Origin of the sequence: Streptomyces sp. NPDC002795, from assembly GCF_042888725.1 — a bacterium.
Taxonomy (GTDB): Bacteria; Actinomycetota; Actinomycetes; order Streptomycetales; family Streptomycetaceae; genus Streptomyces.
The window spans coordinates 267,409-316,083 of the sequence record NZ_JBIAQB010000011.1; the positions used below are offsets into that span (position 1 = coordinate 267,409).

Annotated in this window: 42 protein-coding genes and 1 rRNA gene (1 of these 43 only partly in view); 13 read left to right on the top strand and 30 right to left on the bottom strand. The window is 70.3% G+C overall.

Annotated features, from left to right (window positions below; all coding sequences use genetic code 11):
- Positions 1 to 351 carry the final stretch of a helix-turn-helix domain-containing protein gene (locus ACFYWS_RS31105; RefSeq protein ID WP_389281959.1) on the top strand. 507 nt of this gene lie to the left of the window's left edge, so 351 of the gene's 858 nt are visible here — the last part of the coding sequence; its start codon lies off the left edge, out of view; it ends in the stop codon at positions 349 to 351.
- A gap of 268 nt (positions 352 to 619) precedes the next feature.
- On the top strand, positions 620 to 820 hold the full coding sequence (locus ACFYWS_RS31110) for a DUF397 domain-containing protein (protein WP_389281961.1): 201 nt from the start codon (positions 620 to 622) through the stop codon (positions 818 to 820).
- Positions 821 to 927: 107 nt separating this feature from the next.
- Here ACFYWS_RS31110 and ACFYWS_RS31115 read toward each other — a convergent pair whose 3' ends face one another.
- Entirely contained in the window at positions 928 to 1,791 is an 864-nt protein-coding gene (locus tag ACFYWS_RS31115; RefSeq protein ID WP_389282043.1) for a hypothetical protein, read from the bottom strand.
- Positions 1,792 to 1,902: 111 nt separating this feature from the next.
- Between ACFYWS_RS31115 and ACFYWS_RS31120 the strand changes: the two genes are divergently transcribed.
- Together ACFYWS_RS31120 and ACFYWS_RS31125 are read left to right on the top strand one after the other, a co-directional pair.
- A complete protein-coding gene (locus ACFYWS_RS31120; protein ID WP_389281962.1) occupies positions 1,903 to 2,697 on the top strand; it encodes an SDR family oxidoreductase in 795 nt (264 codons plus the stop codon).
- A gap of 211 nt (positions 2,698 to 2,908) precedes the next feature.
- Positions 2,909 to 4,483 (top strand): sodium:solute symporter family protein, encoded by a 1,575-nt coding sequence (locus ACFYWS_RS31125; RefSeq protein ID WP_389281963.1) that lies wholly within the window; start codon positions 2,909 to 2,911, stop codon positions 4,481 to 4,483.
- Between the two features lie 42 nt (positions 4,484 to 4,525).
- Here the strand turns inward: ACFYWS_RS31125 and ACFYWS_RS31130 are convergent, their stop codons facing one another.
- The 5 genes from ACFYWS_RS31130 to ACFYWS_RS31150 form a co-directional block, all read right to left on the bottom strand.
- Positions 4,526 to 5,647: an ADP-ribosylglycohydrolase family protein gene (locus tag ACFYWS_RS31130; RefSeq protein ID WP_389281964.1), complete on the bottom strand. Its 1,122-nt coding sequence runs from the start codon at positions 5,645 to 5,647 to the stop codon at positions 4,526 to 4,528.
- Between the two features lie 107 nt (positions 5,648 to 5,754).
- The gene (locus ACFYWS_RS31135; protein ID WP_389281965.1) at positions 5,755 to 5,976 is read right to left on the bottom strand and encodes a hypothetical protein; all 222 of its coding nucleotides are present in this window, start codon (positions 5,974 to 5,976) and stop codon (positions 5,755 to 5,757) included.
- A 243-nt stretch (positions 5,977 to 6,219) separates the two neighbouring features.
- Positions 6,220 to 6,567: a DUF6247 family protein gene (locus ACFYWS_RS31140; protein WP_389281967.1), complete on the bottom strand. Its 348-nt coding sequence runs from the start codon at positions 6,565 to 6,567 to the stop codon at positions 6,220 to 6,222.
- Between the two features lie 91 nt (positions 6,568 to 6,658).
- Positions 6,659 to 7,435 (bottom strand): helix-turn-helix domain-containing protein, encoded by a 777-nt coding sequence (locus ACFYWS_RS31145; protein WP_389281968.1) that lies wholly within the window; start codon positions 7,433 to 7,435, stop codon positions 6,659 to 6,661.
- 329 nt (positions 7,436 to 7,764) lie between these two features.
- Positions 7,765 to 8,181 carry an ATP-binding protein gene (locus tag ACFYWS_RS31150; protein ID WP_389281969.1) on the bottom strand — a complete coding sequence of 139 codons (417 nt, stop codon included), beginning with the start codon at positions 8,179 to 8,181 and terminating at the stop codon, positions 7,765 to 7,767.
- 83 nt (positions 8,182 to 8,264) lie between these two features.
- On the opposite strand from ACFYWS_RS31150, the gene ACFYWS_RS31155 reads away from it, so the two are divergent.
- The 3 genes from ACFYWS_RS31155 to ACFYWS_RS31165 all read left to right on the top strand — a co-directional run bounded on the left by ACFYWS_RS31155 (position 8,265) and on the right by ACFYWS_RS31165 (position 10,359).
- Complete coding sequence (locus ACFYWS_RS31155; RefSeq protein WP_389281971.1) at positions 8,265 to 8,954, top strand: helix-turn-helix domain-containing protein; 690 nt, start codon at positions 8,265 to 8,267, stop codon at positions 8,952 to 8,954.
- Positions 8,955 to 9,070: 116 nt separating this feature from the next.
- Entirely contained in the window at positions 9,071 to 9,253 is a 183-nt protein-coding gene (locus tag ACFYWS_RS31160) for a DUF397 domain-containing protein (RefSeq protein WP_389281972.1), read from the top strand.
- 95 nt (positions 9,254 to 9,348) lie between these two features.
- On the top strand, positions 9,349 to 10,359 hold the full coding sequence (locus ACFYWS_RS31165) for an AraC family transcriptional regulator (protein WP_389281974.1): 1,011 nt from the start codon (positions 9,349 to 9,351) through the stop codon (positions 10,357 to 10,359).
- 231 nt (positions 10,360 to 10,590) lie between these two features.
- On the opposite strand, the gene ACFYWS_RS31170 is transcribed toward ACFYWS_RS31165, so the two are convergent.
- A complete protein-coding gene (locus tag ACFYWS_RS31170; protein WP_389281976.1) occupies positions 10,591 to 13,191 on the bottom strand; it encodes a bifunctional FO biosynthesis protein CofGH in 2,601 nt (866 codons plus the stop codon).
- A gap of 127 nt (positions 13,192 to 13,318) precedes the next feature.
- Here ACFYWS_RS31170 and ACFYWS_RS31175 point away from each other — a divergent pair, with 127 nt between their 5' ends.
- A complete protein-coding gene (locus ACFYWS_RS31175) occupies positions 13,319 to 14,857 on the top strand; it encodes a CehA/McbA family metallohydrolase (protein WP_389281978.1) in 1,539 nt (512 codons plus the stop codon).
- A 263-nt stretch (positions 14,858 to 15,120) separates the two neighbouring features.
- Here ACFYWS_RS31175 and ACFYWS_RS31180 read toward each other — a convergent pair whose 3' ends face one another.
- The 8 genes from ACFYWS_RS31180 to ACFYWS_RS31215 all read right to left on the bottom strand — a co-directional run bounded on the left by ACFYWS_RS31180 (position 15,121) and on the right by ACFYWS_RS31215 (position 27,048).
- Complete coding sequence (locus ACFYWS_RS31180) at positions 15,121 to 16,677, bottom strand: APC family permease (protein ID WP_389281980.1); 1,557 nt, start codon at positions 16,675 to 16,677, stop codon at positions 15,121 to 15,123.
- Positions 16,678 to 16,898: 221 nt separating this feature from the next.
- Positions 16,899 to 18,473 carry a serine/threonine-protein kinase gene (locus ACFYWS_RS31185; RefSeq protein ID WP_389281982.1) on the bottom strand — a complete coding sequence of 525 codons (1,575 nt, stop codon included), beginning with the start codon at positions 18,471 to 18,473 and terminating at the stop codon, positions 16,899 to 16,901.
- A gap of 158 nt (positions 18,474 to 18,631) precedes the next feature.
- Positions 18,632 to 20,092, bottom strand: coding sequence for an aldehyde dehydrogenase family protein (locus ACFYWS_RS31190; protein ID WP_389281984.1), 1,461 nt, complete (start codon positions 20,090 to 20,092; stop codon positions 18,632 to 18,634).
- The gene (locus ACFYWS_RS31195; protein WP_389281986.1) at positions 20,089 to 21,828 is read right to left on the bottom strand and encodes an amidohydrolase family protein; all 1,740 of its coding nucleotides are present in this window, start codon (positions 21,826 to 21,828) and stop codon (positions 20,089 to 20,091) included. The genes ACFYWS_RS31190 and ACFYWS_RS31195 overlap by 4 nt, the downstream gene beginning before the upstream one ends.
- 207 nt (positions 21,829 to 22,035) lie before the next feature.
- Positions 22,036 to 23,154: an LLM class flavin-dependent oxidoreductase gene (locus ACFYWS_RS31200; RefSeq protein WP_389281988.1), complete on the bottom strand. Its 1,119-nt coding sequence runs from the start codon at positions 23,152 to 23,154 to the stop codon at positions 22,036 to 22,038.
- Positions 23,155 to 23,281: 127 nt separating this feature from the next.
- Complete coding sequence (locus tag ACFYWS_RS31205; RefSeq protein ID WP_389281990.1) at positions 23,282 to 24,070, bottom strand: SDR family NAD(P)-dependent oxidoreductase; 789 nt, start codon at positions 24,068 to 24,070, stop codon at positions 23,282 to 23,284.
- A 24-nt stretch (positions 24,071 to 24,094) separates the two neighbouring features.
- On the bottom strand, positions 24,095 to 25,039 hold the full coding sequence (locus tag ACFYWS_RS31210; RefSeq protein WP_389281992.1) for an LLM class F420-dependent oxidoreductase: 945 nt from the start codon (positions 25,037 to 25,039) through the stop codon (positions 24,095 to 24,097).
- Between the two features lie 740 nt (positions 25,040 to 25,779).
- Complete coding sequence (locus tag ACFYWS_RS31215) at positions 25,780 to 27,048, bottom strand: amidohydrolase family protein (RefSeq protein WP_389281993.1); 1,269 nt, start codon at positions 27,046 to 27,048, stop codon at positions 25,780 to 25,782.
- 241 nt (positions 27,049 to 27,289) lie between these two features.
- Between ACFYWS_RS31215 and ACFYWS_RS31220 the strand changes: the two genes are divergently transcribed.
- Together ACFYWS_RS31220 and ACFYWS_RS31225 are read left to right on the top strand one after the other, a co-directional pair.
- Positions 27,290 to 30,277 (top strand): BTAD domain-containing putative transcriptional regulator, encoded by a 2,988-nt coding sequence (locus tag ACFYWS_RS31220; protein WP_389281995.1) that lies wholly within the window; start codon positions 27,290 to 27,292, stop codon positions 30,275 to 30,277.
- 210 nt (positions 30,278 to 30,487) lie between these two features.
- Complete coding sequence (locus ACFYWS_RS31225; protein ID WP_389281996.1) at positions 30,488 to 30,664, top strand: hypothetical protein; 177 nt, start codon at positions 30,488 to 30,490, stop codon at positions 30,662 to 30,664.
- 70 nt (positions 30,665 to 30,734) lie between these two features.
- Here the strand turns inward: ACFYWS_RS31225 and hemB are convergent, their stop codons facing one another.
- From hemB to ACFYWS_RS31255, 6 genes are all read right to left on the bottom strand, one after another.
- Entirely contained in the window at positions 30,735 to 31,727 is a 993-nt protein-coding gene (gene hemB, locus ACFYWS_RS31230) for a porphobilinogen synthase (RefSeq protein ID WP_389281997.1), read from the bottom strand.
- A 408-nt stretch (positions 31,728 to 32,135) separates the two neighbouring features.
- Complete coding sequence (locus ACFYWS_RS31235; RefSeq protein WP_389281999.1) at positions 32,136 to 33,815, bottom strand: uroporphyrinogen-III synthase; 1,680 nt, start codon at positions 33,813 to 33,815, stop codon at positions 32,136 to 32,138.
- A complete protein-coding gene (gene hemC, locus ACFYWS_RS31240) occupies positions 33,812 to 34,774 on the bottom strand; it encodes a hydroxymethylbilane synthase (RefSeq protein ID WP_389282002.1) in 963 nt (320 codons plus the stop codon). The genes ACFYWS_RS31235 and hemC overlap by 4 nt, the downstream gene beginning before the upstream one ends.
- The gene (locus tag ACFYWS_RS31245; RefSeq protein ID WP_389282004.1) at positions 34,771 to 36,408 is read right to left on the bottom strand and encodes a glutamyl-tRNA reductase; all 1,638 of its coding nucleotides are present in this window, start codon (positions 36,406 to 36,408) and stop codon (positions 34,771 to 34,773) included. Before ACFYWS_RS31245 ends, hemC begins: the two co-directional genes overlap by 4 nt.
- Positions 36,405 to 37,202, bottom strand: coding sequence for a redox-sensing transcriptional repressor Rex (locus ACFYWS_RS31250; protein ID WP_389282006.1), 798 nt, complete (start codon positions 37,200 to 37,202; stop codon positions 36,405 to 36,407). The genes ACFYWS_RS31245 and ACFYWS_RS31250 overlap by 4 nt, the downstream gene beginning before the upstream one ends.
- Before the next feature lie 313 nt (positions 37,203 to 37,515).
- Positions 37,516 to 37,803, bottom strand: a complete 288-nt coding sequence (locus tag ACFYWS_RS31255; RefSeq protein ID WP_389282007.1) for a glutaredoxin family protein — start codon at positions 37,801 to 37,803, stop codon at positions 37,516 to 37,518.
- 106 nt (positions 37,804 to 37,909) lie between these two features.
- Between ACFYWS_RS31255 and ACFYWS_RS31260 the strand changes: the two genes are divergently transcribed.
- The 3 genes from ACFYWS_RS31260 (at position 37,910) to ACFYWS_RS31270 (ending at position 41,470) form a co-directional block, all read left to right on the top strand.
- Positions 37,910 to 38,848 carry an HAD family hydrolase gene (locus ACFYWS_RS31260; protein ID WP_389282009.1) on the top strand — a complete coding sequence of 313 codons (939 nt, stop codon included), beginning with the start codon at positions 37,910 to 37,912 and terminating at the stop codon, positions 38,846 to 38,848.
- 302 nt (positions 38,849 to 39,150) lie between these two features.
- A complete protein-coding gene (locus ACFYWS_RS31265; RefSeq protein ID WP_389282011.1) occupies positions 39,151 to 39,975 on the top strand; it encodes an ECF subfamily RNA polymerase sigma factor, BldN family in 825 nt (274 codons plus the stop codon).
- Positions 39,976 to 40,237: 262 nt separating this feature from the next.
- Positions 40,238 to 41,470, top strand: a complete 1,233-nt coding sequence (locus ACFYWS_RS31270) for a DUF5667 domain-containing protein (RefSeq protein WP_389282012.1) — start codon at positions 40,238 to 40,240, stop codon at positions 41,468 to 41,470.
- 56 nt (positions 41,471 to 41,526) lie between these two features.
- Here ACFYWS_RS31270 and ACFYWS_RS31275 read toward each other — a convergent pair whose 3' ends face one another.
- From ACFYWS_RS31275 to rrf, 9 genes are all read right to left on the bottom strand, one after another.
- Positions 41,527 to 42,576 (bottom strand): 1-acyl-sn-glycerol-3-phosphate acyltransferase, encoded by a 1,050-nt coding sequence (locus ACFYWS_RS31275; RefSeq protein WP_389282013.1) that lies wholly within the window; start codon positions 42,574 to 42,576, stop codon positions 41,527 to 41,529.
- 14 nt (positions 42,577 to 42,590) lie between these two features.
- The gene (locus tag ACFYWS_RS31280; RefSeq protein ID WP_389282015.1) at positions 42,591 to 43,667 is read right to left on the bottom strand and encodes an NAD-dependent epimerase/dehydratase family protein; all 1,077 of its coding nucleotides are present in this window, start codon (positions 43,665 to 43,667) and stop codon (positions 42,591 to 42,593) included.
- Positions 43,668 to 43,895: 228 nt separating this feature from the next.
- Positions 43,896 to 43,994 carry a 30S ribosomal protein bS22 gene (locus ACFYWS_RS31285; protein WP_003948845.1) on the bottom strand — a complete coding sequence of 33 codons (99 nt, stop codon included), beginning with the start codon at positions 43,992 to 43,994 and terminating at the stop codon, positions 43,896 to 43,898.
- 149 nt (positions 43,995 to 44,143) lie between these two features.
- On the bottom strand, positions 44,144 to 44,353 hold the full coding sequence (locus tag ACFYWS_RS31290) for a helix-turn-helix domain-containing protein (protein ID WP_266711274.1): 210 nt from the start codon (positions 44,351 to 44,353) through the stop codon (positions 44,144 to 44,146).
- Between the two features lie 129 nt (positions 44,354 to 44,482).
- On the bottom strand, positions 44,483 to 45,298 hold the full coding sequence (locus tag ACFYWS_RS31295; protein ID WP_389282017.1) for a phosphatase: 816 nt from the start codon (positions 45,296 to 45,298) through the stop codon (positions 44,483 to 44,485).
- A 112-nt stretch (positions 45,299 to 45,410) separates the two neighbouring features.
- On the bottom strand, positions 45,411 to 46,586 hold the full coding sequence (locus ACFYWS_RS31300) for an acetoin utilization protein AcuC (RefSeq protein ID WP_389282019.1): 1,176 nt from the start codon (positions 46,584 to 46,586) through the stop codon (positions 45,411 to 45,413).
- Positions 46,537 to 47,793 (bottom strand): MFS transporter, encoded by a 1,257-nt coding sequence (locus ACFYWS_RS31305; protein WP_389282020.1) that lies wholly within the window; start codon positions 47,791 to 47,793, stop codon positions 46,537 to 46,539. The genes ACFYWS_RS31300 and ACFYWS_RS31305 overlap by 50 nt, the downstream gene beginning before the upstream one ends.
- 70 nt (positions 47,794 to 47,863) lie before the next feature.
- Positions 47,864 to 48,517, bottom strand: coding sequence for an HAD family hydrolase (locus tag ACFYWS_RS31310; protein ID WP_389282044.1), 654 nt, complete (start codon positions 48,515 to 48,517; stop codon positions 47,864 to 47,866).
- Positions 48,518 to 48,601: 84 nt separating this feature from the next.
- Positions 48,602 to 48,675 (bottom strand): 5S ribosomal RNA (gene rrf / locus ACFYWS_RS31315); the annotation flags it as partial.

The window sequence follows — 48,675 nt, forward strand, 5'->3', positions numbered from 1 at the left end:
GTCCTGGACGAGGCGGCGCTGCGCCGTACCGTCGGCGGGTCCGCGGTCATGCGCGAGCAGCTGGAGCACCTCGCGGAGGTGTCCGGGCTCCCCCATGTCACCGTGCAGGTACTGCCCTTCGAGATGGGCGCGCATCCGGGGATCACGGGGCAGTACGCGATTCTGGAGTTCCCCGACGCGGCGGACTCCAGCGTCGTCTACATCGAGGGCGTCACCAGCGACCTCTATCTGGAGAAGACGCAGGACGTGCAGAAGTACAGCGTCATGTACGAGCACCTGCGCGCCCAGGCGCTGAACGTGGAACAGTCCCGACAGTTCATCCTGGAAGCCGCGAAGCGGCACACGCGCTGAGGGCCAACTCGCTCAACTCGCGTAACGGACCGCTGAGTTCAGGCCCTTGATCCAGGCCCCGCCCGTGGGAAGGTGCCGCACGGTACACCTTTCCCACGGGCTCATGGAAGACCCCTCTGGAATATGCCATCCGGTCGAGTGAATGGCCCCACCGCCGCCCCCGGTCGGCGAGTAGCGTCGATCACGCCAGCAAGAGACAAGGTGTTGGCGCAAAGCCGCGGCAAGTCCGCGGCCCAGCAAGGGATCACTGGCCAGACCGGAGCAGATCATGGCAATCACCAAGGGCGCACAGCCCACCTGGATCAAGTCCTCGTACTCCGCAGGGAACGGCGCGTGCGTAGAGATCAAGTCACCCGCGGCCCACGCCGTGGATGTGCGCGACTCCAAGGACCCGCAGGGTCCGAACCTGGCGTTCGCGCCGGCTTCATGGAGTGCCTTCGTCATGGAGATGAGCCGGGTCGACAACTGACCCCCCAGCCAACTCCGTGAGACAACCGAACACGCAAGACCGCACCACTGACAGAGCCCTCTCGACTGGTCCGCCGTCCTGGCCGAGGGGGCTCGGCGCTGCCCGGGTCAGCGCAGCTGGTCCACATACTGGTTCGTGCCCGGCACCGTCGGGACGAACGGGGCCACCAGTTCCACCCGGCCGAGGCCCGACGCCGCCACCGCGTCGCCCAGGCCCGCGAAGTGGTCCTGCCAGCACTCGCGCGGGTCGGACTGCAGGAACCAGAGCAGGGTGAGCCGGGTGTCGACGCCCTCGACCTGCTTCACGTACGTCATCTTGTCCCCCGGCAGCGGTGTCGGGCGGAAGACCGTGACCATCGCGGCGGGTGAGCCGGCGAGCCGCTGCGGCAGGTGCTCGGTGCGCAGCCAGTCCAGCAACGCGGCGCGCTGCCGCGGGCCTTCGGAGTCGATCACCTCGACGACCAGGCCCTGGTACGGGTGGTCGAGCGCGTGGAAGTCGCGCGGCCCCTCGTCCCCGTCCCGGTACACCGTCGCCTCGTGGTCCTGGAACGACGTGAAGACGTGGGTGCGGTCCTGGTGGACGCGGTCGTCCCGGTTGAGTCGCTTGTTGATGCCGACGGTCCACTTCATGTGGTCGGCGTAGCGGCCCTCGGTGATCCAGTACGTGGAGATGTAGCAGCCCGCCGTGACCGGCTCGGCGACCGCCGACTTCTCGGGGTAGCGCAGGAGCTGGAGGTCGCGGGTGGCGACCCAGCGGCGCCCCGCGTACATCCACGGCATGGCCATGGCGCCCGCGTAGTAGTGGTCGTCCTCGTACCAGCGGTTGTACGCGTGTTCACGGCCCTGATGCGGTTCGACCATGGTGATCAGGGCGTGCCCCGGGCGCACCCCGTACGGCCCCACGGCCGCCAGTTCCGCGTATGTCTCGCTGTGCGTGTCCTCGTGCGTGTCCTCGTGCGTGTCCTCGTGCATGTCCGCCATGCCGCTCCCCTTCCGACCTGCCCCGCGGGCCTTCCATCTCCCGTTCGACGCCCATACTCTGACGCCCCGTCAGACAGAACGCCAGAGCCGGGAGGCGAACCGATGGTGAATGCGGAACTGCTTGCGGGGAAGACCGTGATCGTCTCCGGCGTGGGGGCGGGGCTCGGCCGCCAGGTGGCGGAGGCCGTGCTGCGCGACGGCGGGAACGCCGTGCTCGGAGCGCGCACCGAGGCCCATCTCGCTGCCTGCGCACGGGAGTTGGACCCGGAGGGCAAGCGGACCGCGTTCCGCTCCACCGACATCGGCGACGAGGCGCAGTGCGAGGCGCTCGCGGACCTCGCGCGCGAGCGCTTCGGCAGCCTGGACGCGGTCGTCCACGTCGCGGCCTGGGACAGCTACTTCGGCGGTCTGGAGGACGCCGACTTCGAGACCTGGAGCAAGGTCATCGACGTGAACCTGCTCGGCACGCTGCGGATGACCCGCGCCTGTCTGCCCGCCCTCAAGGAGCGCGGCGGCTCGGTCGTCCTCATCGGGACGCAGTCGGCGATCGCGGCGCCCTCACAGGTCCGGCAGGCGGCGTACGCGGCGTCGAAGGGCGCCCTGACGAGCGCCATGTACTCGCTGGCACGGGAGGTCGGTCCGCACCGTGTCCGGGTGAACACCGTACTGCCCGGCTGGATGTGGGGCCCGCCCGTGCAGGCCTACGTCCAGATCACCGCGCAGACCGAGCGCGTGCCCGAGAGCGAGGTGCTCGGGCGGCTCACCGAGCGGATGGCACTGCCGGACCTCGCGACGGACGGCGACGTGGCGGACGCGGCGGTGTTCCTCGCCTCCGACCGGGCGCGCGCGATCACCGGCCAGCAGCTCCTGGTGAACGCGGGGGAACTCATGCGGTAGCCGCCCGGAGCGGGGAACCTGCCGATATCGCAGGTCAACGAGGTGGAATCCACCCCTCCCCGAGTTTCGCCACGTTCTGAATTCTGTCCGGGGTTCATATCCATGACTGTAGAACCCTTGACCGGCCCCATGCGCGGAGGTTCAATCCCCCACGTCCCCAACACCCTTACCGGGGGCAACCGTTGGGCAACGGAACCCCTGGAGGGGGCACATGAACAGTCTCGACTGGGTCGTGCTCATCGCCTACTTCGGCGTGATGGTCGCGATCGGCGTCTGGTCCCACAAGCGCGTCGACAACGTTTCCGACTTCTTCACCGCGGGCGGCAAGATGCCGTGGTGGCTGTCCGGCATCTCGCACCACATGTCCGGCTACAGCGCGGTGATGTTCACCGGGTACGCCGGAATCGCGTACACCTACGGCGTGACGTCCTTCGTCACCTGGTCCTTCCCGATCGCGCTCGGCATCGCCATCGGCGCCCGGCTGTTCGCGCCGCGCATCAACCGGCTGCGCTCCAAGCTCCATGTGGCCTCCCCGCTGGAGTACCTGAAGAACCGCTACAACCTGGGCACCCAGCAGGCGCTCGCCTGGTCCGGGATGCTGCTGAAGATCGTCGACGTGGGCGCGAAGTGGGCGGCCATCGCCACCCTGCTCTCCGTGTTCACAGGTGTGTCCCTGAACCAGGGCATCCTCATCACCGGCGTCATCACCGCGATCTACTGCACCATCGGCGGCCTGTGGGCGGACGCGCTCACCGAACTCGGCCAGTTCGTCATCCAGTTGCTGGCCGGTGTCGCGATGTTCATCGCGGTCCTGATGGAGCTGAGCAACAAGCACATCGGCTTCCTGGAGGCCTGGAGCAGGCCCGAACTGGAGGGCCACGGAAAGCCGCTGGTCGGCCCGTACGGCACGGTCTTCCTGCTGGCGTTCCTCTTCATCAAGCTCTTCGAGTACAACGGCGGCATGCTCAACCAGGCCCAGCGCTACATGGCCACGAGCAGCGGCCACGAGGCCAAGCGGTCCGCCTACCTCTCCGCCGCCCTCTGGCTGATCTGGCCGGTCGTCCTCTTCTTCCCGATGTGGATGTCGCCGCTGCTGGTGGACGCGCAGAAGCCGGACGGCTCGGACTCCTACGGCCTGATGACCGAACAGCTGCTGCCGCACGGCCTGTTGGGCCTGGTCATCGTCGGCTTCTTCTCGCACACGATGGCCATGTGCTCCTCCGACGCCAACGCGATCGCGGCCGTCTTCACCCGGGACGTGGCGCCCGCGCTCTCCTCGAAGGCACGGCAGTGGGGGCCGCGCTCGGGCCTGCTCGCGGCCCGACTGACGACGGTCATCTTCCTGGGCCTGTCCATGGCGGTCGCCACGCAGGTCAACTCGCCCACGTTCAAGGACATCATCACGGTCGTCATCAAGTGGGTGGCCGGTCTGATGGGCCCGATCGCGATCCCGATGATGCTGGGGCTGCTGCGCCAGTTCCGCAGGTCCGGGCCGACCGCGGCGCTCACCAGCTGGGGCATGGGCCTGCTCGCGTTCTGGCTGGTGAACTACCCGATCAGCTGGAACGTCGAGGGCGGCGTGCCGCTCCAGTACCAGGTGTCGATCCCGCTCGCCGTCTCCCTCGTCCTCTACATCGTCATCGGCTTCATCAAGCCCGAGGACACCCCGGAGCGCGACGCGATCATCGCGCGCATCAACTCCGACGACGACGATTCCACCGCGGCAGCGGTCCCGACACCGGCCGGCGCGGGGGACGACGTACTCGGATCGAGGGTGAAGGACTGACACCACCGGGCCGGACCCCGGGCGGAGCCCCGTGGGTGCGGCCTACGCCCGCGGATACCGCGCCAACCACCCCGCCGAAGCGGACGCAGGCCCATGCAGCGCCGCGCCCTGCGTCATCTCCATCGCGAAGTCGTCCGCGAGTTCCAGGATCGTGGGCCTGCCCTCGATCTCGGCCACCCACGCGGGCGGCAGCGCCGTCTCCCCGTGCAGCGCCCCGAGAAGGCCCCCGCACAACGCGCCGACCTGGGCGGAGGGCCCGTCGTGGTGCACGGCGAGGCCGAGGCCGTGCCGGATGTCGTCGCTGACGAGCGCGCAGTACACGGCGGCCGCGAGCACACCGGTCGCGTCGCCGTCCCCGACGAGCTCGCCGACCCGCGCCGCGGTCGGCATGCCCTGTCGTACGGCGCCGAGCGCGTGCTTGAGCGCGTCCGCGACGGGCGGGTGCCCGGGGCGCGCGGCGAGCAGGGCAAGCGCGCGCTGCACGGCGGCGTCGAGGGAGTCGCCGCGCGCGAGGGCGTGCACGAGGACCGCGTACGCGCCCGCCGCGAGGTAGGCCTCCGCTGCGCCGTGCGTGTGCACGGCGCACTCGACGGAGAGCTGGAACACCAGCTGCGGCTCCCAGCCCACGAGGAGCCCGAACGGCGCGGAGCGGGTCGCGGCCTCCGCGCCGTCCGCGTCCAGGTTCTTGGGTCGGTCGAGCGTCCCCATGACGTCGTTGCCGAGCCCCAGCAGACACGCCTGACCGGCTCCCCGCCGCGAGTACAGCCACTCCTCGCGGGCCAGCCAGCCGTCCTCCTTGCGGCGCAGGTCAGGGCCCCAGTCCCGCTGGGTCGCCGCCCACCGCAGGTAGGCCCGGTGCACATCGGTCGGCGGGTGCCAGGCACCGGTGTCGCGGCGCACCTGGGCGCGGATGAGCCCGTCCACGGTGAACAGGGTCAGCTGGGTGGCGGCGGTGATCGCCCCGGTCCGCCCGTACACGGGCACCAGCTGCTTGAGCCCCTCGTCCCCGTGCTCGGCGTGGATCCCGTCGAGCGTGAGGCCGTCGAGCGGGGCGCCGAGGGTGTCACCGAGTGCGCCACCGAGCAGGGTCCCGCGCACTCTGCTGCGGAAATCCTGCTGTTCGGCGCGGCCCCAGACGGCCGCCGCGTTGGGCGCTCCGCCCATGGGGGACTCCTCCTGTCACGACCCTCGACCTTTCGGCTTGGAGCACTGTAATCGACCGACGTCGACCAGGAATGTTCACGAAGTGATGGGTTCGTGGACGCCTGCGCTCACGCGGAGTACGGGCGGTTGCTCGTGGGTGCCGCCTCGCCCAGATCCATGGTCTGCTCATCGGCGATGAAGGGCTCGTCCCAGACACGGCAGGCCATCGCGATGCGATGGATCCCCTCTCTGATCAGCTCGTCCTCGGACACGCCCAGGCGTCCGGACGCTTCTTTGATCAGGGCGATGTCCGCCTCGTCCGCGTGGACACGTACAAGTTTCAGCGCCATGACAGCTCAGCCGTACCAGGTCACATTGCAGACGTAGACACAGGTGTGCCGGGGAATCGCGAGGAAGCTGATGAATCCTCTCCCGCTCAAGATGTCGAACTCCCGCAGACCCCCCTCCTTGGCGATGGGGCGCCCTACGCGCACCGCAGATCCTCCGAGCGCTGCGAGCTCAGTGGCGAGTCGTTCGACTTCCGCCACCACTCCCGGCGGAAGCCCTTGGGTTGTAGTCCCAGGTCCAGTCGGTCACAACCCGGCCTCTGCCTCAGCCGTCTCCCGGATCGCCCGGATCTCGGCCATGGGGGCGCGCAGGTCTCCCTCTCCCGCATCGACCAGCCCCTCCAGCTCCCGCAGCCGGGCGGCCCGCGCGGGGTGCCGCTCGATCGCCACGAACACGGCCCAGGAGTGAACGAACGCTCGCAGAGGCGCCAGGCTCTGGGTCTGCTGCGCATTCGTCGTCGCCTCGAAGAGGTGTTGCGTGAGCGCCGACACCTGGCTCGGCGCGATCCTGGCGACGGCTGCCCGCAGAGCGTCCGGCGTGAGCTCGGGCATGGGGATCAGCGGTCCGTACGGGCCGTCAGCCTGGACACTCACGATGACCTCCGGTGCGGATGGTTCGGTCCTCGTACGGTACCGGCGGGCACACGCTGTGGCAGGGCTTGTCACTTGTTGTGCTGCCCTTCCCCTACGCGGCTACGGCCGTGGCCGCGCACCCCAGGCAGCTGCCCGGCCCCTCCGCCCGGAACGCCCGGTCGCAGCCTTCGCAGTTCTGGAGTGGCAGGCGGCGTGGGGCGGGTGGCCCCGACAGAGGCTCGGACCTCGGTGGGAGTTCGGGCGGGAGGAACGCGGTCAGGCGGTGGGCCATGAGGGCTGCCGGGTGGCGGATGGGATCGGTCGGCAGGCCGGCCGTCAGGGCCCGCTTCACGTCGCCGGGCGCCATGCCCCGCGCCAGCCATTCGGCAGCGGCCGGGGCAAGGCGGCGGATGTCCCGCTCGGAGAGGAACAGGCGGGGGTCGTAGGTGCGCAGGCCGACGAGGACGCCGACAGCGTCGGGGTCGGGGTCCTGGGGGTCGGGCTGCGGCGCCCGGAGCGACCGGCGCTGCGGGCGTGGTGCGCGGGGCTTCGGCTCAGTACGGGGCGCCTCGGGCGGCGCCTGGACGGCAGGAGGCTCCGGCGGTGCCTGGTCGCGCAGGTGCGGCGGCTTGTTGTACGAGATCGTGCGCGTGACGATCCGCCCGGACGGAAGCCGTTCCTTGATCCGCTCCAGGTAGCCGTGCGCCTCCAGCTCCCGCAGCGCGGCGGCGACCCTGACCTCCCCTTCGGGGAACTTCGCGGCGAGGTCCTTGATGCCGACCTTCGACCCGTCGGGCAGCGACTGGATGTGCGTGGCCAGGCCGATCGCGGTGAGGGAGAGGTTCTCGTGCTGCGCCAGGTGATGCCCGACGACGGTGAACTCGGACATGTGGCGCTCCCGGGAGCGGTGAAGACCGCGTGATGGAGTGGCCGAACGGCCGGAATGGGCGCGCGAAGGCGCGCTAATCTGTTGCCCAGACATCGGGAAGCTCTTTTCTTCCTTGGTGGTCAGGCCCTCGCCCGGGATGCCAGTCCCGGCGGGGGCCGCTTTGCATATGCGGCAGAGAGTGCACCACGAACTCGCGTGTTCGCCAGTCGAGTTGGCGATCGTCACTCTCGCGGGTGACGACCCTCCGGTGGCTTACGTCCGGAGGCGAGGTGGGTGGGTTTGGTTTTTACCAACCCTTTCTTTGGGGGTTAGCTTCCCGGATCACCGGATCACGCCAACTCGGGTCCCGGCGCGTCGAGTTCGGCCCACACGACCTTGTGCGGCACGCCCGCGTCGCCGCTGGTCACGCCCCACCGGTCGGCGTACGAGGCGACGATCAGCAGCCCGCGCCCACCCTCGTCGTCCGCGACGCGAATCCGCGGGATCCGGTCCGGCCGCGCGTCGGCCACCTCGATACGGAGCGTGCGCGCGGGGTCGAGCGTGAGCGTGAGCCGGAAGTCGCGGCCGGGCACGCGTCCGTGGGTGACCGCGTTGGCGGCCAGCTCCGCGACGATGTGCTCCGCTTCGGTGGATTCCGTTTTCCACTCGGCGAGTTGGCGCTCAGTGAGCAGCCTGGCGAGGCGGGCGCCACGACTGGTCGACGAGAGAAGGAGCGTGAAGCGCTTCGGTTCCGTTGAGCCGTTCATGCTGCACAGCGTTCCCGGCGGTCACATACTGTGACCAGGGTTACGCCGCGTTCGTGCGCGGCTGTGCACCAGGGGAGGCCGTTGTGCACTTCGGGGAACGTGGGTCGGAATCGTTCGGCGCGCTGTTGCGCTTCTACCGCGAGCGCGCCGGGATGACACAGGAGGGGCTGGGCCAACGCGTCGGCTACTCCAAGTCGCAAGTGGCGATGGTGGAGAGGGGTGAGCGACACCCCAAGGGCCGGTTCGTCGACCTGGCCGAGGAATCGCTGGATGCACAAGGTGCACTCCAGGTGGTTGCCGCAGAGGAGTTCAAGCGGGGCGGGTTGCGCCCCTGGACAGAGGACTACCTGACGGAGGAGCGGAAAGCGCACGCCCTGCATGTGTTCCAGAACACCCTTGTGCCCGGCTCACTCCAGACGGAGGCGTACGCGCGCGCCGTCTACAACAGCAACTGCTGCCCGACGCTGGACGACGACGAGGTCGACAAGCGGGTGGCCGACCGGCTGGCGCGGAAGGAGATCTTCATGCGCAAGCCGCCGCCCGCCATCAGTTATGTGCTCGAAGAGTCGGCGCTGACCAAGCCGCTCGGAGGCCGGGACGCCCTCCGGGAGCAACTGCACCACATCCTGGACATCGGCCGACTGCGCAATGTCGACGTCCAGGTCATGCCGCACAACCGCGAGACCCACGCCGGCCTTGCGGGCTCCATGATCCTTCTGGAGACGCCCTCCCGCACCCACCTCGCGTACGTGGAAGGCCAGTGGGGCGGCTAATTCATCTCCGAACAACCGGACCTCGGCGACCTGTTCGGGCGTTATGGCATTCTGCGAACGCAGGCCCTCAACTCCGAGGAGTCCGCGAAACTCATCGAAAGGGTGGTGCGGGAGCTATGAGCACAGACCTCGACTGGTTCAAGTCCAGCTACAGCAGTGGCGACGGCGAGTGCCTGGAAGTGGCCGCCCGCCCCGGAGTCGTCCACATCCGCGACTCCAAGCAAGCACACACTCCCGAAGCCACCCCCACCCTCACGGTCACCACCCACGCCTGGACCGCCTTCCTCAGGATCCAGTAAGCGTTGCCCGAAACCCGCCCGTCGCCCCACCTGGAGGAGGATCCTGGAGGCACACGTCTTCCGGCGCTGAGGGGCGCCTGAAAGGGCGGGACACCATGGACGCGGGCAAGGGACAGGGCCTTGCGGGCGCGGCCAACCGCTTCTCCACGCGTTCGGTGGACGAGGCGCGCGCCGTGCTGTCGCAGCAGTTCTACGACATGAAGCTGGACACCCCCACAGCGGAGGACTTCGAGCTCGACGCCGATGTCGTGCTACTGGGTGGCGTGACGCTCGGACGCATGTCGTTCGGCGCCTCCATCCGGGCCTTCATCCCCGAGCTGGAGGGCTACCACGTCGTGGCGCCGGCGACGGGCTCCTTCGACATCGGCCAGGGCCGCACGGCCGACACCCAGGTGACGGCCCGAACCGGAGGCGTGCTGAATCCCACGGCCGGATTCCGGGTGGGCGACTTCTCGCCCGACTGCGACACCCTCACCATCAAGATCGACAAAGCTGCGGTGCACCGGCAGCTGGAGATCATGCTGGGCAGGCCCGTGCACCGCCTCGCCGACTTCCAGCCCGCGTTCGACATCTCCCGGGGAGCGGGCCTCAGTTGGGCGAGCCTGGCCCGCTGGACCGCGCTCGACGCGAACTGCCCCGACGGGCTGTTGCAGAGCCCCATGATCCGCGGGCGGCTCGAACAGACGCTGCTGGAAGGCCTGTTGCTGGCGACCGACCACCGCTACCGCGAGGCGCTGGACGCGCCACCGCCCGGCATGCCCGCCGTCGCCGTCAAACGCGTCATGGACGCGGTGCGCGACAACCCGGCCGAGCCGTGGGACGCGAACCGGCTCGCCGCCGTCGCCCACGTCAGCCTGCGCACGCTGCAAGAGGCCTTTCGCTCGCAGGTGCGCATGACGCCCATGAGGTACGTGCACGAGGTGCGGTTGCAGCGCGTACGGATGCTGCTGCGCACCGCCGACCCCGGCGAGACCACCGTCACCGAGGTCGCCCACCGCTGGGGCTTCGTCCACCTGGGCCGGTTCGCCCAGCGCTATCGGGCCCGGTTCGGCGAACCCCCCTCCCGTACGCTCGCCGCCGCGCGACGCTCCGCGCGAACCGGATAGCGGCGGCGCGCGAACCGGCGAGACCGGCATCCCGCGCGGGCCGTACGTTCCTTGTACCGCCTCGTTCACGGGATGTCGCGGACGATGGACGGCGTCGGCGTCGCCCACCCGCCGCTCCCCTCCATCCCTTGTCCGGTGGCGGACTTGGCGCAGGCAATGCGGGAGCGCCTGCACGCCCTCGGGCCCGGCCGCCCACCCTGTCAGCGGCGCCGGGCCCGGGGCCTGCCGACCCTACGGCTCCAGCACCGGCAGCAGCTCCGGCAGATGACCGTCCGACGCCCGGGCGGCGCCCACCCGCTCCTCGGACACCTCTCCGTACAGCGTGGTGCGCGGCTTCGACGGGCGGCCCGCCGCGTCCGCGACGGCGATCAGGTCCTTGACCGACTTGTACGAGCCGTAGGAGGAGCCGGCCATCCGGGAGATGGTCTCCTCCATGAGCGTGCCGCCCAGGTCGTTGGCGCCCGAGCGCAGCATCTCGGCCGCGCCCTCCGTGCCGAGCTTCACCCAGCTCGTCTGGATGTTGGGGATGTGCGGGTGCAGCAGGACGCGCGCCATGGCCGTCACCGCGCGGTTGTCGCGGGTCGTCGGGCCCGGGCGTGCGATGCCGGCCAGATAGACCGGCGCGTTGGTGTGGATGAAGGGGAGCGTCACGAACTCCGTGAAGCCGCCGGTCTCCTGCTGGATGGAGGCCAGGGTCCTGAGGTGGCCGAGCCAGTGGCGGGGCTGGTCCACATGCCCGTACATCATCGTCGAGGACGAGCGGAGGCCCAGCTCGTGGGCGGTCTTGACGACCTCGATCCAGGTCGCCGCCGGCAGCTTGCCCTTGGTGAGGATCCAGCGGACCTCGTCGTCGAGGATCTCGGCCGCCGTGCCGGGGATCGAGTCGAGACCCGCCTCCTTCGCCGCCGTGAGCCACTCGCGGATGGACATGCCGGTCCGCGAGGCGCCGTTGACGACCTCCATCGGGGAGAAGGCATGGACGTGCATGCCGGGCACGCGTTCCTTGACCGCCTTCGCGATGTCGAAGTACGCCGTGCCGGGCAGGTCCGGGTGGATGCCGCCCTGCATGCAGACCTCGACCGCGCCGACGTCCCAGGCCTGCTGGGCCCGGTCGGCGACCTGGTCGAGCGAGAGCGTGTACGCGTCGGCGTCCGTGCGGCGCTGGGCGAAGGCGCAGAAGCGGCAGCCGGTGTAGCAGACGTTCGTGAAGTTGATGTTCCGCGTGACGATGTACGTGACGTCGTCGCCGACCACCGACTTGCGGATGTCGTCGGCGATGCCGCAGAGCGCGTCGAGGGCGGGTCCTTCCGCGTGCAGCAGGGCGAGGGCCTCGTCGTCGGTGAGCTTCGTCGGGTCGTCGGCGGCCTGCTTCAGGGCCGCGCGTACGTCGCCGTCGATGCGTGACGGCTCCATGCCGGGGACCGCCTGCTCGCGCAGCGCCTCCCAGTCGCCGTACACGACGTCGAAGTCGTCGCGGCGGTCCTTCGTGCGGCCCTCGGTGTCGATGGTGCGGTGCAGGTCGGTACGGCCGGACGCGGTGAACTCCTCGTCCGGCTCCTGCCAGGGGCGGCCCACGACGGGCGCGTCGGCCACGGCGAGACCGTCGGCGTCGGCCAGGGCGTTGACGTGCGGGAGCAGCCGCGGGTCGAGCCACGGTTCGCCGCGCATCACGAACTCCGGGTAGACGCACAGCCGTTCACGCAGCTCGAAGCCGATCTCCCCGGACTGCCGCGCCAGCTCCTCCAGCTTCGGCCACGGCTTCTCGGGGTTCACATGGTCGATGGTCACCGGGGAGACACCGCCCCAGTCGTCGATCCCGGCGCCGATGAGGCGCGCGTACTCGCCGTCGACGAGGTTCGGCGGGGCCTGGATGTTGCCCGCGGGGCCCATGATGTGGCGGGCGACCGCGACCGTCGCGACGAGGTCGTCGAGCTCGGCGTCCGGCATGCCGCGCATCGCCGTGTCCGGCTTGGCGCGGAAGTTCTGGATGATGAGTTCCTGGATGGCGTGGTACGAGCGGGCGGTGCGGCGCAGCGCGAACAGCGACTCGGCGCGCTCCTCGTACGTCTCACCGATCCCGATGAGGAGACCGGAGGTGAAGGGGACGGACGAGCGGCCCGCGTCCTCCAACACCCGCAGCCGGACGGCCGGTTCCTTGTCGGGCGAGCCGTAGTGCGGCATCCCCGGCTCGGACCACAGCCGCTCGGCGGTCGTCTCCAGCATCATGCCCATGGAGGGCGCGACGGGCTTGAGCCGCTGGAAGTCGGTCCAGGACAGGACACCCGGGTTGAGGTGCGGCAGCAGTCCCGTCTCCTCCAGGATCCGGATGGATATGGCGCGGACGTACGCGATGGTGTCGTCGTACCCGTGGGCGTCGAGCCATTCGCGGGCCTCGGGCCACCGCTCCTCCGGCTTGTCGCCGAGGGTGATCAGGGCTTCCTTGCAGCCCAGTTCGGCACCCTTGCGCGCGATGTCGAGGACCTCGTCGGGCGACATGAACATCCCGTGGCCCTCGCGGCGCAGCTTGCCGGGGACGGTCACGAACGTGCAGTAGTGGCACTTGTCGCGGCACAGCCGGGTGAGCGGGATGAACACGCTCTTGCTGTACGTGATGACTCCCGGCCGGCCCGCCGCCTCCAGGCCCGCGTCGCGCACGCGGGCGGCGGACGTGGTGAGGTCGGCCAGGTCGTCGCCGCGCGCCTGCAACAGCACGGCGGCCTCCGTGACATCGAGCGCGACGCCGTCTCTGGCCCGTTTCAGTGCGCGGCGCATGGCGTTGGCGGTGGGACGGTCGGCCTCGGGGGGCTGCGGTACGGCGTCCTGATCACTCATGAACCGAGCATACGAGCGCCATCCGGACACTTCGAGGGCGCCCGTCGGTGCCCTTCCCTTGCGGCGGAGTTCACGGGTGGATACAAGGGTTGCGCACGTCACACCGGACACCCTGGGGAGCCGCGAAATGTGCACGGACGACATACACGAGGACGCGCCGCGGGACGGCGAACACGGCATCGGCAGACGCGCGTTGTTCGTGACCGGCGCCGCGAGCGCGCTTACGCTCGCGACCATGAGCTTCGCCAGCGCCGCCGACGGCTCGCGTTCCACCAAGACGCTGAAGGGCACGCTGCCGCCGGGCGCGCCGGACTACGTGTACCTCCCGGTCGATGTCCCCTCGGGGGTACGCGAGATCAAGGTCTCCTACACGTACGAGAAGGCGACCGGGCTTCCGGCCGGTACCCAGAACAACGCCCTGGACATCGGCCTCTTCGACGAGCGCGGAACGGCGCTCGGCGGCGAGGGCTTCCGCGGCTGGTCGGGCGGCGCCCGCACGGAGTTCTTCGTCCGCGCCGACGACGCGACGCCCGGCTACATCCCGGGCCCGGTCCGCCCCGGACGGTGGAACATCGCGCTGGGCCCTTACACGGTGGCGCCGGAGGGACTGCCGTACGAGGTCACAGTGACGCTCACGCACGGGAAGCCGGGCGAGACGCCACGCCCGACGTACCCGCCGCAGCGGGCCCGCGGCCGGGGCCGCGCCTGGTACCGCGGGGACTGCCATCTGCACTCCTGGTACTCGGACGGCCGCCGCACGCCGCGGGAGATCGGCGAGCTGGCCCGCGCCGCCGGCCTGGACTTCATCAACACGTCCGACCACAACACGCACTCGGCGCACGCCCATTGGTCGGACGTGGCGGGCGACGACCTCCTCGTGATGATCGGCGAGGAGATCACCACCCGTAACGGCCACGTCGTCGCGCTCGGCACCGATCCCGGCACGTTCGTCGACTGGCGCTACCGGGCGCGCGACAACCGCTGGGCGAAGTACGCGCAGCAGATCCGCCGCGCGGGCGGCCTGGTCGTCCCCGCGCACCCGCACGCGACGTGCATCGGCTGCGGCTGGAAGTTCGGCTTCGGCGAGGCGGACGCGGTCGAGGTGTGGAACGGCCCGTACACGCCGGACGACGAGGTGTCCCTGGCGGACTGGGACAACACCCTGGTCGCGTACGCCCGTTCAGCCCGTTCCAAGGGCCGCACGGGCTGGATCCCGGCGATGGGCAACAGCGACGCGCACCGCGACCCGGACCGCGTCGGCGGCCCGCAGACCGTGGTCCTGGCGGACGACCTGAGCCGCGAGGCCATCCAGGCGGGCATCAAGGCGGGCCACTCGTACGTGGCGGAGTCCTCGTCGGTCGAGCTCACCTTCACGGCGACCGGCGGCAAGGGCGCGGCGGCGGGCATCGGCGAGCGCCTCACGGTGTCCCCCGACGCCCCGGTCACGATCACCCTGAAGGCCAAGGCCTCATCCGACTGCACCCTCCACCTCGTCACGGACCAGGGCACCCTGTTCACGTCGGCGGCGGGCGCGACCTCGGCGACCTGGACGACGACCGCGTCCTACGCGGCGTACGCCCGCGCGGAGATCCGCCACACCCCGACGACGCAGGGCCTCCCCGGCCCCCTCGCGGCGTTCACGAACCCGATCTTCCTGGGCTCCTGACATCCCTGGCCCCGCGCTTCAGGCCTCCCGCCGGGTTGGCAACATCAAGCCCATGCGGCCGGTTCGCCAGCGGAGTCCCGGCAATTCAAGCCCCTGCGGCGATTGAGCAGCGGGGTCCGGGGCGGAGCCCCGAGGCGTCAACCACGGCACCGGCGTTGCGCTCCTGGGGCTCCGCCCCAGACCCCGCGCCTCAATCGCCGGCGGGGCTTGAAATGCCGGACCGCAAGCGCCCGCGCGGCGCTCGATACGCGGAGCGGAGAACGCTACTCCTCGACGACCAGCACCGGCGTCTCGCGGTTGAGGACCTCGCCGCGGAAGAACGCCGGGTTGCGGAGGTTCATCGCCAGCATGATGACCACGCCGACGAGCAGCAGGCCGACGCCGATCACGAAGACCGAGCCGACGCCGAGGACCGAGGAGCCGCTGCCGTACGCCGGGTTCCACATGTCGACGAGCGTCTTGACGAAGACGGCGGACAGCAGGACGCCGCCGAGGAGCGGGAAGAGGCCCTTGAAGGCGAAGTCGCGGACCGAGCGGCGCAGTTCCGCCTTGAAGTACCAGGCGCAGGCGAAGGCCGTCAGCGCGTAGTAGAAGCAGATCATGAGGCCGAGCGCGTAGATCGTGTCGACGAGGACGTGCTCGGAGACCAGCGTCATGACCGTGTAGAAGACGGCCGTGGCGACACCCGCCGTGACCGTCGCGCGGCCCGGCGTGCGGAACTTCGGGTGCACGCGCGCGTACGACGCCGGCAGCGCCTCGTACGTCGACATGGCGAGGACCGTGCGGGCGACCGGGATGAACGTCGTCTGGAGGCTGGCCGCGGCCGAGGCGAGGACGGCGACGAACAGGAAGATGCCGAGCGTCGGGCCCATCACGGGACCGGCGAGCGCCGCGAAGACGTTGTCGGAGGTCTCCGGGTTGGCGAGGCCGAGGCCCTTGTCGCCGGAGCCGACGACCATCTGCGCGGCCACACCGGTCGCCAGGTAGGAGCCGACCAGGACGACCATCGCGATGAGCGCGGCGCGCCCCGGCGTCTTCTCGCTGCCGACGGTCTCCTCGTTGGCCGTCAGGCAGGCGTCCCAGCCCCAGTACATGAAGATCGACAGGGACAGGCCCGCCGTGAACGCGCCGAAGGACTGCACCGAGAACGGGTTCAGCCACGACCAGGAGAAGTCCACCGAGGTCCCGGCGAAGTCCGCGGAGCCCGCCTTGGTCACCGCCATCACGACGAAGACGGCGAGCACCACCAGCTGGAGTCCGACCAGCGTGTACTGCACGCCCTTCGTCGCGGTCATGCCCCGGTAGCTGATCGCCGTGGCGGCCGCGATGAGGGCGAGGCACGTGACGATGTGGACGGCCTTGTTGTCGTCGAGCGCCGCCACCGAGTCACTACCCGTGATCTCGCCCGCGAGCAGCCAGAAGTACGAGGTCGCGACCCCGGCCAGGTTCGAGAGGACGATGATCGTCGCGATCACCAGGCCCCAGCCGCACATCCACCCGACGCGCGGCCCGAACGCCTTCACGGTCCAGGTGAAGGACGTGCCGCAGTCCGGCATGACCTTGTTGAGCTCCCGGTACGCGAACGCCACGAGCAGCATCGGCAGGAATCCCGCGAGGAAGACCGCGGGCATCTGGAGACCGACCTCGCCGGCCGTGGAGCCGAGCGTGGAGGTCAGGCAGTAGACCGGGGCGACCGTGGAGATACCGATGACGGCGCTGCCGAGCAGCCCGACGGAGTTCCCGCCGAGGCCCTTGCCGCCGCCGCCCGCGGAGGTGTCTGCGGCCCGCCCCGTCGAGGGCCCTGCGTCCAACTGAGTCATGAACAGGACGTTAAGTCCTGCGGTTTCCACATCTAGTTGGATCTGGCGGGAATTGTCACGACCGCGAAGGCTGTTGATCCACGGGCATTTCGGGCACCCGCCCCACCGATCGCAGGGAGTTCACTCAGCCTACCGGCAGATCGCAAGGCAAAGCGCCCGGTGTTCGATATTCGGTAATCGAAGCCGGGTCCGATTTCACCCGATTCAAAATTTTCCCGTGCCTAGTACGTCACGCGCGGACGGCCCCCGCCGCGAAAGCGGCCGACGGCCGTGGGCACCGCATAGATCAGGGCAAGCGTCAGGAGCGCGAGGACCGCCATCAGCACGGGGAAACCGGTCGAGATGCAGAGGGCGAGCACGACCGCGGCACCCAGGCCGATCCAGAACAGCAGGTACTCCCGATCGCTGCCGCCCCGCCGGTGCAGAAGGGCCGCCCTGACGATCAGCACGACGACGGCGGCGCCGACGATCAGCGCCGACACGTTGGGGAACTTCAACAGCGCGGCGAACCCCGCGGGCACCAGCCACAGGAGGCCGAGCAGCGGATGCCCCGGCAGCCCGGGACCCCCGTCGTGCCGCGCGGCGGTACCGCGCGGGGGCGGCCCCGACACCGGCCGCGCCCCGTACGCCGCGGGCTGCTGCCCGTGCTGCCCGTACGAGGAGGACCAGGCGTCGACCGTCGGCTGCTGGGCCGCGGCGCCGTGGAGCCCGGGGTATCCCGCGTAGGGCGCACCGCCCGGTGGGGTCGAGTGCGGGGCCGGGAACGGTGCAGGTGGCGGCGTGGAAGGCGGCGGCGGGGTCGGGGGGCCGGCTCCCTGCCCCCGAGTGGCCGCGTCGTGGAAGTCCCCGCCGCTCGGCCCGAACACGCCGCCCGCGTCCGGCTGCGTGGACCCGGGACCGGCCCCGGCCCCGTGCATCACCGTGTCGGCCCGCGCCTCCAGGTTCAGGAGCTGCCCCGACGTGCGGGCGATCAGCGAGACGACCTGCGCGGGCAGCCACGTGTCGCTCGTCGCGTCGTGCGTGCGCGCCCGGGCCACGAGCTGCCCCGCGTCCGGCCGCCGCTCCGGCTCCGGGTCGAGGCAGTGCCGGATCAGGTTCCGCAGCTCCTCGGCCACGCCCGGGAGCTGCGGGTCGAGGCTGCCCCGGTGCGGCTGGACGCCGGTGGCGGCGAAGGCGAGCGTGAGCCCGTAGCTGTAGACGTCGGTCGCGGCGGTCACCTTCTCGCCGTACGCCTGCTCCGGCGACATATAGGCCGGGGTGCCGATCCGCGCCCCGGTCGAGGTCAGCCCCCCTGAGGAGAGACCCGCGTCGAGCGCGGCGTGCACGATCCCGAAGTCGATGAGGCGCGGCCCGTCGGCGGACAGCAGCACGTTGGACGGCTTGAGGTCGCGGTGCACGAGCCGGTCGCGGTGCACGTGCTCCAGGGTCTGCGCGAGATCGGCCGCGAGCCGCCACAGCGATTCGGCGGGCAGCGGCCCGAACCGGTCGACCGAGTCCTGGAGAGAAGGCCCCGACACGTACTCCGACGCGTACCAGGGATGCCGCTCCTCCAGGCCGGTGTCCACGACCGGCACCGTCCCCGGCGCCCCGACCCGCCGCACGACGTCCGCCTCGCGCCGGAAGCGCTCACGAAAGCCCTGCTGCGCCGCCATGTCCGCGTGGATGAACTTCAGCGCGACGGAGCGGCCTCCCGCGTTGCGGGCCAGATAGACCCGCCCCATGCCGCCCTCACCGATCCGGCCGAGCACCCGGTATGCACCGACCGTGCGCGGATCCTGCGCCTCCAGCGCCTCCATGGAACCCCCGGTTCCGCCGTAGTGACCATCTACAATTGCGCATTTTCACATGCCCAGTTGTAAACACGCAGCAGAGTGGTCCGTGGGTTCCGTGGGGCTGGTGGGGGTGCTGTGCCCATCAGTGGTGCCGTGCCCATCAGCGGTGCCGGCCGGTGGCGCTACCCGGGCCAGACGATCGACTGCCACTCGCTGTACGCGTGCAGGGCGTACGAGCCGACGTCCCGGCCCACCCCGCTCTTCTTGAAGCCGCCGAACGGAGCCTCCATGTTCCGGCCGATGGTGTTCACGCCGACCCCGCCGGCCCGCAGCCGCCGCGCGACCCGGAAGCCCCGCGCGACATCGCCCGACCACACGTAGTCGATGAGGCCGTAGTCGGAGTCGTTCGCGAGGGCGATCGCCTCGTCCTCGTCGCCGTCGAAGGGCACCACGGCGACGACCGGCCCGAAGATCTCCTCGCGCACCACCCGCATGTCGTTGGTGCAGTCGGCGAGCAGGGTGGGCGCGACGTAGAACCCCTCCTCAAGAGCGGGCCGCTCGCCACCGGCGACGACCGTCGCCCCCTCCTTCCGCCCCAACTCGACGTACGACTCGACCCGTTCCCGGTGCGCCGCCGAGATGACGGGCCCGACGACCGTCCCCTTCACGCGCGGGTCGCCGACCTTCATGTAGCCGATGTACGCGGTGAGCTTGGCGACGAACTCGTCGTAGACGGACCGGTGCACGATCGCCCGCGTCGGGGCGGTGCAGATCTGCCCGCTGTAGAAGGCATACGTGGTGCCGATGCCGGCCACCGCCGAGTCCAGGTCCGCGTCGTCGAGGACGATCGCGGCGCCCTTGCCACCCAGCTCCATCAGCTGCCGCTTCATGGACCGGCCGCAGACCTCGCCGATGCGCTGACCGACGGCGGTGGAGCCGGTGAAGGACACCATGTCGACATCCGGGGAATCGACGGCGGCCTCACCGACGCCGGCCCCGGCCCCGCTCACGACGTTCACGACACCGCCCGGAACACCCGCCTCCTCAAGGGCCGCCGCCATCCGGAACACGGACAGCGGATCCTGCGGCGCGGGCTTCACGACGACGGTGTTGCCCATGGCGAGCGCGGGGGCGACCTTGCCCGCCGGGTTGGCCCACGGGTTGTTGTAGGAGGTGATGCAGGTGACGACGCCGACCGGCTGCCGCACGGCGACCGCGCCCGTGACGCCCGCCTTGCCCATCGGTCCGGCCTCGTTGATCTGCGGCGTCATCGCCTCCTCGACCGGTTCCAGGGCCCCCTTCGCGTACCGCCGGAATCGCGAGACACCCACGGCGACCTGCATGCCGCGCGCGGTCCCTGTCGTCGCCCCGCTCTCCGCCTGCGCCAGCTCGGCGTTGCCCGCGAAGTCCCGCTGCATGAGGTCGGCGGCCCGGTCGAGGATCGCGGCCCGCTCCTCCGGCTTCGTACGCGACCAGGGCCCGAAGGCGTCGCGGGCCGCGCGCGCGGCGTCGTACACCTGCTGCCGCGAGGCCTCGGGGGCGTGCCCGACGACGGTCTCGCGCGCCGGGTCGACTACGTCGTAGTGCCCGGCGCCGGGCTCGACCCACTCGCCGCCGATGAACAGCCGCTGGGATGCGCTCACTTGGTACTCACCGTCCGGGTGTCGGCGCCCGACCGCAGCACCTTTCCGGGCACCGCGCCACTCACGACATCCCCACGCATGGCCTCAACTCCATTGACCCACACGGCGGTTATGCCGACTGCCTTCGAGTCGAGCCGCGGGCTGTCGCCGGGCAGATCGTGTACGAGGGTGGCCTTCCCTGCATCGATGGTCTCGGGGTCGAACAGCACCAGGTCCGCGTGCCAGCCCTCCTGGATCCGCCCGCGCTCCCGCAGCCCGAAGAGCTGGGCGGGGTCGTCGGTGAGCATCTTGACGGCCTGCTCCAGGCCCAGCAGCTTCCGCCCCCGCAGGCAGTCCCCGATGAACCGGGTCGTGTACGGCGCCCCGCACATCCGGTCCAGGTGCGCGCCCGCGTCGGACCCGCCGAGCATGACGTCCTCGTGGTCCCAGGTCTCGGCCCGCAGCGCCCACGAGTCGGGGTCGTTGTCGCTCGGCATCGGCCACAGCACGGTGCGCAGCCCGTCAGCGGCACAGATCTCCACGAGACACTCGAAGGGCTCCTGCCCCCGCTCGGCGGCGATGTCGTTCACAACCCGCCCGGTCAGGCCCTCGTTCGCCTCGGAGTACGTGTCCCCGATGACGTAGCGCCCGAAGTTCGCGAGCCGCCGGAAGACGCCGGCCTCCTTGCTGTCGGCGCGGCGCAGCATCTCGCCGCGCACATCAGGGTCACGCAACTTGGCGATGCGCTCCTCAACGGGCAACGCGAGAACCTCACCCCACCCGGGAATGAGATTGAGCGCGCAGAACGTCCCCAGGCTCATGTTCATCGGGGTCAGGATCGGCATCGTCAGCGCGACGATCCGCCCGCCCGACTTGCGGGCCCGCTCGCTCGCCTCCAGCTGCCGCGGCACCCGCTCGGGCACGGCGGCGTCGATGGTGAGGACGTTCCAGTTGAGCGGCCGCCCGGCGGCGGCGGTCATGTCGACGAACAGCTCGATCTCATCGTCACTGAACTGATCGAGACACCCGGCGACGATGGCCTCGATCTGCGTCCCCTCGTGCTCGCCGACCGCCTTGCTGAGCGCGATCAGCTCGGCGGGCTTCGCGTGCCGGGAGGCGACGGGCTCGCCGTCCCCGTCGGAGTGCGAGGACGACTGGGTGGTGGAGAGCCCCCAGGCCCCGGCGTCCATGGCGCCCTTCAACAGCTGGACCATCTGCTCCAGTTGCTCGGCACTCGGCTGCCCACCGACGGCGTCGGCCCCCATCACATACCGCCGCAGGGCACAGTGCCCCACCATGAACCCGGCGTTGACGGCGATCCGCCCGTCGAGGGCCCCCAGGTACTCCCCGAAGGAGTTCCACGTCCACGGAGCGCCCTCCTCAAGGGCGACCAGCGACATCCCCTCCACCCTGGACATCATCCGCCGCGTGTAGTCGGCGTCACCGGGCTGCGCGGGGTTCAACGGCGCGAGCGTGAACCCACAGTTGCCACCGGCCACGGTGGTCACGCCGTGATTGAGGGAGGGCGTGGCATACGGGTCCCAGAACAACTGGGCGTCGTAGTGCGTGTGCGGATCGACGAACCCGGGCACGAGCACGAGCCCCGAGGCGTCCTCGGTGCTCCGGGCCTCCTCGCCGACCTTTCCTGACTCGGCGACGACGGCGATCCGCCCGCCCCGAATCCCAACATCAGCGACAAAGGCGGGCGCACCGGTCCCGTCGACAACGGTGGCGCCCTTGATGAGGTGGTCGAGCATACGACGACGTCTCCCTTCGGAAATCGCGATACTTCAAGCCCCTGCTACGGATGGGCAAATCAAGCCCCTGCTACGGGTGGGCAAATCAAGCCCCGCCGGCGATTGAGGCGCGGGGTCCGGGGCAGAGCCCCGCGACGTCAACCACGACAAGGCCAAAGACCCCGGCTCCCGTCCGGGAGGGAGAAGCCGGGGCCCGCTCAAAACGGACTACGCAGCCGACCGGAACCTGGTCGTCCGGTGCACCGGATCCGTATCGATCTTCGGAATCACGTGCTCCCCGATCAGCTTGATCGAGTTCAGCGTGTCCTCATGCGATATCCCGACGGGCAACCCGAACGACAGCTGATCCGCCCCCGCCTGCTCCCACCGCTTGCACTGCTGCAGCACCTCGTCCGGCGTACCGCAGATCATCAGCTCCTCGGCGATGAGCAGCTCGATGATCTCCGTGGAGTACTCCGGAAGCAGCTCCGGCCACTCCGGGATGCCCTCGGGCCGCGGGAACGTGTCGTGGTACCGGAACAGCAGCGACTGAAGGTAGTTGAGCCCGCCGTCCACGGCGATCTGCACCGCCTTCTCGTGCGTCTCGGCGCAGATCGCCGTGGACGTCACCATGACGTTGTCGTTGACGAAGTCACCGATCGGGTCCGGGTCCTGGATCGCCGTCTTGTACTGCTCCAGGACCCACTCCATGTCGGAGACCTTCTGCACGCTGAAGCCGAGAACCCCCAGCCCCTTCTTGGCCGCCATGGCGTACGACGGCGGGGACCCGGCCGCGTACCACATACCGGGGTGCGACTTCCCGTACGGCTTGGGAAGGATCTTGCGGGGCGGCAGCTCCCAGTGCTTGCCCTTGAACCCGACGTACTCGTCCTGGAGCCACATCTTCGGGAACTCGCGGATGGTCTCTTCCCAGATCTCCTTGGTGTAGTTCATGTCGGTGACCCCCGGCATGAACCCAAGAATCTCGTGCGATCCCGCACCCCGCCCGCTGCCGAACTCGAAGCGCCCCTCACTGAGGTGATCGAGCATGGCCACCTTCTCGGCGACCTTCACCGGGTGGTTGACCGGCGCCAGCGGATTGAAGATTCCGGACCCCAGATGGATCCGGTCCGTCGCGTGCGCGAGGTACCCCAGGAAGACGTCGTTCGCGGAAAGGTGCGAGTACTCCTCCAGGAAGTGGTGCTCGGACGCCCAGGCGTACTTGAAGCCGGACTTGTCCGCCTGGATGACGTACTCGGTCTCGTTCATGAGCGCGCGGTGCTCGGCCGTCGGGTCGGTCAGCGCCTTCTTGCCCAAGTATCCCTGTACAAAGAGCCCGAATTCCAAGGAGGTTCACCATCCTCGTCAGTTTCTGACGCATCGTCAGATTGGTTGGATCGACTGTTCCACCGGACCCGCCGACCGTCAATACCTGACGCATCGTCAGGTACGTTCGCCCGGCCGGGGAACGCGGTCACAAGACGCTGACCCCCGCCAGCCACCCGCCGTCCACGACGAACGGCTGCCCGGTGATGTACGCCGAGTCCTCCTCGGCGCTGAGGAAGAGCGCGAGCCGCGCGACCTCCTCCGGCTTCCCGACCCGGCCGAGCGGCACGAGCTTGCGGTACAGGTCGTCGAGCGCCTGCGCCGCCTCCTCGGTGTTCGCCTCCGGGTCGAGCTGGGACGGATTGCTCATGGCGGTGTCGATGGCGCCGGGGCAGACGGCGTTGACGCGGATCTTCTGCGCGGCCAGCTCCAGCGCGGCGACCCGCGTGAGCCCCACGATGGCGTGCTTGGTGGCGGTGTACGCGCCGACGTACGCCATGCCCGTCACCCCCGTGTACGAGGAGGTGTTGACGATCGAACCGCCGCCCGCCGCGCCGATCTCGGGCGCGACGGTCTTGATCCCCAGAAACGCCCCCACCTGATTGACCTGGATGATCTGCTGAAACTCATCGAGGGGCGTCGACACGAGCTCGTTGAACCGCAGAATCCCCGCGTTGTTGACGAGCCCGTCGATCTTCCCGAAGGCGGCCTTCGCGGAGCCGACCGCGGCGATCCAGTCCTCCTCCCTGCTCACATCCAGGTGTACGTAGACGGCGTTGCCGTCGCCGAGGTCCTTGGCGACGGCCTCGCCCTGGTCGTCGAGGACGTCGGCGACGACGACCTTCGCCCCTTCCGCGGCGAAGAGCCGCGCCTCCTGCTCCCCCTGTCCGCGCGCCGCACCGGTGATGAGAACCACGCGTCCATCGAGCTTGCCCATGCGTCAAACCCCTTGCCTTGTCGGTCAGTTGAGGTCGTTCAGGTGCTTCAGGTGCGGTGCGGTGTCGGCGGCGAAGGCCGCCATCTGGTCGGTGAGTTCCGCGCGTGTCCGGCTGCGGAACCGGATCTGGATCTGCCGTACGCCCATCGCGGCGTAGGCCCGCAGCGATTCGGCGATCGCCTCGCCGGACCCGGACAGCGTGCGCCGCCCGACGTCCCACGTCGGCTCGCCCATGTACAGCGGCTCGGTGATGGCGCCCACGGTGAACGGCGCCTCGATCCCGGCCTCCGCGCGCAGCCGCCGCAGCTTCTCGATCTGCTGCGGGAGCCGGTCCCTCGGGTCGCCCTGGGGCAGCCACCCGTCACCCTTGAGCGCGGCGCGGCGCACGGCGGGGGCGGAGGAGCCGCCGACCCAGACCGGCACGCGCCGCTGGGCGGGCCTCGGCCGCTGCCCGAGCCCCTCGAACTGGAACAACTCCCCTTTGTGCACCGGGAATTCCTCGGGCCCGAGCGCGGCCTTAAGCGCATCCACACTCTCGTCGAGCACGGCGCCGCGCCGCGCGAAGTCGACGCCGAGCGCCTCGAACTCCTCCTGTACGTGCCCGGCCCCGACCCCCAGGACGAGCCGGCCCCCGCTGAGGTGGTCGAGGGTCGCGTACTGCTTGGCCGAGACGAGGGGGTGCCGCAGGCCCACGACCGCGACGTGGCTGAGCAGCCGCACGCGTTCGGTGACACCGGCCAGGAAGCCGAGCGTGGCGACGGGGTCGTACCAGGTCGTCGACATGGCCTCGGCGAGCCGGCGCGGGATGGCGACGTGGTCGCAGCTCGCGATGTAGTCGAACCCGCTCCGGTCGGCGGTGCGGGCGATCTCGACAAGATCCTCCACACCGGCACCCGCCTCCCACGGTTCGGCGTAGACGGTGCTCTGGGATTGGACCGGGAGTTGCATTCCGTAGGCGAGCGAAGCCATGAGAGCCCCTGCCGCTAGTTTTCCTGACGACCCGTCACATCCGACGGGTGCGCAACATCCTCACGCCTGACGCCCCGTCAGGCAAGACCCGTCACCACCTGGCCACGGGGCTCCGCCCCGCACCCCGCTGCTCAATCGCCGCAGGGGCTTGACAGCTCAAGCCCCGCATCGGGACGAGACCCCGCAGGGCCCGCGGCAGCACCCCGACACTCAAGCCCCGCCAATCAAGCCCCGCCGGCGTTTGAGGCGCGGGGTCCGGGGCGGAGCCCCGATCTTTTAAGCCCCGCCTGGGGACGAGCGCCCGCGGGGCCCAAGGCGGAACCCGACCAATCAAACCCCGCCGGCGATTGAGGCGCAGGGCCCGGGGCAGAGCCCCGATCGCTCAAGCCCCGCCAATCAAGCCCCGCCGGCGATTGAGGCGCAGGGCCCGGGGCAGAGCCCCGATCGCTCAAGCGCCACCTCGGGACGAGAGACCGCAGGGCCCGAGGCAGGCGCCCGACCCTTCAAGCCCCGCCGGCGATTGAGGCGCGGGGTCCGGGGCGGAGCCCCGATCTTTTAAGCCCCGCCTGGGGACGAGCGCCCGCAGGGCCCGAGGCAGGCGCCCGACCCATCAAGCCCCGCCGGCGCTTGAGGCGCGGGGTCCGGGGCAGCGCCCCGATCTTTCAAGCGCCGCCTCGGGACGAGAGACCGCGGGGCCCGGGGCAACGCCCCGCGACCCCAACCCCGCCCCCGACCCCCGCTCAGGGCCTCCAGCACCCATCCCGGTCCAGACCGAGCAGGTCAATCGCATTGCCACGCACGATCCGCTCCACCACATCCCCCGCCAGGTGCCCCATCTGCGCCTCACCGACCTCCTTCGACTTGGGCCACGTCGAGTCGGAGTGCGGGTAGTCGGTCTCGTACAGGACATTGGCCACCCCGATGGAATCGAGGTTCTTCAGCCCGAACGCGTCATCGAAGAAGCAGCCGAAGACGTGGTCGGCGAAGTACTCGGACGGCGGCTTGCGCACCTTGTCGGCGACACCGCCCCAGCCCCGGTTCTCCTCCCACACCACGTCGGCGCGCTCAAGGATGTACGGGATCCACCCGATCTGCCCCTCCGCGTACATGATCTTCAGCTCCGGGAACCGCTCGAACTTGCCGCTCATCAGCCAGTCCACCATCGAGAAACAGCAGTTGGCGAAGGTGATCGTCGACCCGACGGCCGGCGGCGCGTCCGGCGACGTGGAGGGCATCTTGCTGCTGGACCCGATGTGCATGGCGATGACGGTCCCGGTCTCCGCGCACGCGGCCAGGAACGGATCCCATTCGTCGCCGTGGATGGACGGAAGACCGAGATGCGGTGGAATCTCGGAGAACGCCACCGCCCGCACCCCGCGCGCGGCATTGCGCCGCACCTCGGCCGCCGCCAACTCCGGGTCCCACAGCGGCACGAGGGTCAGCGGTATGAGCCGCCCCCGCGCCTCGGGCCCGCACCACTCCTCCACCATCCAGTCGTTGTACGCCCGGACCCCGAGCAGCCCCAGCTCCCGGTCCTTGGCCTCGGTGAAGGTCTGCCCGCAAAAGCGCGGGAAGGTGGGGAAGCAGAGGGCGGACTGGACGTGGTTGACGTCCATGTCGGCGAGCCGCTCCGGCACACTGAACGACCCGGGCCGCATCTGCTCGTACGTGATGACTTCCAGCTTGATCTCGTCCCTGTCGTAGCCGACCGCGGTGTCGAGCCTGGTCAGCGGCCGGTGCAGGTCCTCGTACACCCACCAGTCGCCGATCGGCCCGTCGTCGCCGGGCGCGCCCATGACGGGCGCGAACTTCCCGCCCAGGAAGGTCATTTCCTTCAGAGGGGCGCGGACGATACGGGGCCCGGTGTCGCGGAACTTCTTCGGCAGCCGGTCGGACCAGACGTTCGGCGGCTCCACCGTGTGGTCGTCGACGGAGATGATCCGCGGGAAGTCGGCCGATTCCAGAGGGGTTTGTGAGCTTCGGGTGCTTTCTGTCTCCGTGGTCTCCATGGGCTCACGGTAGCGCCGATCTGACGACCCGTCAGCTAGTGGGGAGCCAGTGGTTCTCGATGGCTCGCGCGTGAGGTCTCTGTGATGGGTGTCCTCCATGGCTGACGTATCCGCCAGGAACAAGGCAAACTGGCGGGAGTTGTCTTTGATGTGCGCGCGACACGGCGCGCCGGTTGGACGGCGCGACAGAATGACGTGTGCGGAACGACCCGTGCGGACGTGGCGGCAGGGAGCAGTGAAGATGGTCGGTGGACCGCGGGTACCGGAGCAGCGGCGTGTCGCCCTGCCCGACGACCCCTCGGACGCGGTCCCGGCCGCGGGCGCCGACCTGCGCTTCAGCGTGCTCGGCCCGGTCCGGGCCTGGCGCGAAGGAGAGCCGCTCTCCACCGGCTCCCCGCAGCAGCGCGCACTCCTCGCCGCCCTCCTGCTGCGCAAGGGCCGCACGGCGACGGCGGCCGAACTCATCGACTCCGTATGGGGGGCCGACCCCCCGTCGCAGGCCCTGGCAGCGATCCGCACGTACGCCTCGCGGCTGCGCAAGATCCTCGGTCCCGGCGTCCTGGAGACCGAGGCGGGCGGCTACGCGCTGCGGATGGCCCGGCCCGACGCCCTCGACCTGGCGGCGGCCGGGGAGCTCGCGGCGCGGGCCGAGCGGGCGCGCCAGTCCGACGACCTGTGCGGGGCGCGGGCGCTGATGAACGAGGCGCTCGACCTCTGGGACGGCGAGCCGCTGGCCCACGTACCAGGACCGCACGCCGAGACGGAGCGCGCCCGCCTGGAGGAGTGGCGCCTCCAACTCCTCGAAACGCGCCTCGACATGGACCTGGAACAGGGCTGCCACGCGGAGGCCGTCTCCGTGCTCACCGCCCTGACCGCCGACCACCCGCTCCGCGAGCGCCTGCGCGAACTGCTGATGCTCGCGCTCTACCGCTCGGGCCGCCAGGCGGAGGCCCTCGCCGTCTACGCGGACACCCGCCACCTCCTCGCCGACGAGCTCGGCGTGGACCCGCGCCCCGGCCTCTCCGAACTCCAACAGCGCATCCTCCAGGCGGACCCGTCCCTCTCGGAGCCCTCGGCGCCGCCGCCCGAGCCCGCGCAGACACCGCAGCGCCCGGCCCAACTCCCGGCCACCGTCCCGGACTTCACGGGACGCGCGTCCTTCGTGACGGAACTCGGCAACACCCTCGCCTCCGCGTCCTCCGAATCGGGCGCCGGATCCGTGATGGCGGTCTCGGCGGTCGCGGGCATCGGCGGCGTCGGCAAGACCACCCTCGCCGTGCACGTGGCGCACGCGGCGCGCGCCGCCTTCCCCGACGGCCAGCTCTACGTGGACCTCCAGGGCACGAGCCCGCGCCCCGCCGAACCCGAGACGGTCCTCGGCTCCTTCCTCCGCGCGCTCGGCGTCCCGGAATCGGCCGTCCCCGAGTCCCTGGAGGAGCGCTCGGCCCTGTTCCGCTCGACCCTCGACGGCCGCCGGACGCTGGTCCTCCTCGACAACGCGCGGGACGCGGCCCACGTACGTCCGCTGCTGCCGGGCACGGCGGGCTGCGCCGCGCTGATCACGGGGCGGGTGCGGATGGTCGACCTGGTCGGCGCGCACCTGGTGGACCTGGACGTCATGTCCCCCGACGAGGCGCTGCTCCTCTTCACGCGCATAGTGGGTGAGGAGCGCGTGACGTCGGAGCGCAAGGCGGCCCTCGATGTCGTCGCGGCCTGCGGCTTCCTCCCCCTGGCGATCCGCATCGCGGCCTCCCGCCTCGCGGCCCGCCGCACCTGGACGGTCTCGGTCCTCGCCGCCAAGCTGGCGGACGAGCGCCGCCGCCTGGACGAACTCCAGGCCGGCGACCTGGCGGTCAAGGCCACCTTCGAACTCGGCTACGGCCAACTGGAGCCACCCCAGTCCCGCGCCTTCCGCCTCCTCGGCCTGGCGGACGGCCCGGACATTTCCCTGGCGGCGGCCGCGGCGGTCCTCGACCTGCCCGACGATGCCGCCGAAGACCTCCTTGAGTCCCTGGTCGACACCTCCCTCCTCGAATCCGCGGCCCCCGGCCGCTACCGCTACCACGACCTCGTCCGGCTCTACGCGCGTGCGTGCGCGGAACGCGACGAGACGTCGGAGGAACGCGAGGCGGCACTCTCCCGCGTCCTGGACTTCTATCTGGCGACGGCGGCGGGAGGCTACGCGATCGAGCGGCCCGGGGACCGGCTGATGGACCACCTGGCGCCGACGGCCCATCCGGGCCTCTCCTTCGACGACCGGCAAACGGGCCGGGACTGGCTGTACAGCGAGGCGGTTCCGCTCCTCGCCTGCGCCAGGCAGGCGACCGGGAAGGAAAGCCTGCACCGAGGCATCGACCTCCTGTGGGCGGCGGTCGATCTGGCCGAGTCGGGTGCGAACTCCAAGGAGTACGAGGCGACTGCCGCCCTGCTGCACGAGGCCTCGCAAGCGATGTCCGACGTCCACGGCGAGGGCAGGGCCTGCGTGGTGCTGAGCAACGCACGGCTCTTCTCGGGCGCCTTCGACCGCTCCGAGCAGGAGGCGCGCCAGGCGCTCGCCCTCGCCGAGACCCACGACGACCCGCTGGCGCGCTGCTGGGCGGCGAACATCCTGGGGAACATCGCCTTCTACCAAAGCCGCCACCAGGACGCCGAGGTCTACTTCAACCGGGCCATAGAGGAGTTCAGAACGTGCGAGGACCTGGCCGGCTCGGCCAGCCCCCTCTGCAATCTGTCCCGGATCCACCTGGCCACCGGCCGCGCGGACTCCGCGGTCACCCTCGCCCGGCAGGGCACCGAGATCTACGAGCGGCTCGGCCACTCCCTCCGGGTCGCGAACGGCCGCTACGCGCTGGGGCTCGCCCTGGGCAGCACCGGCCAACACGCCGATGCCACCGAGCAGTTGGAGCAGGCGCTCACCATCTTCCGGGACAGCCGCCAGCGGCTCTGGGAGGGCATGGCCCTGTGCCGCCTTGCCGAGGTGGACCTGAACGCCCACCGGCCGACGCGCGCCGCGAGCAACGCCGAATCGGCGCTGACCATGCTGCGCGGCATCGGCGGGGCGTGGCGCCGGGGCAACGTACTCACCGTTCTGGGCAAGGCACTTCGGGACCTCGGACAAGCGGGCCGCGCCGAGGTCTGCTGGCGCGAAGCCCTCGGCATCTACGAGGAACTGGGCTCGCCGGAGGCCGCTGACGTACGGTCACTCCTGTCGCCGGCCACGGCGCCATAGCGGTCCCCCGGGACGTTCATCGTTCGTTTATCGCGAGGGTGCAGTCTCCATGTTGCCGGGCCGTCGCGTCGGGGGGCAGACGGACCGCCGGACGGGCCGCCTCACCTGAAATCGGGGTGGGTGGCCGCGGTCCAACCGGCCGCCCTCGGGGGAGCGGCCGGTTGGGCTCGTCCCATTCCAGCCCAGCACGCCCACAGGGGAGGCATCACCATGAGCACAGAACAAGACCCGACCGTCCAGCCGAACAACACGCACGTCACGGGTGGCGAGGACGGCGAGGACATCCAGCCGCTGAACACCCACGTGACCAGCAAGCCGGCCGCTCTCGAAGCGGACGACGCCGAGCTCAAGCCGGACAACACGCACGTGACGTCCGAGCCCAGCTAGACCACTTTCCCGACGGGGATCGGCCGCGGCGGACCGGAGGGGGAACCGCCGCGGCCGAGGTCTGCCCGACTCAGCCCAGCTTGCGTGCCACGTCCGTGGCCCAGTACGTGAGGATCATGTTCGCGCCGGCCCGCTTGATGCCGAGCAGCGACTCCATGACGGCCTTGTCCCGCTCGATCCAGCCGCGCTGCGCCGCCGCCTCGATCATCGCGTACTCGCCGCTGATCTGGTACGCGGCGACCGGCACGTCCGCCTCGTCCGCGACCCGCGCCAGGATGTCGAGGTAGGGTCCGGCCGGCTTGACCATCACCATGTCGGCGCCTTCCTCCAGATCGAGCGCCAACTCCCGCAGGGACTCCCGGATGTTGGCCGGGTCCTGCTGGTACGTCTTGCGGTCGCCCGTCAGCGAGGAACCGGCGGCTTCCCTGAACGGGCCGTAGAACACCGACGAGTACTTGACCGAGTAGGCGAGAACGGCGACGTCCTCACGGCCGATCTGGTCCAACGCGTCGCGGACGACCCCGATCTGACCGTCCATCATGCCGCTCGGGCCGACGACGTGCGCGCCCGCGTCCGCCTGGACCTGCGCCATCTCCGCGTACCGCTCCAGGGTGGCGTCGTTGTCGACCCGGCCCTGCTCGTCGAGGACACCGCAGTGACCGTGGTCCGTGAACTCGTCCAGGCACAGGTCCGACATGACCAGCAGGTCGTCGCCGACCTCGGAGCGTACGTCCCGCAGCGCGAGCTGGAGGATGCCGTCGGAGTCCGTGCCGACCGTGCCGCGCGCGTCCTTCTTCTCCTCCAGCGGCACGCCGAACAGCATGATCCCGGAGACGCCCGCCTCGGCGGCCTCGGCGGCGGCCTTCCTCAGGGAGTCACGCGTGTGCTGGTACACACCCGGCATGGAGCTGATCTCCACCGGGGCGTCGATCCCCTCGCGCACGAACGCGGGGAGGATCAGATCAGCCGGATGCAGCCGCGTCTCGGCGACCATGCGCCGCATGGTGGGAGTCGTTCGCAGCCGCCGCGGCCGCGAACCGGGAAAAGAACCGTACCGAGTCACCGTGATCTCCTCGAACTACGTACAAACCGCTGACCGGGGACAGCCATCCACACCCGCCCCCACCTTGGACCCTCCCCGCCCCTGACATTCGCTAGGCCACCCCCGCCTTGGACGCTCCCCGCCCCTGACGTTCGGTAGCCCGCCCCGCCTTGGACGCTCCCCGCCCCTGACGTTCGCTGGGCCGCCCCCACCTTGGACGCTCCCCGCGCTGGCGTCCGGTTGGCCGCCCCCGCCTTGGGCGCTCCCCGCCGCTGGCGTTCGCTGGGCCGCCCCCGCCTTGGGCGCTCCCCGCCCCTGGCGTCCGGTTGGCCGCCCCTGCCTTGGGCAATCTGCCGCCTTGGGCGGCAGGGTGGGCAAGGCGGCCCCCGGCGCCGCGCAACGACACCGGGGGCACCCACCCCGTGTTGGCTACGGAGCCGCGCGCCGCCGCCGCGACCCGGGCCGCCGCTCGCTGGGACGGGTGACCGGATCCCCCGCCTCGATCGCGGCGGTCCGCCGCTTCGCGCCGAAGTCGGCAAGCGCCGCCGCCAGCTTCAACACCGACGGCTCGGGCGCCATCACATCGACCCGCAGCCCGTGCTCCTCGGCCGTCTTGGCCGTCGCGGGACCAATGCAGGCGATCACCGTCACGTTGTGCGGCTTGCCCGCGATACCGACCAGGTTCCGCACCGTCGACGACGAGGTGAACAGCACCGCGTCGAAGCCACCACCCTTGATCGCCTCACGCGTGTCCGCCGGCGGCGGCGACGCGCGCACGGTCCGGTACGCCGTGACATCGTCGACCTCCCAGCCCAGCTCGATGAGCCCGGCGACGAGGGTCTCGGTCGCGATGTCGGCGCGCGGCAGGAAGACACGGTCGATCGGATCGAAGACCGGGTCGTACGGCGGCCAGTCCTCCAGGAGACCGGCGGCCGACTGCTCGCCGCTGGGCACCAGGTCCGGCTTCACACCGAAGTCGACGAGGGCCTGCGCCGTCTGGTCGCCGACCGCCGCGACCTTGATCCCGGCGAAGGCGCGGGCGTCGAGCCCGTACTCCTCGAACTTCTCGCGGACGGCCTTGACCGCGTTCACCGAGGTGAAGGCGATCCACTCGTAGCGGCCCGTCACCAGACCCTTGACCGCACGCTCCATCTGCTGCGGCGTGCGCGGCGGCTCGACCGCGATGGTCGGCACCTCGTGCGGCACGGCGCCGTAGGAACGAAGCTGGTCGGAGAGCGAGGCCGCCTGCTCCTTCGTACGCGGGACGAGCACTCTCCAGCCGAACAGCGGCTTGGACTCGAACCACGACAGCTGGTCGCGCTGGGCGGCTGCGGAACGCTCGCCGACCACGGCTATCACCGGGCGGTTGCCCTCCGGCGACGGCAGCACCTTGGCCTGCTTCAGGGTCTGCGCGATCGTGCCGAGCGTCGCCGTCCAGGTCTTCTGCCGCGTCGTCGTACCGGCGACCGTGACGGACAGCGGGGTGTCCGGCTTGCGGCCCGCCGCCACCAGCTCACCGGCCGCAGAGCCCACCGAGTCGAGCGTCGTCGACACGACGACCGTGCCGTCGGACGCGCCGACCTCGGTCCAGCAGCGCTCGGAGGCGGTGGCCGCGTCGACGAAGCGGACGTCGGCGCCCTGCTGGTCACGGAGCGGCACACCGGCGTACGCGGGCACGCCCACGGCCGCCGCGATACCGGGCACGACCTCGAAGGTGATGCCGGCGCTCGCGCAGGCGAGCATCTCCTCGGCCGCGTACGTGTCGAGGCCGGGGTCCCCGGGGACCGCACGCACGACCCGCTTGCCGCCCCTCGCGGCCTCCATGACAAGATTGGCCCAGTCCCTCAGAGCCGGGACCACAACGGCAGTTGACGAGCCGTCAGGGGTCGCCGCACGCTCCGGGGCGCCCGTGGCGTCGAGGACGGTCACGCCGGCCTTGGCATGCGTCCGCACGACGTCGAGCACTTCAGGCTCGGCGATCAGCACATCCGCTCGGGACAGGGCCTCCACGGCCCTGAGGGTCAGCAGCCCCGGATCTCCGGGACCCGCACCCAGGAAGGTGACGTGCCCAGGTGTACAGGCGGTCGATACAGCGGTGGTGGGGCTCATCGTGCTCGCTCCCCCATCAGACCGGCCGCACCCTTGGCCAGCATCTCGGCGGCGAGTTCCCGCCCGAGTGCCAGCGCCTCGTCGTCCGACGAGGGCACGGGACCGGTGGTGGACAGCTGCACCAGCTCGGAGCCGTCGGTCGAGCCGACGACGCCGCGCAGGCGCATTTCCTTGGCAACCTGCCCGTCGACCAGCAGGTCGGCCAGTGCACCCACAGGTGCACTGCAACCGGCCTCCAGGGCGGCGAGCAGGGATCGCTCGGCGGTCACGGCGACCCGTGTGAACGGGTCGTCCAACTCGGCGAGCGTGGCCGCGAGTTCGCGCTGGTCGGCGGCGCACTCGACAGCCAGTGCCCCCTGGCCGGGGGCGGGCAGAATCATGTCGGTCGGGAGGAACTCGGTGACTTCCCCGCTGCGACCGGTACGGCTGAGGCCGGCAGCCGCGAGGACCACACCGTCCAGCTCGCCCTTCTCGACGAAACCGATCCGGGTGTCGATGTTCCCACGGATCGGCACCGTCTCGATCCGCATGCCGTGGCTCTTCGCGTACGCGTTCAGCTGCGCCATGCGACGCGGCGAACCGGTACCCACCCGAGCACCCGCGGGCAGATCGGTGAACTTCAGTCCGTCGCGCGCGATCAGCACGTCCCGCGGGTCCTCGCGCACCGGTACGGCGGCGAGGGCCAGCTCCTCGGGCTGCGCGGTCGGCAGATCCTTGAGGGAGTGCACCGCGAAGTCCACCTCGCCCCGGGTGAGCGCGTCACGCAGCGCGGTGACGAAGACTCCGGTACCGCCGATCTGCGCGAGGTGCTCGCGGGAGGTGTCACCGTACGTGGTGATCTCCACAAGCTCGACCTCGCGGCCGGTCAACTGCCTTACGGCTTCGGCCACATGCCCGGACTGGGCCATGGCCAGCTTGCTGCGCCTTGTGCCCAGCCTCAGGGCTTTCTCGGCGGTCATGCCGGGCCTCGATTCTTGCCTTCTGCTTCGTGGGGGGTGGCCCGGGAAACGGCCGCGACCGTCTCCTGGTCCAGGTCGAACAGGGTCCGCAGGGCGTCCGCGTACCCGGCGCCGCCGGGCTCCGCGGCCAGCTGCTTGACCCGTACGGTCGGCGCGTGCAGCAACTTGTCCACCACGCGCCGCACGGTCTGTGTGATCTCCGCGCGCTGCTTCTCGTCGAGGCCCGGGAGCCTGCCGTCGAGCCGGGCGATCTCGCTCGCCACGACGTCCGCGGCCATCGTGCGCAGCGCGACGACGGTCGGCGTGATGTGCGCGGCCCGCTGCGCGGCGCCGAACGCGGCGACCTCGTCGGCCACGAGGGACCGCACCAGGTCGACGTCGGCAGCCATGGGAGCGTCCGCGGAGGCGTCGGCGAGCGACTCGATGTCGACGAGGCGGACCCCGTCGATCCGATGCGCGGCCGCGTCGACATCACGCGGCATCGCCAGGTCGAGCAGGGCGAGCGCCACCTGTCGTACGGGCTCGGGGGCGCGCTCGCGGCGCATCTCCGGCACCCGTCCGGCGACGGCGAGGGCGGCGATGGTCTCGGCCTCCGAGGCCTCGACCGGGCGGACCTGCTCGCCCGGCGCGTTGTCGACCCAGGCGCCGTGCTGCTCAAGAGCGGCGGCGTCGAATCCGGCGACCGCGGCCTCGCCCTCGACGGAGAAGCCACCGCGCACCGTCTCGACGGAGCCGCCGTCCGCCGCGGACCGGCCCGGAGCCGCGGCCGGTGCGCCCGGCACCTCGCTGCCCGCGGTCGGCGTGCGCCCCGCGACGGCGGAACGCACCGCGTCGGCGGTCAGGACGAGACCGGTCGCGCCGGTGCAGGAGATGGCGACGTCGGCACGTGTCAGTTCGTCCGCGACGGCGTCCATCGCGACGGCACGGGCGGCCGTACCCGCTTCACCCAAGATCTCCACGAGCCGGTCGGCGCGCTCCACCGTCCGGTTGGCGACGACGACTTCGGCCACTCCGGCCCGCGCGAGCGTGGCCGCGGCGAGCGAGGACATCGAACCGGCGCCGATCACCAGCGCGCGCTTGCCCTGCGCCCACGCGTCCACCGACTGCCCCGCGGCGAGCTGCTCAAGACCGAAGGTGACGAGCGACTGCCCGGCACGGTCGATCCCGGTCTCGGAATGGGCGCGCTTGCCCACCCGCAGAGCCTGCTGGAACAGGTCGTTGAGGAGCTTGCCCGCCGAGTGCAGTTCCTGCGCCCGCGCGAGCGTGTCCTTGATCTGGCCGAGGATCTGGCCCTCGCCGACCACCATCGAGTCGAGCCCGCACGCCACCGAGAACAGGTGGTGCACCGCCCGGTCCTCGTAGTGCACATAGAGATAAGGGGTGAGCTCTTCCAGGCCCACACCGCTGTGCTGGGCGAGCAGCGTCGACAGCTCGGCGACACCGGCGTGGAACTTGTCCACGTCCGCGTACAGCTCGATGCGGTTGCAGGTGGCGAGCACCGCGGTCTCGGCGGCGGGTTCGGCGGCGAGCGTGTCCTGCAGCAGCTTGGCCTGGGTGTCCGCGTTCAACGCGGCGCGCTCCAGAACACTGACGGGGGCGCTGCGGTGGCTCAGACCGACGACAAGGAGACTCATGCCGGCATCACGGCGGGCACGTCCCCGTCGGGTCCCTTGCGGTCGTCGTTGATCTTCGCGGCGGCGGGCTTGGTGACCTTGGCGGCCGGGCCCTCGACGCCCACCGCGCCCTCGGCCTCGTCCACCGGGACCTCGCCGGCCTTGCGCTGCTCGTGGAAGGCGAGGATCTGCAGCTCGATGGAGAGATCGACCTTGCGCACGTCGACGCCGTCGGGAACGGAGAGCACCGTCGGCGCGAAGTTCAGGATGGAGGTGACACCGGCGGCGACGAGCCGGTCGCAGACCTGCTGCGCGGCGCCGGCCGGGGTCGCGATGACGCCGATGGAGACGCCGTTCTCGTCGATGATCTTCTCGAGGTCGTCGGCGTGCTGAACGGCCATGCCCGCGACGGACTTGCCGGTCATCGCCGGATCGGCGTCGATCAGCGCCGCGACGCGGAAGCCGCGGGAGGCGAAACCACCGTAATTGGCAAGCGCCGCACCGAGGTTACCGATACCGACCATCACGATCGGCCAGTCCTGCGTGAGGCCCAGCTCGCGTGAGATCTGGTAGACGAGGTACTCGACGTCGTAGCCCACGCCACGGGTCCCGTACGAACCGAGGTACGAGAAGTCCTTGCGCAGCTTCGCGGAGTTGACCCCCGCGGCGGCCGCGAGCTCCTCGGAGGAGACCGTGGGCACCGAGCGCTCCGACAGAGCGGTGAGGGCTCGGAGGTACAGCGGAAGCCTGGCGACGGTGGCCTCGGGAATTCCTCGGCTGCGGGTCGCCGGTCGGTGAGTTCGGCCAGTTGCCACGGTGCTCCTGCGGGTAGAGCGGGGCTGTGGGCGGCACCCTGCTACTCGACCGCCCCGTCGAATGCAGGCTATGTCTTTGTGAACGCGTGCACAAAGATGGTGTCCGATTTGCCCGGCCAACGTGACCGGGCTCACGCGCGCCCCGCGCGCATCCCTGGAACCGGCGCGCAGGTAGCTTCGTTGCTCACCTGTGGGGGCCAAAACGGCACACTCTCCTCAACGTTGCCAAGATCCACGCCCCCGAGACCAAAACCGCCCCCGATCCTAAGCGACTTTTGGGACCAGTTGGACTCGTCGGTCAGTGACCTTTACGTCACCGAATGAGCGCGCGCCGCAGCCGCTCCTCCTGAACGCGCCAGAAGTCGTGCTGCGCCCCGTCGACCAGAACGACCGGGATCTGTTCCCAGTACTTGCGGTACAGCTCCTCGTCCTCGGTGATGTCCTTCTTCTCCCAGGCCGCTCCGACCTCGGCGCACACCTTCTCGATCACCGACTGTGCGTCGTCGCACAGATGACAGCCGGGCTTACCGATCAGCGTGACGATCCGCTCACTCGGATCCTTCTTCTCACGGTTGCGAAAAATGGGACTCATACCGGCCATTCTCGCCCCACACGCGGCCCTCCTGTCGCCGAGAATTCACGTCCGGACAGGCTCCCGAAACCCGCTCGACTCCGGAACCCCCGAACACACTGGCTATGCTCACGACATGTCCGCTCTCGGATGGCTCACACCCCGTAGGCGCTCCGCCACCGCGCGGAGCGTGCTGGCAGGCGAGGCTTCGGCCGAGGCCGCCCGCAAGTCCTCCCAGGAGCTGGAGGACCAGGCACCGACGATCGACGAGGACGCCCGGGAACCCGAGTTCCCGGTCGCGGGCGACGACAAGGCCGCCGCCTTCTTCGACCTGGACAACACCGTGATGCAGGGCGCGGCGATCTTCCACTTCGGCCGCGGCCTCTACAAGCGGAAGTTCTTCGAGCGCCGCGAGCTGACCCGATTCGCCTGGCAGCAGGCCTGGTTCAGGCTGGCCGGCGTCGAGGACCCCGAGCACATGCAGGACGCGCAGAACAGCGCCCTGTCCATCGTGAAGGGCCACCGCGTCGCCGAGCTGATGTCCATCGGCGAGGAGATCTACGACGAGTACCTCGCGGAGCGGATCTGGCCCGGCACCCGCGCCCTCGCCCAGGCGCACCTGGACGCGGGCCAGAAGGTCTGGCTGGTCACCGCGGCGCCCGTGGAGATCGCCACGGTCATCGCCCGCCGCCTCGGCCTGACCGGCGCGCTCGGCACGGTCGCCGAGTCCATCGGCGGCGTCTACACCGGCCGGCTCGTCGGCGAACCCCTGCACGGCCCCGCGAAGGCCGAGGCGGTCCGCGCGCTCGCCTCCGGCGAGGGCCTGGAGCTCGGCCGCTGCGCCGCGTACAGCGACTCGCACAACGACATCCCGATGCTCTCGCTCGTCGGACACCCGTACGCGATCAACCCGGACACGAAGCTGCGCAAGTACGCGCGCGAGCGCGACTGGCGGCTGCGGGACTACCGCACGGGCCGCAAGGCCGCGAAGGTCGGCCTCCCCGCCGCGGCCGGCGTCGGCGCGGTCGCGGGCGGTACGGCGGCGGCGATCGCGCTGCACCGACGCCGTCGCTGACAGTTTCCGAACGCCTTACCCGTGTCCGGCTCCCGCCAGTCCCGTAGGTACCACTCGGCCACAACACGTCACCACCAGAGCCGGAACTTGAACGTAATCGATCAACAAGTGGTCACTCTCTGGTACTTGAATCGCCGTCGAGCGACTACAGAAGTGACGTAACCGGTGATTTGAGCAACTGGGTGTAGCACTCCCTGCACGAAGCGTTATTCTCCTCAGACGCAAACCGGTACCCACACGTCAGCACGACGGGTGAACGGTCCCGCACTGCACGTGATGGAAGCTCTGCCTCTGGGAGTCCCGTGTACCCACACGTCGGGGTTGACGCCTCGGGCCTGGCAACGCTGCACGCGACGGTCGTGGACCGCTTGCGCGGTTTCGTCCCCACCGCGTACGCCGTTCCCGCCCTCGCCGCCGCAGCAGCGTCGGCCCTGCCCGCCCCCGCCTCGCCATGTTTCGCCATGGCCGATTCAACCGCGGCCACCGTCGGCCGACGGGCCCGCTCCGGGTCCGCCGGCACCTCGGGCACCGCGGCCAGGTCGGCCACACCTACGGCCCGCCGTCCCGCGGCCGACAGCGACAGTGCCCGCATGATGGATCTGGTCGAGCGCGCCCAGGGAGGCGAGGCCGACGCGTTCGGCCGGCTCTACGACCAGTACAGCGACACCGTGTACCGCTATATCTATTACCGCGTCGGCGGGAAGGCGACTGCGGAGGACCTCACCAGCGAGACCTTCCTGCGCGCGCTGCGCCGCATCGGCACGTTCACCTGGCAGGGCCGTGACTTCGGCGCCTGGCTGGTCACGATCGCGCGCAACCTGGTCGCGGACCACTTCAAGTCGAGCCGCTTCCGCCTCGAAGTGACCACGGGCGAAATGCTCGATGCGAACGAGGTGGAGCGTTCCCCCGAGGACTCGGTCCTGGAGTCCCTCTCCAACGCGGCCCTGCTCGACGCCGTACGCCGCCTCAACCCACAGCAGCAGGAGTGCGTGACGCTGCGCTTCCTGCAAGGCCTGTCCGTCGCCGAGACCGCTCGCGCGATGGGCAAGAACGAGGGCGCGATCAAGACCCTCCAGTACCGGGCGGTACGCACCCTGGCGCGACTTCTCCCGGACGACGCCCGTTGAGCCCGGGCGCCTCTTCTTCATCCCTGGGACCGTTACTGCCCGCAGTCCCCAACTCACCTACGGTGAGAGTGAGATGGGATCACGCCCGGATCATCTTTCGCGCGTAACCGAAGTGCCGAGCCGCTCGTTGTGCGGGATGCAGGCTCCCTGTGGTCACTCCCGATCGGGATGCACTCACTCGTTGGTGTGTATCCGGTTCCGGGGGTGCAACCCCAGGACCCCCTGGGGAGTCGACCGTCTTGAGTGAGAGGAGGTGCCGCCAGTGATCGCGAACGTATCGGCACACCGGCGGGCGAACGCCTTCGCCCAGGCCCTGGATAACCAGTCCGACCAGGACCCGGCGGCGCAGCAGCAACCGGAAGAAGAACCGGCCGCCCTGCGCAGTGGGGCGACAGCGGCCGAGGAGGGCGGGCTGCCGGCCCTGGCCGCGGCCCTCGGCGAGCTGCCGAAGCCGGAGTTCGACCCCGAGGTCAAGGTGGTGCAGCGGGCGCAGCTCGTCGCCGCCATGGAGGCCATGGTCCAAGAGGGCGCGGCCACCTCCGTACCGAAGCAGCGCCAGGGCAAGGGCGCCCACCGGGCGAGCCCGCTGCGGAAGCTGCGGCCCCGCTCCCGCCTGACCAAGGGCATCGCGGCGGGCGGGCTCACGGTCGGCGTGGCCGCGGGCGCGTTCAGCGGTGTGGCCGCGGCGTCCTCCAGCGCCCTGCCGGGTGACCACCTCTACGGCCTCAAGCGCGGCATGGAGGACCTCAAGCTGGGCATGGCGCACAGCGACTCCGACAAGGGGCAGGCCTACCTCGACCAGGCGTCGACGCGGCTGAGCGAGGCGCGGCGGCTCATGGAGCGCGGCCGCACGGGACAGCTCGACCACGAGTCCGTGGGCGAGGTCAGGCGCGCGCTCTCCGGGGTGCAGTACGACGCCTCCGAGGGCCACCGCCTCCTCAGTGACGCGTACAAGCGCGACGGCGCCCTCGGCCCGATCCAGGCCCTGTCGACCTTCTCCGACGCGCACAGGCAGAGCTGGACGGCCCTGAGCGACCGCCTGCCGGTCCAGCTCGGGGACGTACGGGACCAGGTCAGCTCGGTCTTCGACGCCATAGACGAAGAAGTCGGCCCGCTGCGCTCCCTGCTGCCGCGGACCCCGGACGAGAAGGGCGGTTCGACGAGCCCGGGCACCAGCCAGGACGGTTCGTCGCCGGGGGCCCCTGGCACCGGCAGCACCACCCCGTCCGGTTCCGGCTCCGCCTCCGAGGACGACAAGACGTCGACGAAGCCGAAGCCGTCCACGTCCGACACCGGCAAGGACGAGGAGGGCCTGCTCGGCGAGAACACGGGCGGCCTCCTCGACCCGCCGAAGGACAAGACGACCCCGAGCCCCTCGGACGGCAGCCCGGGCTCCGACACCGGCACGGGCGCCCCGAAGCCGGACGTGACGGTGCCCCCGCTGCTCCCGGGCCTCCTGCCGGGCCTGGGCGTCGACGGCGAGGACGCGAAGTAGTTCCTACGAGGAGGGGGTGCGGGAATCTTTCCCGCACCCCCTCCTCGTAGTTCCGCTCAGAAAAACACCGACCGCCGCTGCACGAGAAGCTTGTACAGCGTGTGCTGGATCTGTTCGCGGACCTGGTCCGTGAGGTTGAACATCAGCATCGGGTCCTCCGCCGCCTCCGGCGGGTAGCCGTCCGTCGGGATCGGCTCGCCGAACTGGATCGTCCACTTCGTCGGCAGCGGCACCGCGCCGAGCGGCCCCAGCCACGGGAACGTGGGCGTGATCGGGAAGTACGGGAAGCCCAGGAGCCGGGCAAGGGTCTTGGCGTTGCCGACCATCGGGTAGATCTCCTCCGCCCCGACGATCGAGCACGGCACGATCGGCGTGCCGGCGCGCAGCGCGGTCGACACGAAACCGCCCCGCCCGAAGCGCTGCAGCTTGTACCGCTCGCTGAACGGCTTGCCGACGCCCTTGAAGCCCTCCGGCATGACACCGACCAGCTCACCGCTCTCCAGCAGCCGCTGCGCGTCCTCCGCGCAGGCCAGCGTGTGCCCGGCCTTGCGCGCCAGCTCGTTGACCACCGGCAGCATGAACACCAGGTCGGCCGCCAGCAGCCGCAGGTGACGGCCCGCCGGATGGTTGTCGTGCAGGGCGACCTGCATCATCAGGCCGTCCAGCGGCAGCGTCCCGGAGTGGTTGGAGACGATCAGGGCCCCGCCTTCGGACGGGATGTTCTCGATGCCCTTCACCTCGACCCGGAAGTACTTCTCCGCGATCGGCCGGAGCAGCGACATCAGGACCTGGTCGGTGAGCTCCTCGTCGTAGCCGAACTCGTCGACGTCGTAGTCCCCGGTGATCCGCCGCCGCAGAAACGCGAGCCCGCCCGCGATCTTCCGCTCCCAGCCGCCGCCCCGCGACGGCTCGCCCGGCTCCTTCGGCCCCGCTCCGGGCGCGGGTTCGGACTCCGGCTGCTGCAAAGGCCGCACCTCCCGTACGGCCACGGGTTCGCCCTTGCGTCGCGCGCCGGCCCCCGGGCCCCGGCCGCGGCGCACGGCACCCTTCGCCGCCGCCCCTCGCGACCTGTCGTCGTCGAACGGAATGACCTTGGCGTCCGCCATCGTTGATGCGCTCCTCAGTTGGCGCTCTGCGTCGGGGGGTGGCTGGGGTCTGTGCGGGCGCCGCCCAGGAAGGGCAGCGCGGCGATCCTGTCGACGGCCCCCGCGAGGGCCTGCGGCGGCAGCAGGCCCGGGCCCCGGCCGCGTACGAACTCCGCGAATGCCTCCGCGGTCGTGTACTTGGGCGCGAAGCCCAGTGTGTCGCGCATCTGGACCGTCGACACCATCCGTCCGTGCGTGAGCAGCCGGATCTGCTCGGGCGAGAAGTCCGTCACCCCCAGCGTACGCAGCGCGCCGCCCACCCAGGTCACGGCAGGAAGGAGGACCGGGACGGTCGGCCGGCCGAGCCGCCTCGAGCACTGCGACAGCAACAGCACACCGTCGCCCGCGACGTTGAACGTGCCGCTGTTCAACGTTCCCCGGGCCGACTCGTGCGAGGCGATCCGCAGCACCTCGATCACGTCGTCCTCGTGCACGAACTGCAGCCGCGGGTCGTAGCCGAACACGGTCGGCAGGACAGGCAGCGAGAAGTACTCGGCGAGCGGCGAATCCGCCGTCGGCCCCAGGATGTTGGCGAAGCGCAGCACACACACCGCGACATCGGGACGGCGCCGGGCGAACCCGCGCACATAGCCCTCGACCTCGACGGTGTCCTTGGCGAAGCCCCCGCTCGGCAGCGACTTCGGCGGCGTCGTCTCGGTGAAGACGGCCGGGTCGCGCGGCGCGGACCCGTACACGTTCGTACTGGACTTCACGACGAGCCGCTTCACGTTCGGCGCCTTCTGGCACGCGCCGAGCAGCTGCATCGTGCCGATGACGTTGGTCTCCTTGACCGTGCCGCGGCCGCCGCTGGCCAGCGGGGTCCCCGTCACGTCCATGTGCACGACCGTGTCCACGGCGTACTCGGCGAGCAACCGCGCGATCGTCGGCTGCCGGATGTCGGCCTGGAGGAAGTCGGCACCGCCCAGATGGTGCGCCGGCGGCACCGCGTCCACGCCGATGACCCGGTCCACCTCGGGGTCCCGCTGGATCCTGCGTACGAACCGGCCGCCCAGCTGTCGGGCCACCCCTGTCACGAGCACGACCTTGCCCAAGATCAGCGCCTACCTTCCGTCCCAGCCCCGCCGCGCTCCGCAATCACTGCTCGGGGCCCACGTTAGCGGTTCGATGTTGCGCTGTGATGTCTGCTCGATGCATGAAGTGACGACGACCACACGCGGGTGGCGGGAGGTTCCGGAGTGAACAATTGCCTGTTCAACGCAGTGTGGCCCTCCCACCGGATGGTGGAAGGGCCACAAGGCGCGCTGTACAGCAGCTGCCGCTTACTTCTTGTTGCGACGCTGCACGCGGGTGCGCTTCAGCAGCTTGCGGTGCTTCTTCTTAGCCATCCGCTTACGCCGCTTCTTAATAACAGAGCCCACGACTACCCTCGCTCACTTCTCGGACAACCCCCGCGGAACGGGGACAATCACTCGGTGCGGGGCTGAATTGGGGCCCACACGACCTACGAGGGGCTAGCCTACCCCGCCCCGAGTGCCGAGCAGAAATCGAGGTCCGCGGACCCCGTGAATCAGCCGGCGTCCACCCCCACGTAAGAGTCACGGAGGTACTCGTGAACCGCGTTCTCCGGGACTCGGAAGGACCTCCCCACCCGGATCGCGGGCAGATGACCGCTGTGCACCAAGCGGTACACGGTCATCTTCGACACACGCATCACCGCGGCGACCTCCGCCACGGTCAGGAACGCCACCTCGGATAGAGGCCTCTGGTCAGCAGCCATGACACACCTGAACCTTCCGCACTCGACGGCCACCGGCTTCCCCTTCCGGTGACTCAACGTCGTTGCGTGCTCACTCCCCAATGTAGAGGCGGGTGATGCGAGTGGGGAAGAGGAGCAGCGATCGGCCGCCTACTGTGACAGACACGCTCGATTGAGTACATAGCGAGTAAGCGGTCGGTAGTAATCAGACCGCACAGCGTCATCAAGTGGAACGACGACGGACACCTGCCCCTCGGCCTCACCGACGAACAGGGCGGGATCGTCCGTATCGGCCAGACCGATGGCGTCGAACCCCAACTGACCTGCACCGCAGACCCATCCGTGGTCCCCGATGACCAGCTCGGGCAGCGGCTCGCCGGCCTCCGAAAGCGCACCGAGCACCAGGCGAACCGGGAGTGGGGAGTGGGTGTGCGCGCCGGTGTCACTTCGCACCGGGTACGCGCCCGGTTCCCGCATCAGCGCGACTCCTCGGTCGTAGTCGAGGTTGTACGTGCGTAGGCCGAACCGGGTCGTTATGTCGATACTCCGACCCTGCGCGGGGGTGAGGACGGGGCAGCCCACCGACGACAGGGCGTCCGCCAACGCGGCGTAGAAACCGAGCAGTCGATGCGGATGACCCGTCCCGAACAGCACTGGGGAACGACTCTCGGCGGCCCTGCCGAGGCGCTCCGCAAACGCGTCGAGCGCGGCCAGGGTCCGTTCCGGATCGATGATGTCGTGCCCCGTGCGGTGCCCCGGGTCCCCGGACACCCCGCACTTGTCCGCCATCAGCGCGAGCAGATCCCGGCGCCCCCACGCCCACTCGGGATCGAGGCCGAGCATCACCCGCGGATCCCGCGCCTCGAACAGGCGGTAGCTCCGCAGACTCTCCTCACGGGAGGTCGCCACGGGCCCGGCAAGCCGAGCCGCCAAGAGATGCGCACGCAGGGCGCCGACGCTCAACACCCTTGTGATGTTGCTGCATTGCCCCTGCCACCACCCCGAAAACCCCGAAACACCCCACAGTCGGAGTAACCCCGGCAGTACGGTTCCCCCTCACGAGGTGCCCGTGCACCGATCAGGGCAACAGCCCCCGGAGGGGATACGCCGACTTACGGGTGGCCAGGACCGCCTGGTCGAGCCGGTCCGCGGGGTCGTACCCCGCCTCCCACTCCCGGTACGACACCGGCCACCGGCCGTCCGTCATCCGCTGCGGAGCCAACTGCCGCGTACGGGCGAACACTTCCTGCCGCCACCCATCAGGAATCACCGACTCGGGCGCGATCTCCCGCCCCGCCGCGATCGCCACCAGGTGCGTCCACGACCGCGGCACGACGTCCACCACCGCGTACCCGCCCCCACCGAGCGCGACCCACCGCCCGTCGGCGTACTCGTGCGCCCACTCATGACACGCGACCTGCACGGCCCGCTGCGCGTCCAGGGAAACGGCCAGATGCGCCAGCGGATCCTCGAAGTGCGTATCGGCTCCGTGCTGCGTCACAAGGACCTGCGGCCGGAACTCCGCCAGCAGCTCCGGCACCACCGCGTGCAGCGCCCGCAGCCACCCGGCGTCCCCGGTCCCCGCCGGCAGCGCCACGTTCACGGCCGTCCCCTCACCCGCCCCGTCGGCCCCGGTCTCCTCGGGCCAGCCGGTCTGCGGGAACAACGTACGAGGATGCTCGTGCAGCGAGATCGTCAGGACCCGCGGGTCCTCCCAGAACGCGGCTTGCACCCCGTCACCGTGATGCACGTCCACATCCACGTACACGACCCGCTCGGCGCCCAGCTCCAGCAACCGCGCGATCGCAAGTGCCGCGTCGTTGTACACGCAGAACCCGGACGCAGAACCCGGCATCGCATGGTGCAGGCCACCCGCGAAGTTCACGGCGTGCAGCGCGTCCCCCCGCCACACACTCTCCGCTGCCCCCACCGACTGCCCGGCGATCAGCGCGGAGACCTCGTGCATCCCGGCGAACGCCGGATCGTCCATGGTCCCGATCCCGTACGACGGATCAGCGGCCGCCGGATCGACGGACGCGGCCTTGACCGCCTCGACGTAGTCCTGACGGTGCACGAGCCGCAGCGTCGAGTCCCCGGCCGCCTTGGCCGCGACGACATCCATGTCCCGGTCGAGCCCGAACGCGTCCACGAGTCTCCGGGTCAGATCGAGTCTGACCGGATCCATCGGGTGTCCTGGCCCGAAGTCATACCCCGCTACCGCCGGGTCCCACATCAATTGCGCGCGGCCGCTCATGCCCGCCACCGTATCGGTCGCCCCGCTCCCGGAACGACGGGGCGTACACCAGCGTCATCAGCACCAACACCATCGGCACGAGCATCGCCCCGCGGTAACTCCACGCGTCCCCCAAAGCCCCCACAAGCGGCGAACCGATCAGAAAACCCACGTAGTTGAAGATATTGAGCCGCGCCACCGCCGCGTCCGACGCCTTCGGGAACAAGCGGCCCGCCGCGGCGAAGGTCTGCGGAACGATCACGCACAACCCGAGCCCCAGCAACGTGAACCCGAGCATCCCCACCCAGGCCCCCGGCGCCACAGCCACCACACCGAACCCGGCGGCCGCCACTACGGACCCGACCCGCACCACGGCCACCGCCCCGAACCGCCGCACCCCCACGTCCCCAACGGCCCGGCCCACCAGCGTCATCACCATGTAGACGTTGTACGGAACCGTGGACAGCTGCTCCGAACTCCCCAGCACGTCCTGGAGGTATTTTGCGCTCCAGTTCGAGACGGTCGAGTCCCCGATGTACGCGAAGGACATCACCAGGCACAGCGGCAACAGCACCTTGAACGCGACCCCGCCACCCTGCTCCCGCTCCCGCGTGGCCTCCTCCCCGCCGACGGCCCGCCCCCCGTCCACGTACCACCGGCTCGCCACGAGACAGAGCGGCAACAGCACGCACGCCACCGGCAGATACGACACGAAGAGCGTCAGATCCCAGTGCGCCCCTGCCCACGCGAGCGAAGCCCCGACGATCCCGCCGAGGCTGTACGCGGCGTGGAAGCCGAGCATGATGCTGCGCCCGTACGCCCGCTGGAGGCTGACGCCGAGCATGTTCATCGAGGCGTCCAGGGCCCCCACGGCCAGGCCGAACGCGGCGAGCGCGACGGCCACTTGGGCCACCGAGTCCCCGGCCCCGACCCCGAGCAGCGCAAGGAGCACTACGGGCTGCGACCACCTCAGCACACGGCTGGGGCGCACCCTCTTCACCAACTGCTCGGTGCCTACGCTGCCGACCCCGGCAAGCACTGGCACCGCGGCCAGGAACACGGGCAGCAGTGCGTCGGATATCCCGTACTGGTCCTGAATGGCGGGGATCCGGGTCACGAGCAGCGCGAAGGCGACGCCCTGCGCGAAGAAGCTGATCCCCAGCGTCCCGCGCCCCCACCGCAGCCGCCCACCCGCCGTGCCGGCCGTCCCGGCTGTGCCATCGGTCATGGCGGCACAGCGTAGGCCTCGGCCTTACCAGTGGGTAGATGGATCACAAAAGCATGGGCTGACCGTGACCTCAGCCGATTCGGGCAAGGAGGCGGGGCAACTCCCGCATGTCGTCGAAGAGTTCACGGGACCCGGCGAGCCGATCGGCCGGTGTCATCGCGGTGAACCCGTACACATCCATCCCGGCGGCGACGGCGGCCCGCACACCGAGCGGACTGTCCTCGACGACCAGGCACTTCTCGGGCGGCACCCCCATCCGCTCGGCGGCGTACAGAAACAGGTCGGGTGCCGGCTTTCCCCGCCCCACATCCTGCGAGCTGAAGATCCGCTCGTCCGCGAACCACTTGTCGAGCCCGGTCTTCCGGTGCCCGACCCGGATCCGCTCATGGCTCCCGGAGGACGCGACGCAGTACGGCACCCCGCCGGCCGTCAGCCTCTCCAGCACCTCGACCACCCCGTCGACCGGCTCCAGCTCCCGCTCGAACGCCGCGAACACCCGCGCGTGAAAGACGGCGTCGAAATCCTCGGGAAGCCGCTGCCCGGTCCGCTCGAGAACCACATCGTGCACGCGGTGCATGGCGGCGCCCATGTAGTCCCGCAGGGATTCCTCGTACGAGGTGGGGTGCCCGAGCTCGGCGAGATAGCCGGACAGGAGCGTGTTGGAGATCGGCTCACTGTCGACGAGCACACCGTCGTTGTCGAAGATGACGAGGTCATAGCGCATTCCCATGTCTTCGACCCTATGTCTTCGGCCTTGAACGCAGAAAAGCCCGGACCGTATCCCGGTCCGGGCTTTTCTATAAAATTAGTTCGGCGGCGTCCTACTCTCCCACAGGGTCCCCCCTGCAGTACCATCGGCGCTATGAGGCTTAGCTTCCGGGT

Excerpts from the sequence above, each read along its gene's own strand:
- ACFYWS_RS31110 (WP_389281961.1), top strand. The coding sequence starts at position 620 with ATGGCAATCACCAAGGGCGCACAGCCCACCTGGATCAAGTCCTCGTAC.
- ACFYWS_RS31115 (WP_389282043.1), bottom strand. The coding sequence starts at position 1,791 with ATGCACGAGGACACGCACGAGGACACGCACGAGGACACGCACAGCGAG.
- ACFYWS_RS31120 (WP_389281962.1), top strand. The coding sequence starts at position 1,903 with ATGGTGAATGCGGAACTGCTTGCGGGGAAGACCGTGATCGTCTCCGGC.
- ACFYWS_RS31125 (WP_389281963.1), top strand. The coding sequence starts at position 2,909 with ATGAACAGTCTCGACTGGGTCGTGCTCATCGCCTACTTCGGCGTGATG.
- ACFYWS_RS31130 (WP_389281964.1), bottom strand. The coding sequence starts at position 5,647 with ATGGGCGGAGCGCCCAACGCGGCGGCCGTCTGGGGCCGCGCCGAACAG.
- ACFYWS_RS31135 (WP_389281965.1), bottom strand. The coding sequence starts at position 5,976 with ATGGCGCTGAAACTTGTACGTGTCCACGCGGACGAGGCGGACATCGCC.
- ACFYWS_RS31145 (WP_389281968.1), bottom strand. The coding sequence starts at position 7,435 with ATGTCCGAGTTCACCGTCGTCGGGCATCACCTGGCGCAGCACGAGAAC.
- ACFYWS_RS31150 (WP_389281969.1), bottom strand. The coding sequence starts at position 8,181 with ATGAACGGCTCAACGGAACCGAAGCGCTTCACGCTCCTTCTCTCGTCG.
- ACFYWS_RS31160 (WP_389281972.1), top strand. The coding sequence starts at position 9,071 with ATGAGCACAGACCTCGACTGGTTCAAGTCCAGCTACAGCAGTGGCGAC.
- ACFYWS_RS31165 (WP_389281974.1), top strand. The coding sequence starts at position 9,349 with ATGGACGCGGGCAAGGGACAGGGCCTTGCGGGCGCGGCCAACCGCTTC.
- ACFYWS_RS31170 (WP_389281976.1), bottom strand. The coding sequence starts at position 13,191 with ATGAGTGATCAGGACGCCGTACCGCAGCCCCCCGAGGCCGACCGTCCC.
- ACFYWS_RS31175 (WP_389281978.1), top strand. The coding sequence starts at position 13,319 with ATGTGCACGGACGACATACACGAGGACGCGCCGCGGGACGGCGAACAC.
- ACFYWS_RS31180 (WP_389281980.1), bottom strand. The coding sequence starts at position 16,677 with ATGACTCAGTTGGACGCAGGGCCCTCGACGGGGCGGGCCGCAGACACC.
- ACFYWS_RS31185 (WP_389281982.1), bottom strand. The coding sequence starts at position 18,473 with ATGGAGGCGCTGGAGGCGCAGGATCCGCGCACGGTCGGTGCATACCGG.
- ACFYWS_RS31195 (WP_389281986.1), bottom strand. The coding sequence starts at position 21,828 with ATGCTCGACCACCTCATCAAGGGCGCCACCGTTGTCGACGGGACCGGT.
- ACFYWS_RS31205 (WP_389281990.1), bottom strand. The coding sequence starts at position 24,070 with ATGGGCAAGCTCGATGGACGCGTGGTTCTCATCACCGGTGCGGCGCGC.
- ACFYWS_RS31210 (WP_389281992.1), bottom strand. The coding sequence starts at position 25,039 with ATGGCTTCGCTCGCCTACGGAATGCAACTCCCGGTCCAATCCCAGAGC.
- ACFYWS_RS31215 (WP_389281993.1), bottom strand. The coding sequence starts at position 27,048 with ATGGAGACCACGGAGACAGAAAGCACCCGAAGCTCACAAACCCCTCTG.
- ACFYWS_RS31220 (WP_389281995.1), top strand. The coding sequence starts at position 27,290 with ATGGTCGGTGGACCGCGGGTACCGGAGCAGCGGCGTGTCGCCCTGCCC.
- ACFYWS_RS31225 (WP_389281996.1), top strand. The coding sequence starts at position 30,488 with ATGAGCACAGAACAAGACCCGACCGTCCAGCCGAACAACACGCACGTC.
- ACFYWS_RS31235 (WP_389281999.1), bottom strand. The coding sequence starts at position 33,815 with ATGAGCCCCACCACCGCTGTATCGACCGCCTGTACACCTGGGCACGTC.
- hemC (WP_389282002.1), bottom strand. The coding sequence starts at position 34,774 with ATGACCGCCGAGAAAGCCCTGAGGCTGGGCACAAGGCGCAGCAAGCTG.
- ACFYWS_RS31245 (WP_389282004.1), bottom strand. The coding sequence starts at position 36,408 with ATGAGTCTCCTTGTCGTCGGTCTGAGCCACCGCAGCGCCCCCGTCAGT.
- ACFYWS_RS31255 (WP_389282007.1), bottom strand. The coding sequence starts at position 37,803 with ATGGCCGGTATGAGTCCCATTTTTCGCAACCGTGAGAAGAAGGATCCG.
- ACFYWS_RS31260 (WP_389282009.1), top strand. The coding sequence starts at position 37,910 with ATGTCCGCTCTCGGATGGCTCACACCCCGTAGGCGCTCCGCCACCGCG.
- ACFYWS_RS31275 (WP_389282013.1), bottom strand. The coding sequence starts at position 42,576 with ATGGCGGACGCCAAGGTCATTCCGTTCGACGACGACAGGTCGCGAGGG.
- ACFYWS_RS31290 (WP_266711274.1), bottom strand. The coding sequence starts at position 44,353 with ATGGCTGCTGACCAGAGGCCTCTATCCGAGGTGGCGTTCCTGACCGTG.
- ACFYWS_RS31300 (WP_389282019.1), bottom strand. The coding sequence starts at position 46,586 with ATGAGCGGCCGCGCGCAATTGATGTGGGACCCGGCGGTAGCGGGGTAT.
- ACFYWS_RS31305 (WP_389282020.1), bottom strand. The coding sequence starts at position 47,793 with ATGACCGATGGCACAGCCGGGACGGCCGGCACGGCGGGTGGGCGGCTG.
- ACFYWS_RS31310 (WP_389282044.1), bottom strand. The coding sequence starts at position 48,517 with ATGCGCTATGACCTCGTCATCTTCGACAACGACGGTGTGCTCGTCGAC.